We start from the raw sequence: 56457 nt of genomic DNA, 5'->3' as shown, positions 1-56457 counted from the left end.
ATGAATTGCAGGCGCGGCGCCCGCAAGGCCCGGACGGCAGCCCACGGCAGCCGAACGTGATCGAAGGCGAATACGAGCACCGCGATTCCTGAGGCAGTCGCCCTCGGACAACACGGCCCCTTTTGGGGCCGTGTTGCTTCCTGGGGCGGTTTGTGCAAAAAAAATCACCCCCAAGACTTGTAATCGGTTTGCGCGACCCTATGTATGGGTCACCGCAAGGTTTCTGGTCCTGCACCAGACATGACTTCCGCGGCTCGCCTTGCGAGCTGCGACCGGCACCGCCGGATGTATCAACCTGCCGGTGCAGACACCGGCCGATGAAAACCACAATTAGGAGAGATCGACAATGAAGCTTCGTCCTCTGCATGACCGCGTCGTTATCCGTCGCAGCGAAGAAGAAAAGAAAACCGCTGGCGGTATCGTTCTGCCGGGTTCTGCTGCCGAAAAAGCCAACAGCGGTGAAATCCTCGCTGTAGGTGCCGGCCGTGTGCTGGACAACGGTGAAGTACGTGCACTGTCCGTAAAAGTGGGCGACAAGGTCGTGTTCGGCCCGTACTCCGGCAGCAACACTGTGAAAGTTGACGGCGAAGACCTGCTGGTGATGAGCGAGAACGAAATCCTCGCTGTCATCGAAGGCTGATAACCGCTGGTTTCCCGTTACTAAATAGTATTTAAGGAAAAACGATCATGGCTGCTAAAGAAGTTAAATTCGGCGATTCCGCCCGCAAGAAAATGCTGACCGGTGTCAACGTACTGGCTGACGCGGTAAAAGCGACCCTGGGCCCGAAAGGCCGTAACGTGATCATCGAGAAGAGCTTCGGCGCTCCGACCATCACCAAGGACGGCGTTTCCGTTGCCAAAGAAATCGAGCTGAAAGATCGCTTCGAAAACATGGGCGCGCAGCTGGTCAAAGACGTTGCCTCCCGTGCGAACGACGACGCCGGTGACGGTACCACCACCGCTACCGTTCTGGCTCAATCGATCGTCAACGAAGGCCTGAAAGCCGTCGCTGCCGGCATGAACCCGATGGACCTCAAGCGCGGTATCGACAAGGCGACCATCGCCATCGTCAAAGAGCTGAAGGCCCTGTCCAAGCCATGCGCCGACTCCAAGGCCATTGCCCAGGTAGGTACCATCTCCGCCAACTCTGACAACTCCATCGGCGACATCATTGCCGAAGCCATGGAAAAAGTCGGTAAAGAAGGCGTTATCACCGTTGAGGAAGGCTCGGGCCTGGAAAACGAACTGTCGGTCGTGGAAGGCATGCAGTTCGACCGCGGCTACCTGTCCCCGTACTTCGTCAACAAGCCAGACACCATGGTCGCCGAGCTCGACGGCCCGCTGATCCTGCTGGTCGACAAAAAGATCTCCAACATCCGCGAAATGCTGCCAGTGCTGGAAGCCGTTGCCAAAGCCGGCCGCCCACTGCTGATCGTGGCTGAAGACGTTGAAGGCGAAGCCCTGGCGACTCTGGTTGTGAACAACATGCGTGGCATCGTCAAGGTTGCAGCCGTCAAGGCTCCAGGCTTCGGCGACCGTCGCAAGGCCATGCTGCAGGACATCGCCGTTCTGACCGGCGGTACCGTTATCTCCGAAGAGATCGGCCTGAGCCTGGAAAGCACCACTCTGGAGCACCTGGGTAACGCCAAGCGCGTGATCCTGTCCAAAGAAAACACCACCATCATCGACGGTGCTGGCGTTGAAGCGGACATCCAGGCTCGTGTGACCCAGATCCGTCAGCAAGTAGCCGACACTTCGTCCGACTACGACCGTGAAAAACTGCAAGAGCGTCTGGCCAAGCTGTCCGGCGGCGTTGCAGTGATCAAGGTTGGCGCTGGTTCCGAAGTAGAAATGAAAGAGAAGAAAGCCCGCGTTGAAGACGCCCTGCACGCTACCCGTGCAGCCGTTGAAGAAGGCGTGGTACCTGGCGGTGGCGTGGCTTTGGTTCGCGCTCTGCAGGCCATCTCCGAACTGAAAGGCGACAACGCTGATCAGGACGTGGGTATCGCCCTGCTGCGTCGTGCCGTTGAAGGCCCTCTGCGTCAGATCGTTGCCAACTCCGGCGACGAGCCAAGCGTAGTGGTCGACAAGGTCAAGCAAGGTTCCGGTAACTACGGCTACAACGCTGCCACCGGCGAGTACGGCGACATGATCGAAATGGGTATCCTGGACCCAGCCAAAGTGACCCGTTCGGCACTGCAGGCTGCTTCCTCGATCGCCAGCCTGATGATCACCACCGAAGCCATGATCGCTGAGATCAAGGAAGACGCTCCTGCTGGCGGCGGCATGCCAGACATGGGCGGCATGGGTGGCATGGGCGGCATGATGTAAGCCAGCCTTACCCGCCGCATAAAAAACCCCGCCTCGTGCGGGGTTTTTTTATGCCTTGGTTATTTGTATCTTCTCGTTCCCACGCTCCGCGTGGGAATGCATTTGGCGACGCTCTGCGTCGCCCTTGCGGAGGTCGACGCGGAGCGTCTGGTGCTGCATTCCCACGCAGAGCGTGGGAACGAGGAGGGGACGTTACGAGCGCACTGGAACCGCAGCAGACTCGGTCGCTTCTTCCGCCACCTTGCTCCTGTACAAGACCGCATAATACGACCCCAGGCAGATCAACCAGCAAAAGATCGCCGTCCATACGTTGTGCGAAAAGAAGTGTGCACCTTGCAACATCCGCCCGATGGAAAATACCGAGCCTAATCCGAAGGCAAATACCAGCGCCGCGCGGGCCATGCGTGGGCGGCGATCGCGCAGCACGAAAAACAGCGCAAACAGGGTGAAGCCGGTCGCCGCATGGCCGCCTGGCCAGCAGCGTCCGGGCTTATCGGTGGCGGGTCTGGGGCTCAGCAGTTCGCTGTAGGTTTCCTTGCCACCGAACTCGCTCAGGCTCCAGGGGCACTGTACGGCAGTGGCGGCCTTGAGCGGCGTGACGAAGCCGGTGGAAAGCGCCAACGACAGCACCAGGCAGCCCAGTTCGCGACGAATGGGTTTGAGTTTCTCCAGCAGGAAGCTGCAAGCGAAGGCGACGATCGAGAGTACGCTGAACAGGATAACCACCTGTTTGGCGCGATCATGCAGGATGTCTTCGAGGAAATAACTGTGCTTGCCAATGAATTCTCCGGAAGCGGAATCGTAGGCCAGTCGGGCCAGATCCATGTCCAGGGAGGTCAGTTCCAGTAGTATTAAGGTAATGGCACCTAACAGGGGAATACCCAGGCAGAGCCACAGATTGAGCGGTTGAGAATAAGGTCGAGTAACAGTTGTCGGCATGAAAGGTCCACAATGGATGAAATTGTGCTGGCACAGAAGCGCGACATTGTGCCCAGTATGCTGGCGCTTGTCTGTTAATCGAGGGTGAAAAATACGTTATGCGACCAGATGCCCTGAACCTCCTGTACCTGTACCGAACTTCACCTTAAGCTCTGCGCCTGCCATGAGGGCTAATAGCTGCGGACGGAGAAAGTGCCCATGCGAATTCTACTGGTTGAAGACAATCGCGATATCCTGGCCAACCTGGCTGACTATCTGGGTCTCAAGGGCTACACCGTCGATTGTGCCCAGGATGGGCTGTCCGGGTTGCATCTGGCGGCCACCGAGCACTACGACCTGATCGTGCTGGACATCATGTTGCCCGGTATCGATGGCTACACGTTGTGCAAACGCCTGCGTGAAGATGCCCGGCGTGACACGCCGGTCATCATGCTCACGGCCCGCGATCAATTGGACGACCGGCTGCAGGGTTTTCGTTCCGGCGCCGATGACTATCTGCTCAAACCATTCGCCCTCTCCGAACTGGCTGCCCGTATCGAGGCTGTGCTGCGTCGTGCCCAGGGCGGTGGGCGACGCAGTTTGCAAGTCGCTGACCTGAACTACGACCTCGATACCCTGGAAGTGACCCGGGACGGGCGATTGCTCAAGCTCAACCCGGTCGGTCTGAAATTGCTTGCGGTACTGATGCAAAAAAGCCCGCACGTGTTGCGCCGCGAAGTGCTCGAAGAAGCCTTGTGGGGCGACGACTGTCCGGACAGCGACAGCTTGCGCAGCCATGTCCACCAATTGCGCCAGGTCATCGACAAGCCATTCGACAAGCCATTGCTGCATACCGTGCATGGCGTAGGCTATCGATTGGCCGAGGGCCGAGATGGAGTTTAAACAAAGCCTTGCCCAACGCATCATCATTGCCTTTGCATTGATGAGCGCGCTCGTCGCAGGTGCCTTTGCAATCGGGATTGTCGCCACCGTTCACCTGGTCGAGGAAAAGTTGATCTCCTCGGGGTTGGGCGGCGACCTGCAGGGCCTGTTGTTGATGGACAGCGTCAATGATTGGTCCCATCGCCCCAAGCCAGGACAGCTTTTCTACTTCAGCGGTGGCAAGGGCAATTTCGGCCTGCCCAAGGATTTGCGGCACCTCGACCCCGGCTTCCATGAAGTGTTTCGCGGCCAGCTTTCGTATCACGCGATGGTCGAAATAATCGATGGCCGCCGTTACGTGCTGTTGCAGGACCAGAGTGATTTCGAAGAGCGCGAGCGAGTCTTGTTTGCTGTTGTCGCCGTAGGTTTTGTCCTCAGCCTGGCGTTGGCGGTGTTTCTCGGCTGGATCCTGGCGCGGCGAGTCATGGCACCGGTGGTGCGCCTGTCGCAGCAAGTACGTCACCGCGATCAGTTGCTGGGACTGGCGCCGCCATTGGCGCCAGACTATGCGGCTGATGAGGTCGGTGAATTGGCGGTGGCATTCGACGCTACCCTGGGACGATTGCGCGAAGCGTTGAACCGCGAGCGCTTGTTCACCAGCGATGTCAGCCATGAATTGCGCACGCCTTTGATGGTGCTGGCCAGTTCTTGCGAGCTGTTGCTGGAAAATCCAAAACTCGATCAGCGCGCTCGAGCACAGGTCGAGCGCATTGCCCGGGCCTGTGAAGAAATGCGCGAGCTGGTCCAGACCTTCCTGATGCTTGCCAGGGCGCAGCACAACGAGGTCGACATGTCGTCACGTACGACATTGAGCAAAACCGCCAGGGATTTGATCGCGTTGTGGCGCGGCCCCATCGAGAAGAAAGGCCTGCAACTGATCATCGAACCGGGTATCGACTCCGACACCACCTTCAACGCGACGTTCCTGCATGCGGTCATGGGCAACCTGTTGCGCAATGCCTTGCATTACACCGACAAGGGGTTCATCAAACTGACCCTCGAAGGGGATGGTTTCAGTGTGGAAGACAGCGGCGTAGGTATCCCGGAAGAAAAGCGTGACGCCATGTTCCAGCCATTCGTTCGCGGGGGTGAAAAACGCGGTGAAGGGCTGGGATTGGGCTTGTCCCTGGTTCAGCGGATCTGCGATGACCAGGGCTGGACGGTCACCCTTTTGCCGACGATACCCCATGGTTGTCGATTCCGCGTGGTGCTGGCCTGATCTGGCGATGGGCTACTGACTACGCGCCGTCGTGTTTTGAAACACACTCAAATGGGTTCACGCAATTTTCACGTACAGATGACCTCACCATGACTTCAGATTGATAGTCTGATTGCATTGAGTCAGGAGATGCATTGTGGGTAACCCTATCAATCTCGAGTTTTCCGAAAAGTTCGATCAGCTACGTGCCAAGGAATACTCGCCCAAGCCTGAGGATGGTCTCTCGCGCAGGCTCTCCCATCGACGCGATGTACAGCTGGCAAGACGTGCCCTCGTGCTTGCCGGCGAGCCTGGCCTGGTACTCGATCTGCCCTGCGGTACCGGGCGTTTCTGGCCGGTGCTGGCAGAAAAGACCAATAGGGTGATCATCGCTGCGGACAACTCAGCCGACATGCTGGAAATGGCCTGCAAGTCGCAGCCCAGGGAAGTTGTCGAGCGGATATGCCCCTTGCAAACGTCCGCGTTTGCCATCGATTTGCCCGATAACGCCGTGGACAGCATCTTCTGCATGGGCCTGATGCACCATATTGGTGAGGCGCAACAGCGCAAGGCCTTGTTGAGCGAGTTCCATCGCGTGAGCCGCGACAGTGTGATTGTCTCCTTGTGGGTCGATGGCAACTTCAAGGCCTGGAAGCGCAAGCAGCTGGAAAAGCGCCGCAGGCAGGACGGTGGCAAGGACATTTACCAGAATCGATTCGTGATTGCGGCCGCTACGGCCGAGAAGGAATTCGTGGACGCCGGCTTCAATATCCAGGATCGATTGGACTTTCTACCGCTCTACGCCATGTGGCGGGTTTACGTGCTGCGCAAGGGGTAATGCCCGCCGACCAACTGCGCCGCCATTCGTCGTTCATCGCAGCGTGATGGCAAAAAGTCCACTATTTTCAACTAAAGAAGTTTGGCAGCGCTGTCAAAGGATTAGAGCAATGAAACTAGAAATTGCAAGAGGTCTGTTCCTGGTCGCAGCGCTGGCCGTCGCGACCGTAGCCATGGCTGCCTGGGAAGAGCCCGGGCCCGTCGTGCTGCGTTCTGCCGGCCATTGCCCTGTGCCACCCGTTGCAAAGGCCCAAGTGGCGGTCAGACCCGACCAGGATTTATTGCTGTTCATGTTCGGGCTCACTCAAGGAATGAGGTCACAACATTGATATCCGCCGATACTGTTACCTGAAAGGCCTCGTCATTCGACGAGGCCTTTTGCGTTATGGCGCCAGTTCCGCTGCGCCGTGTTGGGTAACGGCAGGTGTATCAGGCTTGGCCAAGAGGGTATAAACGCAGGGCAACACGAACAGGGTAAACAGGGTCCCCACGGACATGCCCGTGGCAATCACCGTCCCGATGTCAAAGCGGCTGACCGCCCCGGCTCCGCTGGCAAGAATCAGCGGCACCATGCCGAACACCATGGCTGCGGTGGTCATCAGCACCGGGCGCAGGCGGATCGCCGCCGCTTCTTCCACAGCTTCACGGGGCGATAGGCCCTTCTGGTGGCGCAGCTGGTTGGCGAACTCCACGATCAGGATGCCATGTTTGCTGATCAGGCCGATCAGCGTGACCAGGCCGACCTGGGTATAGATGTTCATGCTCGAAAGACCCAGGAACAGCGGAATCAGCGCGCCACAAATCGACAGTGGCACCGTCACCAGTATCACCAGTGGGTCACGGAAGCTTTCGAACTGCGCCGCCAGCACCAGGAAGATGATCGCCATGGCCAGACCGAAGGTTACCCACAGCGCCTTGCCTTCCTGAACGAACTGACGCGCCGCGCCGCCATAATCGAAGGAGAATCCCGTCGGTGCCTCTTCGGCGGCAATGCTGCGCACGGTTTCGATGGCTTCACCCATGCTGACCATTGGCACCCCCTGGATGATCGCCGAGTTGAGCTGCTGAAACTGATTGAGCTGGCGGGGCCTGGCGCGGTCACTCACGGTGATCAGCGTCGACAATGGCAGCATTTGATCCTTGTTGTTCCTCACATAGTAATTGCTCAACCAGTCCGGGTTGTCGCGATAAGCCCGTTCGACCTGGGCAATGACCTTGTAACTGCGACCCTCGATGGTGAATCGATTGATTTCAGCCTCGCCCAGCAGGGTGGCCAGGGTGCCGCCCAGCGCGTCCATGGACACACCCATCTGCGCCGCCTTGGCCCGGTCGATATCGACCACCACTTCGGGTTTGTCGAAGGCCAGGTCGATGTCGAGGAAGGCAAACTTGCCCGACGCCACGGCCCGCTCCTTGACCCGCTGGGCGACGTCCAGCAGCGATTCGTAGTCGTTCGCGGTATTGATCACGAATGCGAAGGGCAGGCCTTCGCCGGTTCCGGGTAGCGAGGGCAGGTTGAAACCGAATATCTGCAGGCCACTGATGCTGTCGAGCTTGCTCTGGACCTGGGGCAAAAGCTCCATTTGCGTTCGCTGGCGTTCATTCCAGGGTTTGAGCAGGAAACCGCCGATGCCCGATTGCACGCCATTGAAACCGTTGATCTGGAACGAAGAGAAGTACTCCGGAAACGCCCTGAAGATCGCAGTGAACTCATCGGTGTAAGCGTTGAGGTAATTCAGGTTGGTCGGCTGGGGTGCCGTGGCCATCATGAAAATCACGCCCTGGTCTTCATCCGGTGCCAGCTCCGAGCGGGTGAACATCAGCAGCACCGGAATCAGGCACAGCACCAGTACGGCGAACACCAGGACCACCGGTCGGGTGTTCAGGGTGCCGTGCAGGATGTGTTGATATCGAAGCTTGAGCCGCTCGAAGATCATGTCGAGCCGATGCGCCAGCCCGGTGGGGTTTTCTTCATGGCGCAACAGCAGGGCGCACATCATCGGCGACAGGGTCAATGCCACCACACCGGAGATCACCACTGCACCGGCGAGGGTCAGGGCGAACTCCTTGAACAAAGCCCCGGTCAGGCCCTGGAGAAAACCGATGGGGGCATACACTGCCGCCAGGGTGATGGTCATCGACACGACCGGCATGGCGATCTCGCGTGCGCCCTCCAGTGCAGCATCCAGGGGCGTCTTGCCCTCTTCGATATGCCGGTGGATGTTCTCCACCACGACTATGGCGTCGTCGACCACCAGGCCGATCGCCAGCACCATGGCCAGCAACGTCAGCAGGTTGATCGAGTAACCCATCATCTGCATGAAGAACAGCACGCCGATCATCGACAGTGGAATGGTCACCACCGGGATCAGCACCGAGCGCAATGCACCGAGAAACAGGAAGACCACGACTATGACGATGAGCACCGCTTCGGCCAGGGTCTTGACCACCTCATTGATCGAGGCCTGGATGAACAGCGTGGCATCGTAGGCGATCGACGCCTTCAGGTTCGGCGGCAACTGGGCGACGAGTTCCGGGAAAAGCTTGCGCACCTCCTTGATCACGTCCAGCGGGTTGGCCCCGGGGGTGCCCTTGATGCCGATATACACCGAGGGGGTTCCGTCGAAGGAACTGACCGTGTCGTAGTTTTCCGCGCCCATCTGCACCCGCGCCACGTCGCTGAGCAGCACCCGACTGTCGCCGTCGATCTTGAGCGGGATCGCGGCAAAGGCTTCGGCGGTCTTCAATTCGGTGTTGGCATTGATGCTGGTGACGATGTACTCGCCCTTCACCTCGCCCGCGGCAGAGAGGAAGTTGTAACGCCGCACCGCGTCGTTGACATCGCTCGCGCTCAGGCCATAACCGGCAAGCTTGATCGGGTCGAGCCAGATGCGCATGGCAAACACCTGGTTGCCGAGGATCTGGGCTTCGGCCATGCCGGGCAGCGTGGCGAGCTTTGGCTGGATCACCCGGGAAAGGTAATCGGTGATCTGCGGGTTGCTCAGGTCCTTGCTGTAGAAACTGATGTACATCAGCGCCGAGGCGTCTGCCGCTTCCTTGCTCAACACCGGGTCTTCGGCGTCCTGCGGCAGCTTGTTCTTGACTTCATTAGCCTTGGCCAGGAGTTCGGTAAACAGGCGGTCGCTGTCCGAACCTATGCGGGCGTAAATCGAAATCACCGAAAAATTCTGGCGGCTGACCGAGGTCATGTAGTCGATGCCTTCGGCACTCGCCAGGCTCTGCTGCATCGGTTGGGTAATGTAGCCCTGGATGGTTTCGGCATTGGCACCGGGATAGGCGGTGGTGACCGTGATCAGGGCGTTTTCCATCTGCGGATACTGGCGGATGTTGAGCTTGCCGTAGGCCTGGAAGCCCAGCAACACGATCAGCAGACTGACCACGGTGGCCAGCACCGGACGGCGGATGAACGGATCTGTAAAAGCCATGGGAGGTCCTTGATCAGTCAGCTTTTGGCTGGCTGTTCTGCTCGGCTTGAAGAGTCTTGTCGGGGCTGATGGCAACCTCGGCGCCCTGGTTGAGTTTCAGCTGGCCGGCCGTCACCACCTGCTCACCGTTTTGCAGGCCCTTGCTCACCACGACCATGCCGTCGCGGCGCTCGCCCGTCTCGACGAAACGTCGCTCGGCGATCAGCTTGTGCTGGCCCGTGGAGTCCTGCGGCGGCTGTCCTTCCTCGGACTTTTTCGGTGCGACGACATACACCGAGTTGCCGTAAAGTGTATAGGTGATGGCGCTTTCCGGAACGACGATTTCGTTCCTGGGGTTGGGCAGCAATACCTGCAGGCTGGCGAACATCCCGGGCAGCAGTTTGCCGTCAGGGTTGGCCAGGGTGGCGCGCACTTGCACATTGCGTGTGCTGTCCTCGACCTTGGGGTTGATCGCACTGATGCCGCCTGCGAAATCCTGTCCCGGGTAGGCGGCAACGTTGACCAGCACTTTTTGCCCGATCGCCAGTTTTGGAATCGCCTGTTCGGGCACAAAGAAGTCGACGTAGAGGCTGCTCAGGTCCTGCAGGGTCGCGATGACCGTACCGCTGGCCAGATAGTCGCCGACATCCACCTGGCGGATACCGATGGTTCCGGAGAAGGGGGCCAGGATGCTCTTCTTGGCCAGGGATGCCTTGAGCTGGGCGACATTGGCCTTGATCCTGTTCAATACCGCCGTGAGCCGGTCGAATTCGCCCTTGGAGATCGCCTGGCTGCCGACCAGTTGAGCGCCGCGCCCGTAATCGACCTGGGCCAGACCCAGGTCCGCCAGTGCACTGCCCAGCGAGGCGGATTCCACATCACTGTCGAGTTGCAGCAGGAGCTGGCCAACCTTGACCTTCTGCCCGGACTCGAACTGCACGGCTTTGACCGTGCCTGCGGTCTCCAGCATCAGTTCGACGCCCTGCAGGGCCTTGAGACTGCCCACGGCAGGCAGGCGACTCTCCCAGGCACGCTCGCTGGCCGTGGCTGCCGCCACGCTGATGGGCGGCTTGGGCGCGGCGAATTGCTGTATCTGCTGGTAGATGGAAAAGGCTTTGTAGCCCCCCAGTATCAACACAAGCAGCAAGACGCCACCTAACATGATCAGCATGCGACGGCGCAACATATTCCAGTTCCTTGGAAGTCAGTTCTTGGCAGGCGCGAAAGGCACGCCATTGCCGAATATCACTCATTTAGCGACCGCCGGGAAGTCCATTGCCCGGCGTCTTTTTCAGACCAGATGCAGATGGTTGTCCCAGAGGCCTGCCGGCAACTCCAATGGTTTTGCCAGCAGTGCTTGCTGCCGGCAGTCGTAGAAGCGGCAGCGACCCTGGCCCGAGGTCACGACAAAACCATCCTTGACCGCACCGACCCCGGCGCAATCGGGCAATGGCGCGTCCAGGCGTACTGCAGCCGTGTCCAGGTCCCAGATGAAAAAGCGATTGGCCCTGGGCGCGGTCAATGCCACCAGCCGCAGCTCGCTGTGGATCGCCACGCTGGCGGTATAGTGATTCATGGCCTGCAGTTGATGCTCGGCGACCGGAAAGGCCTGGAACGCCTCCCCGGGGCGCTTGATCGCCAACAACTCGGCGGTCTCATGGGCATCCCCCATGAACTGTTGGCTCGCAACCACGGTGCCGTCACTGGCAATGGCCAGATGACGCACGCTGTTCATCTGCTGATTTAGGTTTTCCTTGCTCAGCAAAGTTCCATCCCGGTGCATCAGCACCAGGCTGGGTTGCATGGCATCCAGGTTCATTTCCACACGGCTTTCGGCTTCGGTGCGAATCCCGCCGTTGGCCACCACCAGGGTTTCGCCATCGGGCAGCCAGGACACCTGGTGCGGACCGATGCCGTGGGTGCTGATTTCGCCGCTGTAGTTCAGGCGCTCACCCTCGAAGCGGTAGACACCGAGCACGCCCCGGCCGGGATCGGTGGTGTCATTTTCAGTGGCGTAAAGCCACTCGCCGCTCTTGTGGATGACCGCATGGCCGTAGAAGTGCCGGTTCGGTTGCGAGGCGATCGTCTGCAACAGACGACCGTCCCGCAAATCGATCAGGTAGCTTTCGGTGCCAGGGCGTCTGGCGACGAACAACGCGATCGGCAGTTGCGGGTGATTGATGATGTCGTGGCAACGCTGGCCGACCGCGGTGGCGAACACCCGGGTGCCGTCCAGGCGGTAGCCGACGGCATAGTGCTTGCCGTCGCTGTCGTCACGGGCCGAGAGCAGCAGGGGGCTGCTGTCCTTGCCGCGAAAGAACGTCCAGCCGCCCAGTGTGACGGCGCTGAGCAGCAAGCTACCCAGTGCGAGAACCTGGCGCCTAAGCATGATCAGTCACCATCGTTGGCGTTGAAGCCCAGCTGAATGCCCAGCGCCTTGGCCAGATCGCTCTCGTGCAGGCGATGGACGACGTTGAGGCTTTCGTAGATGTCAGTGAGTTGCTGGCGGCCGGCGTCATCGGCGAGCAGGTCGGTCAGGGTGTGTTGATTGCCGGCCAGCAGCTTCAGCGCAGCGGCATAGGCGGCGTCGATCTTGTCGGCCAACGGCTGTTGCTCTTTGGGCAGCAGGCCGCGCAGGCCTTTGTTGTCGACACCCACCCAGACGGTTTGCGCTGCAGTCAGGCTGGCTTCCAGGCTCTTGAGCGAAGACTGGCTGCGCCAGGCCTCGGCCTGGTAAGGCTGGGCGATGCCCTTGCTCTGGCGGCCCATGGGGGTGCCGAGCTTTTTCTTCAGGGTATCGAGCCCGGTGACCTGGGCGCGCAGCAGGTCGGCGATGGCCTCATGGGAGTCGGCATAGCGCTGATTGGGGAACTTGGTCATCTGCGCGAGCACGCCGTCGTTGCTGTTCCAGCGTGCAAGGATTTCTTCGGCCAGGGCTTTCTGGCGTTCGCCAATGGCCGTCAGCAGCGGGCAGTAGCGGGCTTTCTGGGCGCTGTCGGCCATGTCGATCTTGCTGTCGAACAGAATGTACTCATAGGCGGACAGGCCTTGCACCACCACGCTGGACTTGGCCAGGAGCGATGCATCGGTCGGCTTGTCGCTGTTGACCATTTGTTCGACCTGACGGCCGACCAGGTTTTTCTTGTCCGGCCAGAACTGTACTTGCCAGGAGCGATTGCCTTCGGCCAGCGGCCCGATCAGCAGTGGCTGCAACTCGGCCCAGGCTTTTTGCGCATGGAGGAAATCGGCACGTGCGGTGTCCAGGCTCTGCTTGCCTTCGCAGAAGGCCAGGGCGCTGACGGCCAACTGCCGGTCGGCTTCGACCCAGCGGCTGTAGGTCGGCAGAATTACTTGCTTGGCGATGGCAGCGCTAGTCACGGCTTGTGGGTCCTGCGGCGAGCAAGCGCCCAGTGCGAGGGCGGCAAGGCTGGTGAATAACAGCTTGGGACGGAACATTCCGGCTCCTTTTTAAAGTGAGTTCAAAAATGCCAGCAAGGCTTCGCGTTGCTCGGCATTGAAAGTCAAAACCTGTTGCTGTGCCGCCTGGGCTTCGCCGCCGTGCCAGAGCACGGCTTCGAGCAGGTTGCGGGCACGGCCGTCATGCAGGAACTGGGTGTGGCCACTGACCGTTTCGGTCAGGCCGATACCCCACAACGGCGGGGTTCGCCAGTCCTGGCCACCGGCCAGAAATTCGGTGCGGTTGTCTGCCAGACCCGGCCCCATGTCATGGAGCAGCAGATCGCTGTAAGGCCAGATCAACTGATTGGCCTGTTCGGGTTCGGCAGCATTGGCTCCTGTCTTGAACTGCGGGATATGACAACCCTGGCAACCTGCCTGGTGGAACAGTTGCTTGCCAGCCAGCACCTGGGGTGAATCGACATCCTTGCGCATCGGCACGGCGATATTGCGGGTGTAGAACAACACCAGCCGCAGAATGTTGGCGCTGACCTCGGGCTCACCCTGCGGGCCGTTGCCGCTGGGCGCGGCCAGGCAGTCGGTTTGCGCCCTGGTGCAATCGGTAACGGGCAGCAGGCCGGTGGTCAGGCCCAAATCACCATTGAAGGCATGGGCATTCTGTTGATTGAGGTTGGGCTGCCCGGCTTTCCAGCCGAAGCGGCCCAGCACCGGTTTGCCCAGCGCATCGTCCCAGACTCTGTTGGTGCGGCCCTTGATGCCGTCATTGTTGAGGTCTTGCGGATCGGCATTGGCCCGAATCGCGTCTTCGGGGATCGCTTCGAGCAGGCCCAGGCCGATCATCGGCGGGGCGACACGGGCGGAAAACCGGGCGTCGGGATGCATCGGGCCATAGCCCAGTTGGGTTATCTGCAACTGAGGCTGGCGCAGTTCGACCTGTGTCCCGTCCTTGAACGTCACGGTCACTGGCGTGTAATCGACGCGGACCTTGCCTTCGGGGGCGACACCCGGCACGGCCATATCCTGCAACTGTCCGCCATAAGTCGGCTCGGGCACCACGCCTTGTTGTTCGATGATGCTGGCGTAGAGGGCGTCGTTGGGGATCGACAGACGCACCAGCATGGAGACGGCGTTGTTGGAGTTCGGATTCGGTGGGCGTCCGCGCCCGTCCCTGATATGACAATTCTGGCAGGCGTTGGTGTTGAACAACGGGCCGAGGCCATCACGGGCAGTGGTCGTCGAAGGGGCGATCACCCAGGGGTTGCGGAAGAAGCTGTCGCCGACGCTGAAATCCAGGCGCCGCATCGGCGAAAGATTGGCCGAGGGCATGGAAAAGGCCTTGCGATCATGCTGGCCAACCGTTGAGCGGCCTCCGGCGAGCGCTTCCCCTGGCTCGGCCTTGGTGAAGCGCGAGGTGTCATCGCACCCTGCCAGGCTGAGGGCCAGCAGGAGAACAGACAAGGGAAGAGGCAGGGAAGGCATCGGGCGTCCTGAAAGGTCGAGCGAATTCGGGCGTGCAAGCTTAGCAGGGTCGGGGGGTTTGAATAAGAGGGGTTTGCATTTGTGTGGTGTCTGTGAGGGCCTCATCGCTGGCAAGCCAGCTCCCACAGAGAATGTCCTGATATCTCTGTGGGAGCTGGCTTGCCAGCGATTGCCCGCAACGCGGGCACAAAAAAAGGCGACCCAAAGGCCGCCTTTCTGCAAACACCGCTGATCAGAATTCGTGATCGGCATTGTCCGGATTCAGGTCGCTGATACCCAGCTTGGCCGCCGCCTGTTCGATCGATCCGGTCTGCTTGACCAGCGAGGCAATGGCATCGCGCACGATCTGGTTGCCGGCAGCGTTGTCTGCGGCGATCAGTTGGTCGTAGTGCTCGCCTTTTGCGGCGTGATCGACCAGCACTTGCAGCTTGGCTTCGGTGGCTGCCAGGTCGGCCTTCAGGGCCGTGTCGGTCGCCGGGTCGACCTTCGCCACCAGCGAGGACAGGCTGGCGCCGGTCATCTTGGTGCCATCGACGCGGGTGTATTCGCCCAGGTAGACGTTACGAATGCCTTTGCCGTCGTAGAAGTGCGAGTTGTGGGTGTTGTCGCTGAAGCAATCCTGCTCGTCTTCTGGCGAGTTGGCTTCCAGGGAAACCTTCATGCGTTCGCCAGCCAGTTCGCCGAGCGACAGGCTGCCCATGCCGAACAGCATTTTGCGCAGGCCGGTTTCAGCCGGTTCCTTTTCCAGGGTGGCGCGATAGTTGTCGGCCACGTTCGGCTTCCAGTTACCGACCATCTCTTCCAGATTCTTGACCAGCAGCTGGGTCACGGCCTTGAGGTAGGCACGACGACGGTCGTTGTGGCCGCCGGTCGCGCCAGCGCCTGTCAGGTAGTCCGAAGCGGGGCGCGCGCCTGCACCCGGGCCGGTGCCGTTCAGGTCCTGGCCCCAGAGCAGGAATTCGATGGCGTGATAGCCGGTGGCGACGTTGGCTTCGGAACCGCCCAGCTCGTTGAGGCTGGCGAGTTTCTCAGGGGTGATGTCCTTGACGTCGACCTTGTCTTCGCCGACCTGTACTTGCGTATTGGCGATGATGTTGGCAGTGGCGCCAGGGTTGCCCAGGGCGTGTTCGTAGCCCTTGTCGACGTAGTCGATCAGGCCTTCGTCCAGCGGCCAGGAGTTAACCTGACCTTCCCAGTCGTCGATGATGGTGTTGCCGAAGCGGAACACTTCGCTCTGCAGGTAAGGTACGCGAGCGGCAATCCAGGCGGCCTTGGCGGCTTTCAGGGTTTCGTCGTTCGGCTTGGCCAGGAAGGCGTCGATAGCGGTTTGCAGGGTTTTCGCGGTGGATTCGGCGTCGCTGTAGACGGCAAAGACCATATCGGCGTAGTGCGCAACGACGGCCTTGGCCGCCGCTTCGTCGATTGCGCCGGTCGCTGCGGCAGCGCTGGCAGTCGGGGTTGGCGCTTGAGGTGCAGCAGCCTTGTCCTTGCTATCGCCGCAGCCGGCGAGTGAAATGGCAATGGCCAGCAGACTGGCGGTGGCCAGAGGCATACGAATCATGTCGAAATCCTGCGTCGAGAGATTGAACAGGTGTGCATGCACACGCGAAACTGCGACATAATGCGAAAGATATGCATTTTCTGTAAAGGGGTAGCTGGATTAAATCTTTGCGCCGCTATCCCTGTGCTTGCCAGGGACGCACGGCGCAGGAGGGGAGGTTTCAGCTGATGGAAGCCCGGCTGCGTTCGGCCTGCCTCAGAAATGCGATCAGTTCGCGAGCCTGCAGTGGCTTGCTGTAGAGGTAACCCTGTCCTTCGTGGCAACCCTCGGAAATGATGTAGGCCTCCTGTTCCGCGGTCTCCACGCCTTCGGCGATGACCTGCATGCCCAGGCTTTTGCCCAGTTGGATGATGGCACGCACGATGGTGGCGTCGTCATCGTCGTCGATCAGGTCCTGGACGAAACTCTTGTCGATCTTGATTTTGTCCAGCGGCAATGACTTGAGGTAGCTCAAGGACGAATAGCCGGTACCGAAGTCGTCAATGGCGATCAGTGCACCGGAGCGGCGCAGGCTCAGCAGGTGCTGGGCGGCGGTGCTGATGTCTTCCATCAGGCCGGTTTCGGTGACTTCCAGCTCCAGGCTGCGCGGCGGCAGGCGATAGATCTGCAGCAGATTGTTGACTACGCGTGGCAGCTCGCTGTGGTGCAGCTGCACCGTGGACAGGTTGACCGCCATGCGCAGTTCGCTGAAGCCCTGGTCATGCCATTCGCGCAACTGACGGCAGGCCTGGTCGAGCACCCATTCGCCAATGGCGATGATGCTGCCGTTCTGTTCGGCCAGCGGAATGAACTGGTCCGGCGGAACGAAACCATGTTCCGGGTGCTGCCAGCGAATCAAGGCTTCGACACCGACCACGCGAAGATCGCGGTAGCTGATCTGGGGCTGATAGACCAGGTACAGCTGGTTGCGGTTCAAGGCCTCGCGCAAGTCCTTTTCCAGCTCGCGACGGCGGCGCATTTCACTGTCGACGCTGGCGATATAGAACTGATAGCGGTTGCGCGAGCGGGTCTTGGCCAGGGTCATGGTCTGTTCCGCTTTTTGCAGCAGCTTCTCGGTGCTGTCGCCGTCTTCGGGGAACAGGGTGATGCCGATGGTAGCGCGCAGGCGGATTTCCTGATGATCGAGGGCGAAGGGCGCTTCCAGGTCGTCGAGGATGCTTTGGGCCAGCTCGGCGGCTTCATAGGGCTGCTCGATGTCGGCCTGGACCAGGGCGAACTGGTCGCCGCCCAGCCTTGCCAGCGCGCCGAGGCGGCCACTGTGGGCGCGCAGGCGATCGGCCAGGGCCAGAAGCAATTGGTCGCCGGTCTGGTAGCTGAATTGTTCGTTGACACCCTTGAAGTCGTCCAGGCCCACGCAAAGCACGGCCACGCGCCGCTGCAGGCGGCCGGCGTCGACCAGAATCTTGTCCAGTTGCTGTTGCAGTTGCTGGCGGTTCGGCAAACCGGTGAGGAAATCGTACTGGGCCATGCGCAGCAGGCTGTTTTCCGCTTCGTGGCGCAAGTGCGTGTTGCGTTCGATAGAGGCCAGCAGCTGATTGGCGGTATTGATCCAGATCCCCAGCTCGTTCCGCTCATGGCCCTTGAGCAATGGCAACTGGTGCTGGCTGGGGCGGTCGGGGTTGATCTGGGTCAGGTGCTCGATGATCTTCGACAAGGGCTTGGTCAGCAGCCAGTGATAGACCAGGTACAGCACCAGGCCCATGGCCAGGGCACGCAGCACGCCGGAAATGAAGATGATCACTGAACTTACGATGAAGTCCTGGCCGTAGGTGGCTGTGTCCAGGGTGATGCTCAAGTCACCGTAGTACTCGCTGTAGGGCCCGCGCCCGACCAGTTGAGTGGTGTAGGTGCGTTCCTGACCCAATATCAGGTCGGTCAGCCAGCGGGTCGACAGCTGCTGTGGCGCACGGGACTTTTCCGCGAGCATGGTTTCGTTGGGGTGACCGATGGAGGCCATGCGCACGGCATCGTCCTGGAACAGGCCTTCGATGACTTGCATGCCCATTTCCCGGTCCAGGCTGTAGACCGCCTGGGTCGATGGGTCGCGAAACATGTCGAGGATGCGTTCGGCGTCATTGGCGACGGCCTGACGGGTCTTGTACGCATCGAACACGATCTGCGCGCAGCTGAGCACAACACCGACCACCAGTGCCGACAGCAGTACAACCCTGAGCAACTTAACCGACAAGCTGTTTTTGAGTTCCAGCTTCAAATGGGCATTCCTTAATCCATGCTCGTAGCGTCAAGTTGCCATCAGTATTGGCAATCCCGTGTTGTCAGTCAAAGGGACAATCAAGCAGAGGAAGGCTCGTTCGCCGTGCAGGTATTCCTTCCTTTACTGTGTCGGTCGTTCGTCCTCCCACTTGAGCGCGGTTCGACAATTATCCCAGAGGGTTGATGTTAGCGTGGTATCGCGGCGCGGCAAGGGGCAAGCGCAGTGGTGCAGGCGAAAAAAAACCCGGCCAGGCCGGGTTTTTTCGGTGCAGCTTCGCTTAGGCGACGAAGGTTTTGCCTTCGAATTGCTCAGCGACGAATTTCCAGTTCACCAGGTTCCAGAACGCTTCTACATACTTCGGACGCAGGTTGCGGTAGTCGATGTAGTAGGCGTGTTCCCAGACGTCGCAGGTCAGCAGCGGGGTGTCGCCGTTGGTCAGCGGGTTGCCGGCGCCGATGGTGCTGGCCAGGGCCAGGGAACCGTCAGCTTTCTTCACCAGCCAGCCCCAGCCGGAACCGAAGGTGCCGATCGAGGTCTTGCTGAACTCTTCCTTGAACTTGTCGAAGGAACCGAATGCAGCGTTGATGGCGTCAGCCAGGGCACCGGTAGGTTGGCCGCCGGCGTTTGGCGCCAGGCAGTTCCAGTAGAAGGTGTGGTTCCAGACTTGAGCGGCGTTGTTGAAGATGCCACCCGAAGAAGTCTTGACGATTTGTTCCAGGGTCTTGCCTTCGAACTCGGTGCCTGGCACCAGGTTGTTCAGGTTCACGACGTAGGTGTTGTGGTGCTTGTCGTGGTGATATTCCAAGGTTTCCTTGGAGATGTGCGGCTGCAGGGCATCGTGGGCGTAAGGCAGCGGCGGCAGTTCAAAAGCCATGGTGATTCTCCTAATCAGGTCTGTTGCGGTGAGCGCAAGGCCGATCACGGGCGGCCGGATATGCGACGGGGAGTTTGTACTCTTTGCGCCGCAGGGTCTGGATCATAGCACCGGGGCCCTGGCATAACCACGCAACAACTGTGTGGGAAAGAGGTTCCAGAGCCTTTGCCACCGACAGATAAAAGGCGTGTCAGTGCAGAATCAGTTGCGCCGCGACACCGAACATCATCACCGCCACCATCAGATCGAGCAGACGCCAGGTGCCTGGACGCGCCAGCCACGGGGCCAGCCAGGCAGCACCCAGCGCCAGCGTGAAGAACCACACCAGCGAGGCGCTCGCCGCGCCGACCACGTAGGCGCCCGGCACGGTTTGTTGAGCGCCGAGCGAACCGATCAACAGGACCGTGTCTAGATAGACATGGGGGTTGAGCAGGGTGACCGCCAGGGCGCTGAGCAGCACCGCGCGCCGGGATTTCTGGCCCTGGCCCTCACCTTGCTCCAGGCTTTGTTGGGAAAAGGCGCGACGCAGCGCCTGGCTGCCGTACCAGATCAGAAATACGGCGCCGCCCCAGCGAGCGACCGCCAGCAGCGTCGGGTTGTTGGCCAGTACCGTGGCCAGGCCGAACACGCCCAGGGCAACCAGTACCGCGTCGCAGAACACGCAAAGCGCGGCGACCGGCAAATGATGTTCACGGCGCAGGCTCTGCGCGAGCACAAAGGCATTCTGCGTGCCGATGGCCATGATCAGGCCGAAGGCGACCAGCAGACCATTGAGGTAGCTTTGCCACATATGAGGTCACTCCAGAAATGCAGACGTGATGTAAAAAGGATGCTGGCGATTCTGGGGCGTATACTTGTATAAGAAAAACAAATAATCCTGATCGTACATTAGGGAAAGTAATGTTCGACTATAAGCTGTTATCCGCCCTCGCGGCGGTGATCGAGCAGGCCGGCTTCGAGCGCGCGGCCCAGATGCTGGGTTTGTCCCAGTCGGCGATATCCCAGCGGATCAAACTGCTCGAGGCGCGCATCGGCCAACCCGTACTGATCCGCGCCACGCCACCGAGTCCGACCGAGATCGGCCGGCGCCTGCTCAACCATGTGCAGCAAGTGCGCTCGCTCGAACGCGATCTGCAAAGCCAGGTGCCGGCGCTGGACGAGGAGGGCCTGCCGGAACGCCTGCGTATCGCCTTGAACGCCGACAGCCTGGCGACGTGGTGGGCCGCGGCGGTCGGTGACTTCTGCGCCGAACAACACTTGCTGCTGGACCTGGTGGTGGAGGATCAGGAGGTCGGCCTCAAGCGCATGCGCGCCGGCGAAGTGGCGGCATGTGTCTGCGCCAGCGAGCGGCCGGTGGCCGGTGCCCGGAGCCAGTTGCTCGGCGCCATGCGTTATCGCGCGCTGGCCAGCCCACAATTCATTGCGCGACATTTCCCGAACGGGTTCAATGCCGCCCAGTTGGCACGCGTCCCGGCATTGGTGTTCGGCCCGGACGACTTCTTGCAGCACCGTTACCTGGCGTTGCTGGGGATCGAGGGTGGATTCGAGTACCACCTTTGCCCGTCTTCGGAGGGCTTCATCCGTCTGACCGAAGCGGGCCTGGGTTGGGGGCTGGTGCCGGAACTGCAGGTGCGCGAGCAACTCAAGGCCGGTCGACTGGTGGAGGTCACCCCCGACAGGCCGATCGATGTGCCGCTGTATTGGCACCACTGGCGCAACGGCGGGCAATTGCTGGGGCAGCTGACCGAACACCTGGCCCGCACGGCGGCCCAGTGGCTGGTGCCGCTGTAAGACTGGCCAGCGTCATTGCTGAGTGTGAAAAATTATCAAGGCGGAGCGGTAAATGAGAATTCTGGTCACCGGCGCAAGCGGCTTCATCGGCGGGCGCTTTGCGCGATTCGCCCTGGAGCAGGGCTTCGACGTCCGGGTCAACGGGCGTCGCGCCGAAGGTGTCGAGCATCTGGTGCGGCGCGGGGCGCAGTTCATCCAGGGCGACCTGGCCGACCCGGAGCTGGCGCGGCGCCTGTGCCAGGGGGTCGAGGCGGTGGTGCACTGTGCCGGCGCGGTCGGTAACTGGGGACGCTATCAGGATTTTCTCCAGGGCAACGTGGTGGTGACGGAAAACATCGTCGAAGCCTGCCTGAAAGAACAGGTTCGGCGCCTGGTACACCTGTCTTCGCCCTCGATCTATTTCGACGGTCGCTCGCATCTGGGCATCAAGGAAGAGCAGGTGCCCAAGCGCTTTCATGATCATTACGCGACGACCAAGTACCTGGCCGAACAGAAAGTCTTCGGTGCCGAGGAGTTCGGCCTGGAAGTGATTGCCCTCAGGCCGCGCTTCGTCACCGGTGCCGGCGACATGAGCATTTTCCCGCGGTTGATGAAGATGCAGGCGAAAAACCGTCTGGCGATCATCGGCAATGGTTTGAACAAGGTCGACTTCACCAGTGTGCAGAACCTCAACGAGGCCTTGCGCAGTGCATTGCTGGTGGGCAACGGCGCCTTGGGCAAGGCCTACAACATCAGCAACGGCGCCCCGGTGCCAGTATGGGATGCCGTCAATTACGTGATGCGCCAGATGGCATTGCCCCAGGTGACCCGTTATCGCTCCTTTGCCCTGGGTTATTGCGTCGCCGCACTCAATGAAGGTGCATGCCTGCTGTGGCCTGGGCGACCACAGCCAACCCTGTCACGCTTGGGCATGCAAGTGATGAACAAGGATTTCACCCTGGACATCAGCCGCGCCCGGTATGCTCTGGACTACGAGCCGAAAGTCAGCCTGTGGTCGGCGCTGGACGAATTCTGTGGTTGGTGGAAGGCGCAAAACCCGGTTTGAAATAGTCGAGGAACCAGATTTGCTGTTCGTGGTCGATCAGTGCGCGGTTTTAGCGGTTTATACTTTGCATTACTTTGCCATCATGGCGGTTCAGAAGGTTTCCCATGCGTAACGATGCCCGTGACGACTTTGATATGCCCAGCCTGAGTGCCAACGCGCGCGACGACGATGACGATTTCGCCCGCAGCACCGCTGCCCGCGAACGCACCACGGTGTATTCGCGCACCACACCGGTGGTCAAGGTCAAGGGCCCGAGCACCGGGCCGCTGTGGGCACTGGTCGGCGCGCTATCGATCGCCCTGGTGGGCCTGGGTTGGTGGAGCTTTCAGCAGATGTCGCTGATGGAGCAGCAACTGGTGGCGACCCAGGAAAGCTTTGCCCGAATCAGCGAGGAGGCCGCAGGGCGCATCCAGGCGATCACCGGCAAAGTGGTGGCGACCGAGTCGACTGCCAACAGCGGCAGCGAGGCGCTCAAGCTGCAGATCAAGCAGCTTGAGTCGAAGTTGCAGGAGCAAGGCAAGCAGCAGCAGGGTGTCGTCGGCCAGCAAAGTGGCCTGGACAAGCGTTTGGAGCAGATGCTTGCCCAGACCGCCCAGCAGCAGGCCGCCAATGCGCAATTGCAGAATGATCTGAAAAGCCTGAGCACGGAGCTTTCGACACTCAAGAGCCTGAGTGCGGAGGTGTCTGCACTCAAGGCTGCCCAGGCTGACCAGGGCAAGGTCGATAGCGAACTCAAGAGCATGACGGCTGATATCGCTGCCCTGAAGAAGCAGGGCAATCCGAACGCTGCGATCGATCGCCTGGAGCAGGACCTCATCGTGCTCAAGAGCGAGCAGGAGAATCGCCCGGCAGCGCCGTCCGGAGGTGGTACCAACACGGCGGAGTTCGACGCATTTCGTGGTCAGGTGACGCGCAACATCAATGCCTTGCAGAGTCAGGTGCAGAATCTGCAGCGGCAGCTCAACGCGCGTCCCTAAACACCCTCGTTCCCACGCTCCGCGTTCCTCGTTCCCACGCAGAGCGTGGGAACGAGGAGTTACTGGGTTACAGACGCGGATAATCGATATAACCCACCGGCCCCTTGGCGTAGAACGTCTCCGGACGTGGCTCGTTCAGCGGCGCATCGGCCAGAAGGCGTGCCGGCAGGTCGGGGTTGGCGATGAACGGGATGCCGAAAGCCACCGCATCGGCCTTGCCGCTGGCCAGAGAGGCGTTTGCGCTGGCTTTGCCGAAGCGCTCGTTGACGATGTAAGGACCGCCGAAGGCTTCCTTGATCAGCGGGCCGATGCTGTCGTCGGCTTCCCTTTCCCGCGAGCAGATGAAGGCGATACCGCGCTTGCCCAGTTCGCGTGCTACGTAGGTGAAGGTTTCGGCGCGGTTGTCGTCGCCCATGTCGTGGGCATCGGCGCGCGGCGCCAGGTGCATGCCGACGCGGTTGGCGCCCCACACTTCGATCACCGCATCGGTGACTTCCAGCAGCAACCGTGCACGGTTTTCCAGTGAACCGCCGTAGGCGTCGGTGCGCTGGTTGGTGCTGCTCTGCAGGAACTGGTCGAGCAGGTAGCCGTTGGCACCGTGAATCTCGACGCCATCGAAACCCGCCGCCTTGGCGTTTTCCGCACCCTGGCGATAGGCATCGACGATCTCGGCGATCTCATCGGTCTCCAGCGCACGCGGGGTCGGGTAATCGGCCAGCGGGCGAACCAGGCTGACATGGCCCTTGGCCTGGATCGCGCTTGGCGCTACCGGGGTTTCGCCGTTCAGGTAGGTCGGGTGCGAGATACGTCCCACATGCCACAGCTGCAGGAAGATGCGTCCGCCAGCGGCGTGCACGGCCCGGGTCACGTTGGTCCAGCCACGTACCTGGTCGTTGGACCAGATGCCGGGGGTGTCCGGGTAGCCGACGCCCATCGGCGTTACCGAAGTGGCTTCGCTGAGAATCAGGCCGGCGCTGGCGCGCTGAACATAGTATTCGGCCATCAAGGCGTTGGGCACCCGGCCTTCGTCGGCGCGGCAGCGGGTCAGCGGTGCCATGATGATGCGGTTCGGCAATTTCAGGTCGCCGAGGGTGATTGGATCGAAGATAGTCGTCATGCGCGTAAGCCTCGTCGTTATCAGTGGGTAGCAGCGGCCAGTGCGATCTTGTCGCCCTGGCTGAAAGTAATGAGCGTCACGATCAGTGCCAGCACCGCCAGGGCGGCCGCCGCCAGTGGTACGCTGGTCAGGCCCAGGCCCTGGGCGATCACGGTGCCGCCAATCCAGGCGCCCAGGGCGTTGCCCAGGTTGAAGGCGCCGATGTTGAGGGTCGACACCAGGTTTGGCGCGGCATTGCCGAAGGTCACCACGTTGACCTGCAAGGCAGGGACCGCAGCGAAGGCGGCAGTCGCCCAGAGGAACAGGGTGATCTCGGTCGGGATCACGGCCACGCTGGTCCAGCGCAGCACCGTGGAAATCACCGCCATGCTGACGAATACACCGATCAGGGTGGCGCTCAGGCGCTTGTCAGCCAGCTTGCCGCCGAGGATGTTGCCGGCGGTGAGGCCCAGGCCGATCAGCAGTAGAGTCCAGGTCACGCCGCGCGGCGAGATCCCGGTCACGTCGCCCAGCAACGGCGCGATGTAAGTGAACAGGGCGAACATCGACGCCGAGAACAATACGGTCATGCTCAATGCCAGCCAGATGCCGGCACCCTTGAGTGCGGCCAGTTCGGCGCGCATGTCGAGTTTTTCTTCGTCATGCTTGTACGGCAGGAAGCGGATCAGGCCGATCAGCGCAATCACGCCGATCACGGTCACCGCCCAGAAGGTCGAACGCCAGCCGGCGTACTGGCCCAGTGCGGTGCCCAGCGGCACACCGAGCACGTTGGCCAGGGTCAGGCCGGTGAACATCAAGGCCACGGCGGAGGCGCGGCGGTTGGCCGGCACGAGGCCGGCGGCTACCACAGAGCCGATGCCGAAGAAGGCGCCGTGACACAGGGCGGTGACCACCCGGGCGAACATCAGCACGTTGTAGTCGGTTGCCAGCGCGCAGAGCAGGTTGCCGACGATGAAAATGCCCATCAACGCTACCAGTGCGGCCTTGCGCGGTAGCCTGGCAGTGGCCAGTGCCATGAATGGCGCGCCGATCGCAACGCCCAGGGCGTAGCCGGTGACCAGCCAGCCGGCGCCTGGGATCGAGACGCCAAGGTCGTTCGCCACGTCGGGCAGCAGGCCCATGATGACGAATTCGGTGGTCCCGATGGCGAAAGCGCTGAGCGCCAGTATGAGAAGTGAGAGGGGCATGGGTGTCCTTGTCAGAGCTCTTGGCTCATTTGCTTGAGGAATGCCTGGATGGTTTCCTCGTTGCGTTTGAAAAAATGCCACTGCCCGATTTTCTGACTGGTGATCAAGCCGGCTCGCTGCAAGGTGGCCAGGTGGGCCGACACGGTCGACTGCGAAAGACCGCAGCGCTGATCGATCTGGCCGGCACAGACGCCTTGCTCGGTGGAGTGGTATTGATCGGGAAATTGCCGCTCAGGGTCTTTCAACCAGTTGAGGATTTCTCGCCGTACTGGGTGGGCCAGGGCTTTTATTATTTCGTCGAGATCTAGAGGCATGGCAGGGCTCGGGGTGGTTGTAACGTCATATCGCGATGGAGCGAAATGTATATCGGTAGTTCGCGATACACAAATATGATTAAGTTCTGGCGTCTGCGTATTTCGCTATATCGGGTTATAACGATACAGGCGGGCAGTGATATGCTTGGCCCATGAACTATCTCGCGCACCTTCATCTCGGCGGCCAGCAGCCGCAGCAACTGTTGGGCAGCCTGTATGGCGACTTCGTCAAAGGCCGCCTGGACGGGCGTTTCCCTGCGCAGCTGGAAGCCGCCATTGCGTTGCACCGGCGCATCGATGCGTTCACCGACAGTCATCCCCTGGTGCTGACCGCGCTGGCGCGCTTTCCGGTCGAGCGCCGTCGCTATGCCGGGATCATTCTCGATGTGTTTTTCGACCATTGCCTGGCGCGGCACTGGCAGGACTATGCCGACCAGCCTCTGCAGCAGTTCACGGCCGAGGTCTATCGGGTGCTGGCGGCGGAGCCGGCATTGCCGGGCAGGTTGGCGCAGATCGCGCCGTACATGGCGGCCGATGACTGGTTGGGGTCTTATCGGGAATTCGAAGTGCTGGAGCAGGTGTTCAATGGCATCGCCCGTCGCTTGTCCCGGCCTGAAGGCATGGCCGGTGCCTTGCAGGTCGTGGACAAGCTGTACGAACCCTTGAGTGAAGACTTCCGTGCCTTCTACCCGCAGCTGCAAGCCTTTGCCAACGCGGCGCGCACGCCGGCTTAAGCGGCTTTCGCCGGGCGCACCGGTATCGGTTGCTCGGCGGCACCGAACAGCACGCCATGCACAGCCTGCTGGGCCTGGAAGGCCAGGGCGGCACGCTCCTGACCCTGAGTGGCGATAGGCGCCAGCAAGTGAATATGCACCTCGGCCTGGTCGTTGGCGAACAGCCGCAGAAGATGCGAGAGCAGGTCGTCGTCACCGATGAAGGGGGCAATCGGGTCAGGCTGGCCATTGCGCATATAGCGCAGGGCTACCGGTTGCAGCGCAACTTCGGTGTCGATGGCGCTGGCCAGCAAGCGGCCATGGAAGGTGCGCAGGCTGCGACCGTCGGTGGTGGTGCCTTCCGGAAAGATCAACAGCGCGTGATCCTGTGCCAGATGCTGGCTCATCTGCTTGCGAAGCAGTTGGCTGTCGCCCGAGCCGCGACGGATGAACAGGGTACCGGCCTTGAGCGCCAGCCAGCCGGCAATCGGCCAGGTTCGCACCTCGGCCTTGGACAGGAACGACAGCGGGGTGAGCATCCCCAGCAGCGGAATGTCGGTCCAGGACACGTGATTGCTGACCCACAGCATGGGTTTCCGGGGCAGTTCACCGTGCACCCTGACCTTGAAGGGCAGCGCGTTGCTGAGCCGGGTCATGAAGAACCGCGACCAGCGTTGCCGACGTTCCATGCCGTGGGGGATGCGCAAGCGCTCGTAAAGGCTGAACACCGCAGCCATCAGCAATCCCAGCGCCACCACCGACAACACGCGCAGCACGCGTGCATAGACGCGCAGGCGACCCATCAGACTGCTGCCTTGAAGTGACGGGCATAGCGGGGGCACAACTCGTCGCGCTTGAGCAGGATAAACACGTCGGCGACCTGGAAGTCTTCATCCCAGCAGGGCTCGCCGCAGATCTTCGCGCCCAGGCGCATGTACGCCTTGAGCAGGGGCGGCATCTCGGCAATGACGTTGCCGGGGATGGCCAGGCTCGGCAAGGGATTCTTCGGTTCGGCGCGCAGGTGTTCGGTGCACAGGTAGCGTTCGCGCAGCCGCTGCATGATGGCATGGGCCTGCACCCCGCCGTCCTGCATGGGGATGCTCGCGCAGCCCATCAGGTAGCTGTAATGGCCTTCGTTGAGGACTTCGGCCAGTTCGCTCCAGAGCACGGCAATGGTGCCGCCGTTGCGGTAGGCCGGGTCGACGCAGGTGCGACCGATTTCCAGGATCGGCCCTTGCAGATGGCCGAGGCCATGCAGGCTGAATTCTTCTTCGCTGTAGAATCGCCCAAGGCCGTGAGCGGCCTGATGGTCGAGCAGGCGGGTGGTCGCCACCAGATGTCCGGTGGAGAGGTCGCGCACGCCGATATGGCGGCAGTGCAGGTCATAATCATCCATGTCCAGGCCCAGTTCCGCGCCTTTGAGGGTGGCATTGAACTCACCGCTGAATACCCTGAAACGCAGGGCCTGGGCTTCTTGCAGGGCGTCAGGGCCGACCAGGTGTTCGGCTTGTAGACGGCGTTCAGTGCTGTTGTCGCCAGAGCGAGCGATCCGAGTCATTGCGAGTCTCCGTAAGCCAGCCAAGGGGTTGCGGCCGGTCGACTTTGTTGTGCAATCTCAGCCTATGTAGCCCCAGTGTCATCGCCGTGAAGTTTCGGTGATGCTTGTATGACAGCCCCCAAGGAGCGCAACGATGTCCTGGCTAGAACGCCTCAATAACCCTGTACGCCTGTCGATCTCCTCGAACCTGGACGACACCTACGTCGCACTTTTGCAGCAGTTGGGGCAGGTGACGCCGTTCGAGTTGGCGGTATTGGGCGGCCGGGCGATGACCACGCCGGGCCTGGCGTTCCTGGTCGGTTACCAGGCCGCCTTGCGGGTGCTCTGGCCCAGCGCGCCGGCCAGCCTTGGCGCCCTGTGCGCGACCGAACAACGCAGCGTGCGGCCGGCCGATATGCAGACGCGCCTCGATGACCTGCGCTTGAGCGGGCGCAAGGATTTCGTCACCGCGGGCAATGCCGCCGATTGGCTGTTGGTCGCGGCGCGCAGCGAGGCACCTGGCGAGAGCCCGCAACTCAGCCTGACCGTGGTCTATCCCGGCGAACCCGGGGTCCGCCTGGAATCCTTGCCGGTGTTGCCGTTGATGCCCGACATCGGCCATGCCCGGCTGTTTCTCGACGGCGCCCTGTGCGAGCGCCTGGCCGGGGATGGCTGGGATGCCTACGTCAAACCTTTCCGCACGCTGGAGGACCTGTATGTGCTCAGCGCCCTGTGCGCCTGGCTCTATGGCGTGGGACAGACCTGTGGCTGGTCGCAGGTATTGCAGCTGCGCCTGATCGGCCTGCTGGGCGGCTGCGCCGAAGGAAGCCGGCAGTGCGCCGATGCGCCGGTCACCCATCTGCTGCTCGGCGGTCTGTTTGCGCAGTTTTCGATGTTGAAGCAGGAATTGAATGAAGCCTTTGCCAATGGACCGGTCGAGTGGGCGAGCTTGTGGCAGCGGGATCAGAGTGTGCTGGAGATTGCCGGAGCGGCAAGGGCCAAGCGGTTGGCCAAGGCTTGGCAGACTTTGGGCTTGTGATTGCCATTTTGAAGGTCCTTCGGACCTTATCGCTGGCAAGCCAGCTCCCACAGGGGGACAGTGTTTCCTGGACTCTGTGGGAGCTGGCTTGCCAGCGATGAGGCCTTGACGGTCAACAGAATTGTCACCTGCTTTTGCTAATCTGCCCGACCCAATCGCTTGAGCTCCTACAATGGGCAGGTACTCAATATTCGCTGCTGCATTCACACTCCTGTGGGCTGCCCACGCCAGCGCCGAAACCTGGCCCGGCGAAGACTGGCCAGCAGCACCGACGCTCCCAAGCCCAGCCCTGCAATCCCTGCAAGACTACGCCTTCCCACCCCGCGACGACGCCACTCGCAAAGGCATACGTACCGACGCCCTGGTCGTCATCCACGATGGTCGGCTCATCTACGAACACTACGCAGCGCCCACCACCGCCAGCACCCCGCACCTGACCTGGTCGATCAGCAAAAGCCTGCTGGCGACAGTCATGGGCGTGGCGTACGGCGAAGGTCGTTTTCAACTGCAGGATCCGGTTGCCCGTTATTACCTGCCCTTCAGCGCGCACCCGCGGGTTCGTATCGAAGACCTGTTGCATTGGGCCTCGGGCCTGGACTGGCAGGAAGACTACGAATACGCCCCGTTGAATTCCTCGGTGGTGGCGATGCTCTATACCCGTGGGCGCGGCGACATGGCAGCCTTCACGGCGGCACATTCGACTTACAGCGAACCGGGCCAGTCATTTCGCTATTCCAGTGGTGACAGCAACGTGCTCAGCGCCGCCTTGCGGGGGATGCTTGGCAACGACCGTTATGCCGACTATCCCTGGCAAGCGCTGTTCGAGCCCCTGGGCATCCGCAGCGCAGTCTGGGAAAGCGATGCCAGCGGCACACTGGTAGGCTCGTCCTACGCCTATATGAGCGCGCGTGATCTCGCCCGAGTCGGCCTGTTGATGCTGCGCGACGGCCGCTGGCAGCAACGACAGTTGTTGCCGGCCAATTGGGTTGCATTCAATCGCGCACCCTTTGCTCATGCTGCAGCCGAACCCGGCGAGGCCACGCCGGGCGGTCACTGGTGGCTCAACCAGCCACTGGCCGGAGCAATCAGGCCCTGGCCCGATGCACCGGTCGAGACATTCGCCGCTCTCGGTCATTGGGGCCAGGCGTTATACATCTTGCCCGCCGAGAAGTTGGTGATCGTGCGTTATGGCGACGATCGCGATGCGAGCTACCAACACAATGAACTGCTCAAGCGTGCCTTGGCGGCGTTTGCCGGGGGCGGATCATGAAGCGCGTGGGAGTGGTGCTATTGCTCGCCGTCCTGGCGCTGATCTGGCACGAGCGCCTGGCATTGCAGGCGTTTCCCGGCATCCTCAGTGCCTACTCGGCCAAGGAATACTGTTCATGTCGCTATGTCATGAATAACCCGCCCGAGTATTGCCAGGGCTATGTAAAACAATACCTGCCGCTCAGCGAACTGCTCGATGATCCGGCACACCAGCGCGTGACGGCCAGCGGTCTCGGCCAGAGCAACAGCGCCGCCTGGGGCGGCCCGCGACAGGGCTGTCGGTTATTGCCCGCGCAGTAAGTTTGCCAGTGGCTGGCGCAGCCGGTTAAGGTTGCGGGCAAATGTGTTACAGGAGTTCTCATGCCCAGGTCGACGCGCCTTCTCCTGGCCCTGCTGGGGGCCATTGCCTTTCCCGCCCACGCAAGCTGGTACCTGGATAACGAGTCATCCCGGTTGTCGTTCGTGACCACCAAGAATGTCGATATCGCCGAAGTCCAGCGCTTCCTGGTCCTGCATGGCAAGGTCGATCGCAAGGGCGTGGCCAAGGTGCAGGTCGAGATGGAGTCCATCAGCAGCGGTGTTCCGCTGCGCGACGAGCGGATGCGCAAGGAGCTGTTCCAGGTAAAGACCTTCCCCGAAGCCGAGATCAGCGCGCAGCTCGACCTGCAGCCGATCAACGATCTGGCACCGGGCGCCCAGCTGGAATTGCGCCTGCCGCTGACGGTGAGCCTGCATGGCAAGGAGCAAAACTACATCGCTCAGTTATTGGCGACTCGCCTGGATGACCGCCGCTTCCAGGTGGTCACCCTGGAACCGCTGGTGTTGCATGCCGAGGATTTCGACCTGCTGCCGGGGCTCGCTGCACTGCGCAAGCTCGCTAAAGTGAAGACCATCAGTCTCTCGGTACCGGTGGGTGCGGTACTGATTTTCACGGCGCGCTGAGATGGCCGGCGCGGTCTTTCCGTGGCGCAATGGCAACCGTTTCGAATTGTTGATCGACGGCCCTGCATTTTTTCCGCGCATGCTCACCGCTATTATTCGGGCCGAGCAGCAGGTGGATCTGGAACTCTATCTGGTCGAGGCCGGAGCATGTGCAGAAGCAATGGTCCAGGCGCTGGTCCAGGCGGCCGAGCGCGGCGTTCAGGTCCGTTGTCTGTTCGACGACTATGGCTCCCTGGCCTTTACCCTGAGTCTGCGTCAGCGCTTGCTTGAAGCGGGTGTGGAACTGCGCTTCTACAACCGCATGCGCTGGCGTCGAGGTCTGCACAACTTCTATCGCGATCACCGTAAGCTGCTGCTGGTCGACCAGGAGTGGGCGGTGGTGGGAGGCACTGGTGTCACCGATCAGTTCTGGCGACCGGGCGAAGACGTCAGCGAATGGCATGAAGTGATGGTCGAGATGCAAGGCCCTCTGGTGGCCGACTGGCAGATGCTTTTCGACCGCCAGTGGCGCGCCAACCTGCGCCGCACGGCCTGGAAACCGGCGACCCATTTCGGTTTGCCGCGCCTGCCGCGGGCGCCGGTGAGCGGGGAGGGTCTGGGCCGGGTGGCCTATGCCGACGCCCGCCAGCATCGCGATATCCTGCAGTCGCTGGTGCGTGCGCTGAACAGCGGCAAGCAACGCATCTGGTTGGCTACGCCGTATTTTTTGCCAACCTGGAAGGTGCGCCGTTCATTGCGCCGCGCCGCCGCCCGCGGTGTCGACGTGCGCCTGCTGCTGACCGGGCCGCGTACCGACCACCCGTCAGTGCGCTATGCCGGCCATCGTTACTATCCACGCCTGCTGCGTGCCGGTGTGCAGATTTTCGAATATCAGCCGTGCTTCCTGCACCTGAAAATGGTTTTGGTCGACGACTGGGTCAGTATCGGCTCCTGCAATTTCGACCATTGGAATTTGCGTTTCAACCTCGAGGCCAACCTCGAAGCGCTTCATCCACCCTTGACCCGGGCGGTGGCGGCCAGTTTCGAGCGCGACTTCGCCCTGAGCCACCCGATAGACCTTGACGATTGGCAGGCCCGGCCATTCTGGCGAAGGGTGCAGCAGCGCGTATGGGGCTGGCTGGATCGACTGGTGGTCAATCTGCTGGATCGACGCGATTGAGCATCCAACGGCTGGAACAAGGTCTACTGTGAACAGGTGCAGCAATCCAACCTGAATCAGAGGAGCACCCGAAATGGCCGCGAAAAAAATTCTCATGCTGGTCGGCGACTACGTCGAAGACTACGAAGTGATGGTGCCCTTCCAGGCCTTGCTGATGATCGGTCATACCGTGCATGCGGTTTGCCCGGGCAAGTCCGCCGGACAGTCGGTGCGCACGGCGATTCATGACTTCGAGGGCGACCAGACCTACAGCGAAAAGCCGGGGCACAACTTTGCCCTGAACTTCGACTTCGCCAAGGTGCGTGCCGAGGATTACGATGCGTTGGTGATTCCGGGCGGGCGAGCGCCGGAATACCTGCGTCTCGATGAACAGGTCCTGCAACTGGTCAAAGCCATCGATGCGGCGGGCAAGCCTATCGCTTCCGTCTGCCACGGTGCTCAACTGCTGGCGGCAGCTGGTGTTCTGGAAGGGCGCGAATGCAGCGCTTATCCGGCCTGTGCCCCAGAGGTTCGTCTGGCCGGTGGTCGGTATATCGAGATCGAAGTGAATCAGGCGCATGTGCAGGGCAACCTGGCGACGGCACCGGCGTGGCCGGCCCATCCTGCATGGCTGGCGGGGTTTCTTGGTTTGCTGGGGACCAAAATCACACTCTGAGGGCCAATCGCTGGCAAGCCAGCTCCCACAGAGTTCACCACCGACCTCTGTGGGAGCTGGCTTGCCAGCGATGAGGGCCGTGAGGCAACAAAAAAGGCGGCAGGAATAACCCTGCCGCCTTTTTCATGTGCGAAGCGAAGGTGTTACTTCACTTCCACCGCCAGACTTTCAGCGATCTTGTTCTGCCAGATCGCAGGCCCGGTGATGTGCACCGACTCACCCTTGCTGTCGACAGCAACGGTCACCGGCATGTCCTTGACGTCGAACTCGTAGATCGCTTCCATGCCCAGTTCGGCAAAGGCCACGACGCGGGACTTCTTGATCGCTTGCGCAACCAGATAGGCAGCGCCGCCAACAGCCATCAGGTAGACGGCCTTGTAGTCCTTGATCGCCTCGATGGCGGTCGGGCCGCGCTCGGATTTGCCGATCATGCCCAGCAGGCCGGTCTGATCGAGGATCTGACGGGTGAACTTGTCCATACGCGTCGCGGTGGTCGGGCCTGCAGGGCCAACCACTTCTTCGCGCACCGGATCGACCGGGCCGACGTAGTAGATGAAGCGACCCTTGAGGTCTACCGGCAAGGTTTCACCCTTGTTCAGCATTTCGACCATGCGCTTGTGCGCAGCGTCGCGACCGGTGAGCATCTTGCCGTTGAGCAGGATGGTCTCGCCCGGCTTCCAGCTTTGGACTTCTTCAGGCGTCAGGGTGTCGAGGTTGACACGACGGGCCGAAGGGCCGGCTTCCCAGACGATTTCCGGGTAGGCGTCCAGCGACGGCGCTTCCAGCTCCGCCGGGCCCGAACCGTCGAGCACGAAATGAGCGTGACGGGTGGCGGCGCAGTTGGGGATCATGCACACCGGCAGGGACGCGGCGTGGGTCGGGTAGTCCATGATCTTGACGTCGAGCACGGTGGTCAGGCCGCCCAGGCCCTGGGCACCGATGCCCAGCTGGTTGACCTTCTCGAACAGCTCCAGACGCATCTCTTCGATGCGGTTCTGCGGGCCGCGGGCCTTCAGCTCGTGGATGTCGATGGACTCCATCAACACTTCCTTGGCCATGACCGCGGCTTTTTCGGCGGTGCCGCCGATGCCGATGCCGAGCATGCCCGGTGGGCACCAGCCGGCACCCATGGTCGGAACGGTTTTCAGCACCCAGTCGACGATCGAGTCGGACGGGTTGAGCATGGCCATCTTCGACTTGTTCTCGGAACCGCCGCCTTTGGCTGCCACGTCCACTTCCACGGTGTTGCCGGGAACGATGGAGTAGTGGATGACCGCCGGGGTGTTGTCCTTGGTGTTTTTCCGAGCGCCAGCCGGGTCGGCCAGGATGGAAGCACGCAGGACGTTTTCCGGCAGGTTGTAGGCACGGCGCACGCCTTCGTTGATCATGTCATCGAGGCTCATGGTCGCGCCATCCCAGCGCACGTCCATGCCGACGCGGACGAACACGGTAACGATACCGGTGTCCTGGCAGATCGGGCGATGGCCGGTGGCGCACATGCGCGAGTTGATCAGGATCTGGGCGATGGAGTCACGCGCGGCCGGCGACTCTTCACGCAGATAGGCCTCGTGCATGGCCTGGATGAAATCCACGGGGTGGTAATAGGAAATGAACTGCAGGGCGTCGGCAACGCTCTGAATCAGGTCGTCTTGCTTGATCACGGTCATGCGGCGCGCTCCTCTTAAAGACGGGAACATTCAATAAGGTATTCCAACAGGGTCGAGCCGACTCGTCGAAAAGACCTTTCAGGCGCGCCGACATGTGGCCGTCGACGCAAAAAAGGCGCGGCAGTATACCGTGCATCCGGCTTCGGCACACGCGCCAGTGGTCAAACGAAGGTCTAAGGCTGTTTGCGCGTCCGTGATACAAAACCACAATATTTGAATAGTTATTTTTGAGTCATAGCACTAAAGTGGCTAATGGCCATGCATCTTGGCACGGGAAGGACCCTATTGAGCACGGTGAGTCGAAGAGTGACCGGAACAGCCCTGCAAAGATTGCTATTCAAGCGCTTCCTCCTGGCGGCTGGCACCTATGTGCTGGTGTTGCTGCTGGCCTGGGTGGCTATTTTCAACGACTACTTTCGTGCCTCGCTGGGCACTGCACTGGTCGTCACAGTGCTGGTGGTGCTCAGTCAGGCCGTCTTGTGCTGGGTTTTTGCCAGTGGGCGTAATCAGCGTTACGCCGATCCCAGTCTCACCGAGTTCCAGGTATTGCTGGCGTTGACATGGCAGACCTGGCTGATTGCCAATCTCGACGGTGCGCGTGGCACCTTTCTGATGCTCTATGTGTTGATCCTGATGTTCGGCCTGTTCCACCTCAAGCGTCAGGTATTCGTGCGTTGTGCGGTGCTGGTGTTCTTCAGTTTCGCCAGCCTGAACCTGCTCGATGCCTATCGTGGGCTGATGGATGATCCGGGGCTTGCGGCCATCCAGATGTGCGCATTGTTCATGATGCTGGTCTGGCTTTGCCTCTACGCCAGCTATGTCCAGGCTTCGCGGCAGCGCATGCGCCAGCGGCGATATGCATTGCAGGCGCACCAGGAAACGCTGCGCGGCATGATGCGCCAGCTCGAGGACCTGGTCGCCACCGATGAGTTGACGGGCCTGTTCAACCGGCGCCACTTCCTGCGTCTGGCCGGTCGTGAGCTGGAGATGATGAGGCCTGGCACTTCCCATGGGCTGGCGCTGATCGACCTGGATCATTTCAAACGCATCAATGATCGTTACGGGCATGCCGCCGGGGATCAAGTGCTGCAGTTATTTGCGGCGGTGGCCGGCGCTTGCCTGCGAGAAAGGGATGTCCTGGCCCGCTACGGCGGCGAAGAGTTTGTGCTCCTGTTGCTCGATTGTGATGCCAGCAGCTTGAGTGCCTGTTGCGAGCGGCTGCGCTTGGCCTTCGCCAACAGCGAACCGGTTGGCGTGGCAATTTCGAACTTGAGTCTTTCGGTGGGCATGACCTTGCTTGCATCGGGTGATGAGCTGGACGATGCTTTGCAACGCGCCGATCAGGCGCTCTACACGGCCAAGCGTGGTGGGCGCAATCGCTGCGCTGCGGCCTGGGAAAAAGTCGATGCCTGAATTATCCGTGGGCCAGCGTTGCTGGACGGTGGCCAGTGGCAGCAATCTGCTCGACGCTTTGAATGAAGCGGGCCTGGCGGTGCCTTACAGTTGCCGGGCAGGGAGTTGCCATGCCTGCCTGGTGCGTTGCGTGCAGGGCGCACCGCTCGATAGCAACCCGACTGCGTTGGCCGAGCACAAGCGTGAGCAGGGCTGGCGGCTGGCGTGCCAGTGCAGGGTAGATAGCGATTTGAGTGTTGCTGTCTTCGACCCTCAGATGGACGGATTGCCCGCACACGTCATGGAATCCGACTGGTTGAGTGCCGATGTGCTGCGGCTGCGGCTTGTGCCGGAGCTGCCATTTCGCTATCAGGCCGGACAGCATCTGGTGCTGTGGACGCAAAGCGGCGTCGCTCGGCCGTATTCGTTGGCCAGCCTGCCGCAAGAGGATCGCTTTCTCGAGTTGCATCTCGATTGTCGCCATCCTGGTGCCTTCAGCGATGTCGCCCGCCTATTGAAACCCGGCGATTGCCTGCGATTGGGCGAATTGCGTGGCGGCGCTCTGCACTATGACCCTGACTGGCAGGCTCGTCCGCTGTGGCTCCTGGCTGCCGGCACTGGTCTGGCACCATTGTGGGGGATTCTTCGCGAGGCGCTGCGCCAGGATCATCAAGGGCCGATTCGATTGGTGCATCTGGCACGCGACGAGCGCGAGCATTATTTAGCCGGGCCTTTGGCTGAGCTCGCAGCCTGTCATTCGCAGCTTCAGGTCGAACTGCTGGGGGCGGCCGAGTTGCCCACGGCGTTGCAGGCGATGCGCTTGCATTCACGCCAGACTGTGGCGCTGCTGTGCGGTTCGCCGGGGAGTGTCGAGGGTTTTTCCAGACGTTTGTTTCTGGCGGGGTTGCCGAGGAATCAGATGTTTGCCGATGTGTTTGTCGGGCGGGGATAGCAAATAAAAAAGCCCCGCAATGTTACTTGCGGGGCTTTGTCCGGCCTCATCGCGGCGGTGCGGCGGTGCGGCGGTGCGGCGATGAGGCCAGTAGATCTGCCGATTTACACCAGCGGATCACCCACATGCAGGATCTTCATGCCATTGGTGCCACCGATGGTGTGGTAGCTGTCACCCTTGGTCAGGATCACCCAGTCACCTTGCTCGACCACGCCGCGCTTGAGCAGCTCGTCCACGGCGGCCTGGCTGACCTTGTCGGCCGGCAGGGCGGCAGGGTCGAACGGCACGGTGTAGACGCCACGGAACATGGCGACGCGCGCCTGGGTTTCGCGGTGTGGGGAAAAGGCGAAGATCGGGATCGAGGAACGGATCCGCGACATGATCAGCGGCGTGTAGCCACTTTCGGTCAGGGCGATGATCGCTTTTACACCGGGGAAGTGGTTGGCCGTGTACATGGCCGCCAGCGCGATGCTTTCGTCGCAACGGCTGAAGGTGGTGCCCATGCGGTGGCTGGAGAGTTTGCTGGTCGGGTGCTTTTCGGCACCGACGCAAATCCGCGCCATGGCCTGGACCGCTTCGATCGGATAGGAACCGGCGGCGCTTTCGGCCGAGAGCATTACCGCGTCGGTGTAGTCGAGCACGGCGTTGGCCACGTCGGATACTTCGGCACGCGTCGGCATCGGGTTCTGGATCATCGACTCCATCATCTGGGTCGCAGTGATCACGGCCTTGTTGTGGCGGCGTGCATGCAGAATGATTTTCTTCTGGATGCCGACCAGCTCGGCGTCGCCGATTTCCACGCCCAGGTCGCCACGGGCAACCATGACCGCATCACTTGCGCGAATCAGGGCATCGAGGGTTTCGTCGTCGGCCACGGCTTCGGCGCGTTCGATCTTGGCCACCAGCCAGGCGGTACCGCCGGCTTCGTCGCGCAGGCGACGGGCGTATTCCATGTCGGACGCATCACGAGGGAAGGACACGGCGAGGTAGTCCAGTTCCATTTCCGCAGCAAGCTTGATGTCAGCCTTGTCTTTTTCGGTCAGTGCCGGTGCAGTCAAGCCGCCACCACGGCGGTTGATGCCTTTGTGGTCCGAAAGCGGGCCGCCGATCAGGACCTCGCAGTGCAGGGCGTCGGCAGTGGCGGTTTCCACGCGCATGACCACACGGCCGTCGTCGAGCAGCAGCTCGTCACCGACGCCGCAATCCTTGACCAGATCCGGATAGTCGATGCCGACGATGTCCTGGGTCCCGGCCGTCAGCGGGTGAGTGGTCGAGAAGGTGAAGCGATCGCCGACTTTCAGTTCGATCCGCTTGTTGGCGAACTTGGCGATACGGATCTTCGGGCCTTGCAGGTCGCCGAGCAGCGCGACATGGCGGCCATGCTTGGCGGCGGTTTCCCGGACCAGGCGCGCGCGCGCCTTGTGCTCTTCGGGCGTGCCGTGGGAAAAGTTCAGACGGGCAACATCCAGGCCGGCCAGGATCAATTGCTCGAGAACTTCCGGCGAGTTACTGGCAGGGCCAAGGGTAGCGACGATTTTGGTACGACGGACGGTCATGCACTGACTCCTCTATTGAATCGCAGCCGAGGCTACTCCTCAATAAGCCTGTAGTCATTGTTCCTCTTCACTACCTTGCAATTGGCCGATTCGCGGATACTGCATGCAGATCGCCAGGTAAATGCACTTGAAGAATTCCAGGTTCGGGTCGATACACTGCAGAGCACAGGAGATACCCATGCGAGTCTTGATCGTTTTAGCCCTGGCGGCCAGTGTCGTCGGTTGCACCCATTGGTCGATGGACCATCATCTGAACAATGCCTACCGCTCCTACGACCGGGGCCATTGCGACAGCGTCATGCTCGAGTTGTCCCTGGCCGAGCGCTACAGTCGACCGCAACCCAACAGGCGGCCTGATATCCAGCCGGAAGTGTCGATGCTGCGCGGATTGTGCCTGGAAAGGACGAAGTTCTACCTCGATGCTGCCCAGACCTACGAGTACATCATCAATCAGTACCCGGACAGCGAGTATGCGTATCGCGCCCGGGCACGCCTGCAGACGCTTCAGCAATTGGGCCACTATCGCACCAGCACGGCTGCGGTTGCCCGCCCGGCGCCTCTATAATGCCTAGGTTTTAGTACTAAAGAGTCGAGTCGGTTTTGTGACCGACTCGCCATTTTGGGCTAGGCTAGATAGAGAGCGTACCTGCATCCGCAGCACTAGTGAGACCCTACTTAAGGGTTGTCGACAGCGATATCAGCATGTTTACCGAACGCCACATCGAGCGTCATCAGCTCCCTTATTTCCTCAAGGTTTTCAACCGATTTACCGATCAGCCGATCGGCTACCTGGGTAATGTCTCCGAAGATGGCCTGATGCTGATCAGTAACTTGCCGTTGCTGGTCGGGCCCGACTTCGAGCTGCAACTGCGGATTCCCGGCCGCAACGGCAGCGTGCAGCCGATCAACCTGACCGCGAGCTGCCTGTGGTGCCATGAGGATGCCACGCCTGGCCACTATGACTCGGGTTTCATGCTGCTGCAGGCACCCAAGGAATATGAGCAACTGGTCGGCGCCTTGCAGCGTTATTTCAGCTTCTATCCACTGAGCGCATCGGCCTGATTCGATCAGAGCGTCGCCGCCTTTTTCCAGCCCAGATACCGCGACACCAGTCCTCCCTCCAGTTCCGTGGCCCGACTATCGAGCACAGCGATGCCTTGCGCCTCGAGGCGTTCGTGCAGCGCATCGCGGGCATTCAAATAGTCGATGGCACCGCAATAGGCCAGGGCTTCCTGCGCCGTTTGCACTGGCGCCTGGCGCAGGCTGTCGAGCACTTCTTCGCGCAGGCTTGCGATCAGTAGCCGATGCTGGCGGCCGATGCGTCGTGCGGCCGACAGTAATTCATCATCGTCGTCATCGCGCAGGTTGGTGACCAGGATGACCAGGGCGCGACGTTTTTGCCGCATGAGTACCTGACTGGCGGCGGCATTGAAATCGGCGGCGCGCGGGCAGCTGTCCAGGTCATGCACGGCATTGAGCAGCGCCTTGAGCTGGCTCTGGCCCTTGGCTGGCGCCAGGTAGCGCGGCTGATCGCTGGCGAAGGTCGCCAGGCCCACGGCGTCGCCCTGGCGCAAGGCAATGTAGCTGAGCAGCAGGCAGGCGTTGAGCGCATGGTCGAAATGGGACAATTCGCCATCCTGGCTGCGCATGCGCCTGCCGCAGTCGATCAGGAACATGATCTGCTGGTCGCGCTCCTCCTGGTATTCCCGTGCAATCGGTACGCGTTGCCGGGCCGTGGCTTTCCAGTCGATCTGGCGCAGGCTGTCGCCTTCGCGAAATTCGCGCAATTGATGGAATTCCAGGCCCTGGCCGCGGCGCGGCTGCTGGCGTACGCCCAGTTGGTTGAGCCAGTTGTCCACAGCCAGCAACTGTGCGTTGTAGAGCCGGGCAAAGTCCGGGTAGACACGGGTAGTGTCGGCCAGTACCAGATAGCGCCGGGCGACCCATAACCCCAGTGGGCTGGGCAGGCTGATTTCGCTACGGGCAAAGGTGAATGCCCCGCGCCGCAACGGCCGCAACCGATAGCCCAACTGACAGTCCTGGCCTGGCTCAAGGTCGATCGATTGCGGCAGATGCTCGAAACCGAGGCCGTCCGGGACATGATCGAAGAAGCTCAGTCGCAGCGGCCTTTTATAAGGATGATGGACATCGATCCGAACTTCGCTGGTTCGGCCAAGTGCCAGGCTGCCGGGCAGTTGCCGCTGCAGTTGGGGTGAGGGCAGGCGCACTAGCAGCACGGCGTCGAGCAGGGCGAGCAACGCCAGCGCCAGCAACAAGCCCCAGGCAATCGCATCGCTGCTTGCGGGCAAGGGCATGTCGAGCGCTTTGAGGCCGCCAAGCGCGATGGCCAGGGCCAGGAGTGCTGCGATCCAGAGAATCAGCAGGCGAGACGGCTTCATTGCGCGTACGTGTTCATGTGCATGCTCATGTACGGGGAGCCGGCACTTGATCGAGCAGTTGCCGGAGCACCTGGTCGACCGACAGGCCTTCGATATCCAGTTCCGGTGCCAGGCGCACCCGATGGCGCAATACCGCCAGCGCGCAGCCTTTGACGTCGTCGGGGAGCACGAATTCTCCGCCACGCAGCAGGGCCCTGGCCCGTGCGCCGCGTGCCAGGGCAATCGAGGCGCGAGGACCGGCGCCCAGCGACAGGCCAGGCCAGGTGCGGGTGGCCCGGGCGAGCTGGACGGCATAGGCGAGCACTTGCCCGTCGAGGGGCAACTCGCTGGCAATACGTTGCAGGGCCAGCACATCCTTGGCTTGCAGGACAATGCGCGGCGCATGCACATCGAGCATGTCGGCGCGTGTCGAGCGGGTGACCTGGCGCACCATCTCCAGCTCCTGTTCCGCATCGGGGTAGTCCATGCGCAGCTTGAGCATGAAGCGGTCGAGCTCGGCTTCGGGCAGGGGGTAAGTGCCTTCCTGCTCGATCGGGTTCTGCGTGGCCAGCACCATGAACGGCTGGGTGATCGGCAAGGCATGACCTTCCAGAGTCACCTGGCGCTCCTGCATGGCCTCGAGCAGGGCTGCCTGGGTCTTGGCCGGTGCCCGGTTGATTTCGTCGGCCAGCAGCAAGTTGGTGAACAACGGACCTTTGCGCAATTTGAACTGTTCGCTCTGGCGGTCATAGATCGCGTGGCCGGTGACATCGCTGGGCATCAGGTCCGGGGTGAATTGAATGCGTGCGAAGTCACCGCCAAAGCATCGGGCCAGGGCCCGGACCAGCAAGGTCTTGCCCAGGCCCGGAACACCTTCGAGCAGCACGTGGCCGCCGGCGATGAGGGCGGTCAGCACATCGTCGATGACATCCGTCTGGCCGATCAGGACCTTTTGCAGTTCCTGGCGCAGCGCCTGGGCCAACACGCAAGCGCGCTGGCGCTGCTCGGCGACGTGCGCTTGCGGCGTTACAGTGGATTCGCTGGGAGAGTCACTCATAAGGCATTCCTGAGAGTTTGCAGGCGGGCAACCTGCCGGCTGAAGTCAGTGCTGGACAGGCGTTTGCTCGAAGGGGGAGTCAAGGCCTGGTCTATATCCTGTGGCGATTGTTGCGTCAGCCGCGCCAGCACTTGCCACTGCTCGTCCCTGGTCAACTTTTCGAAGCCGGGATGATGGTGTCGGGTGCGACGCAAAATGTCCTGCTGCAGGGCGCGAACAAGTGTGTGCTGACCGCTGTGGCGCAGGAGGAAATCGGCGCTGGCATTCAAATGTTCCTGCAGTTGACGTCGGGCTTTGGGAGCAGGTTGCCGGACCGGCCCCTCGCGCATTGCCAGGCGCCAGACCAGCAGCGTAGTCGACAGCACCAGGGCAATGAGGGCCTGGGGGAAATAGCGCAGCAGCAAGGTCAACAGGTCCTCGCGTTCAGCCCGCATGAGCAGTGTCACTGCGCGGTCCTGGTTCAGGTACCAGAGCAGCCAGGCATTGTCGTAGCGGCCGATGCTGTGGTTCTGCCAGAGTTGGCTGTCGGTGACCACCGTAATCAGGCCCTGACCGTGGGGCAGCTGCAACAGGTGAGTCGCTGTACCGCCGCTGGCCCGGATCTGTGCCTTGTTGCCAGGGTCTTCAAGGTCGTAATCCGGATCGAAGCTGAACCAGGCCGGTGCTTGCTCGTTATCCAGATTGAGCCGAGTCAGGTGCGGAAATATCGTTTGCGGTTCGTTGGGTTCATCCGCAAGGTCTGCGGTGAGGTATTGGCGCAGTTGCAGACGGTCGAGCAACAGGTCGCCGCTTGTCCCCTTGTCTTCATCCCAGAGCGCCTCGGCAACGAACAACAATCGCCCGCCAGCCCCTACCCAACTCAACAATTGTTCGACCTGGCCCGGGGTCATCTGCTGGCGGTTGGCAAGCAGCACCAGACTGCTGCGCTTGGGCGTGAGTTGCGTCAGCACATTGAGATCGTCGGCGCGCTCGACCATGAGCCCCTGTTTGCGCAAGAACAGTTCGGCTGCCAGGTAAGGCGCGTTCAGCGCCTCGGGCGAGGGACCGTGCTCGATGACGGCCTGGTAAGACTCCAGCTGTTGATAAAGGTGGGCCGCGAACAATCCTGCGGCCAGGCATAACACCAGACCGAGGATGACCGCGGGACGTCGGATCATTGCCGCGCTCCCTTGTCGAACAGCTGGCGCCAGCCATTGCACAGGTCTTGTTGCGCCTGTGCGGGCGGTAGCCGGTGGCCATAGGCCAAAGTCTGCCAGTGATGGGTCAGGCGGGCGCTGAAATCACTGAGTGCCGGTTGGCCGAGACCGACGACTTGCGCCAGCACCTGGTTCTCGGTATCGGCCTGTCTGATCGGCAAGCGATAGTCGTTGAGCAGACGGCTGAGCAGCGCACGATAGAGCAGGCCAAGGGCTTCGCGGGGATGGTCTTGCCAGAGTCGTTCGGCACTGCCGGCGATGTCATCGGGCAGGCTTTGCACGGAAACCGGCAAACCGAACAGTTGTTCCGGGGCGGGGCCGACGATCGTCCTGCTTTCCGAGCGTCTGCTGACAAAGGTTTCGAACCAGCGACGATAGTGCCAGGCAAGCAACGCCAGCAGTCCGATCAGGGTGACCCAGAGCAAGACCTCCAGTGTCCGGGCGATCAGCACCACGATGTGTCCGTCCAGGCTGTCGAACCATGTGCCCAGAGCTCCGGACCGTTCACCGGGTGAGGGTTCGTGACCCAGGCGCCAGCGGGTTACCGTTTCGCTGTTGCGAAACGGCGGCTTGTCGAGGATTGCGTTGATTGCCTGGTGCGCGGTCTGGCTGTCCAGTGCTTGTTGTTGCAAATGAGGCATTTGCGGCGAATCGATGGCGGGGGCGGCCCGGGTTTCGGGCGCCGGGCTCAACGACAGGAACACACAGACCAGCACGACTGCCAGGGCACTCAGGCGCTGGCGCAGGCTGCGCAGTACCAGTTCGATGTCCCACGCCTCAAGGGTGGTCCGCCGATTCAGGTAAAGACTGAAGCCGCAGGCCACATAGATCGGCCCCCAGAACACCAGGATCAGGGCATAGAAAAGGTTCGTCAGGTGCTCCAGCCAAAGCCAGTTGCTTTCGGCCATCTCCAGCAACTGTTGCCAGTTCCAGTCGGCTACAAACTGTTGTGGCAATAACAGGTAGAGCAGGGCCATCGAGCCCAGCCAGAAAACCGCTTCCAGGTTCGCACCGAGTGTGGTCAGCCAGCGCGCCGCGCCCAGGTTCCGCTTGCGCAGGATCGCCAGGCGACGCAGGCGGGCCTGGCCGCTCAGCTTCTCGAGTTGTGTCACGGGCAGACTGAAGCTGCGACTCAGACTGAAGCGTCGCCAGGTCAGGCTGGCGAGCAATTGTGGCTTGAGTGTCGATGGCCATCGGCGCAACGCCTGGCCCAGGCTGGGTGGCTCTGCGAACAGGGCCTGGGACAGGATGTCGAGCGACAAGCGTTCGAAGGCCGGCTTCAACCACCAGAACAGCAGGAGTGCGATGGAAGGGGAGTCCCTGAACAATAGGCTGAGCAAGATAAAGACTGGCAGGCTGATGGCGGCCCAGCTCACCATCAGCAAGCGACGGTGGCGCTGGGCCATCAGCACGCCAAGATCCATTGCTTCCCAGGGTGTGCGTGGGTCGATGACAATGTCAGGGTGCATGGGGCGTTCTTCCGGCAAAGCCCAGGTACAGGCCGACGAGTAACCACAAACCGGTGCCCACGCCATATTTGAGTGGTGCCTGGATCGCTGTTTTCGATGACCAGTAGGCTTCGATAAAGGCGGCGATGAACAGCAACAGCAGCACACCATAGATCAACTGCACACTGACGATGGCGGCGCTGCGCAACGCTTCGCCGCGAGACAGCCGGCCGGGCGCAATGACCGCCCAGCCCAGTTTCAGGCCTGCGGCACCGGCCAGGGCAATGGCGCTGAGCTCGAAGGCGCCGTGGCCAACGACGAATGACCAGAAGTTTGGCCCGTAGCCTATTTCCGTCAGATGGCCGGCCACCGCGCCGATCATCAATCCGTTGAAGAACAGGTAAAACAGACTGCCAACCCCCAGCAGCAGCCCACTGGCAAAGGTCTGAAAGGCAATGCCGATGTTATTCATGATGTAGTAGCCGAACATCATCCAGTCCTCGCTGGATTGGCGCGCGGCCAGTTGGCCCAGACGGCTCTGGTCGGGATCGTACATCGACTCCATTTCGACCACTTGCTGCGGGTCGATCAGGCTGTAAACCAGGTCGGGGAACAGGTAGACCAGCCATCCGGTCATCAGCAGGCTGCCGAAAAACAACAGGCAAGCCAGTGCCACGAAACGCCATTGCGCCCGTACCAGCCGTGGAAAACCGGCCAATATGAACTGCAGCGTGCTGGCACCCAGATGGCTGCGATGACGATAGAGTTGCTGATGCCCGCGCATGGCCAGGTGTTGCAGGGTATCGACCAGATGGCTGCTGTAGCCGCGTTCCTGAGCCAGAGCCAGATGCTGGCACAAGTGCCGGTACTGCGCCGTAAAGGATCTGCAGGCCATGGGGGCGGCGGCGTTGCATTCGAGGCTGTCGAGCAGGTGGCCGAAGTCTTGCCACGCTTGTCGATGCCGTGCTTCGAAATGACGTTGTTTCATGGCGGCCCCAACAGGCCTCGGGCAATGCCGTTGAGTTGCGCCACGGCATGCTCGGGATCGACCTTCAAGGGCTGGGCCATGATGCTCGCCAGTTCCCGGGCGCGCTCATGGGACAGGTCGCCCTGACGCTCGGCAAAACCCAGTACGGCGCGTTGTTCGGTCAGCGTCATGGCGAAGGGCGGGTGCAGGGCGGGAACATCCGGCAACACCGGACGTGGCGCCGGTAACTCGCGATAGATCACCAGGGTACCGGCGGCCAGGTCGCCCAGACGTTTGAAGGTCGGGTGTTGCAGGCAGCTGATCGCGCCCAGGCAGTAGCCCAGTGGCAGCATATCGACGAAGCGCAGCAGGTTGCGGATCAGTGAAGACGACCAGCCGACGGGCGTGCCATCGTCCTGGACAACGCGTAGCTTCATCATGTGTTTACCGGGTGATCGGCCCTGGTTGAAGACTTCGAACAGCACCATGTACCACCAGTTCAGAACAAACAGCAGCAATGCGGCCAGCCCGATGCCCACATGGCCGAACTGACTCAGCACCAGCAGCAGCCCGCCGAGCAGCAGGCCACGAATGCCCAGGTCCAGGGCGAATGCCAGAGCCCGCGACATCAGCCCGGCGGGGCGCAGTATCAAATCGATACCCTCCGGGGTCTCGATCCGGTAACGGGAGTCCAGCGGTTTCACCGACATTGCAGTCCCTGATCTGGCAGCCTGACACACTGAGGGTATGCCATATCCGCAGAGCTCGCCGGGGCTGATGTAGACTCACGTCATCTTCAGCACAGGACAACGCCTCGTGAGCTCCATATTCTGGTACGACTACGAAACCACAGGGATCAATCCGCGTTGCGACCGCCCCTTGCAGGTCGCCGGTATCCGTACTGATCTTGAGCTCAATGAAATCGATGAGCCGGTCAACCTCTATTGTCAGCCCAGCGACGATATCCTGCCGCACCCCGCCGGCTGCCTGATTACTGGAATTACCCCCGATCGCCTGGACGAGCAGGGATTGTGCGAGGCCGATTTCATGACCCGCATTCATGCTCAATTGGCCCGGCCCGGCACTTGTGGAGCAGGCTATAACACGCTGCGCTTCGACGACGAAGTAACCCGTTATAGTTTGTATCGAAATTTCTTCGACCCCTACGCCCGCGAATGGCAAGGCGGTAACAGTCGCTGGGACCTGATCGATATTGTTCGTACGGCCTATGCCTTGCGCCCACAAGGTATCAATTGGCCCCAGGTGGATGGACGCACGAGCCTCAAACTGGAGTTGCTGACCGCCGCCAATGGCATTGATCATGGCCAGGCCCACGATGCGTTGTCCGATGTGCGGGCGACCATTGGTCTGGCCCGTTTGATTCGTGACAAACAGCCAAAACTTTATGACTGGTTGTTTCAGTTGCGCAGCAAGCAAAAAGTGCTGGATCAAATTCGGCTTTTACAACCGCTTGTGCATATCTCCGGGCGGTTTTCTGCGGAGCGTAACTACTTGGGCGTGGTGTTGCCGCTGGCCTGGCACCCGCGTAATCGTAATGCGTTGATTGTCTGTGACCTGCACTTCGATCCTCAACCTTTACTCGAAGAGGAAACCGATATTCTGCGTCAGCGTTTATACAGCCGACGTGAGGATTTGGCGCAAGGGCAGCTGCCGGTGCCGCTCAAGTTGGTCCACATCAATCGTTGCCCAGTGTTGGCACCGCTAAATGTGTTGCGCCCTGAAGATCAACAGCGGTTAGGCCTGGACATGGCGCATTATCAGACACAAGCGCAGCGGCTAACTGACGCGCAATCACGCTGGCAGGATAAAGTACAGACCCTCTATTCCAGCGAAGACTTTGCGCCAAGTGAGGATCCGGAGCAGCAGTTGTACGAGGGGTTTCTCGGCGATCGCGACCGGCGTTTATGCGAGCAAGTGAGGATGGCGGAGCCACAACAACTGGTGGGTTCGCAATGGATGTTCGATGATGATCGTTTGCCGGAATTATTATTTCGATATCGCGCGCGTAACTTTGCCGACACCTTGAGTGAACAGGAACAACAACGCTGGCGAGAATTCTGTCAGCTGCGTCTGACGAATGAAGCAATGGGGGCGCCCAATACACTGGAAGCGTTCAATCAGGCACTGCAAGCGTCATGGGGCGATGCTTCGGTGCAGCAGCGAGAAATTCTTGAGCAGTGGCGAATCTACGCCCAGAGCCTGGGGGGGCGACTGGGAATTTGATCGGAAGCCTTCGCAAGCAATAAAAAAACGCCAGCAAGCTGGCGTTTTTTTATTGCTGTTTATTAACAGCAGATCGTGGCAATTAGCCCAGCAGGGTAGCCCAGCCTTCAACCACGTCACCGCCCCACTTGGCTTTCCACTCTTTCAGAGTCTTGTGGTTGCCGCCTTTGGTTTCGATGACTTCGCCATTGTGCGGGTTTTTGTACTGTTTAACCTTGCGTGCACGCTTGGTGCCGGTAGTTTTCACGGCGCCACGTGGAGCTTTGGATACTTTGGCTTCTGGATCGAGCAGCGCGATGATGTCGCGCAGGGATTTTTGATACTCGCCCATCAGGGTACGCAGTTTGCCTTCGAATTCCAGCTCGGTTTGCAGTTTGTCGTCTTGGGACAGATTCTTCAAACGGGCTTGCAGTTCTTTGATGGCTTCTTCTGTGGCGCGGTATTCGTTGATCAGGGACATGAGCACTACCTTATGAGGAAAGGGATGGCAGAGAGACAGTGCCGCAATAATAGTCAGACAGTTTGATCAAGTAAACATTAAATGCCGAGTTCCGACAAATTACTTTAAATCTTAACCGGACACTGCAAGTCGAGAATTAGATATTAAGCAGCACAGCGGATTAACAAAAATTCATGTGCCGGGCCGCCACTGCCCTGAACGTCAGGCTACTTGTCGCCTGGGCCGAGTTCGGCGCAAGGTTGGCAGGTGCGAGCGTTGACAAAGCGTGCGAGGACTACTGCAGTTTTTTCAAGCAGTCGCTAGAATAGCCGCCTTTGCGAAGTTCTGGAGTCTCCCTCATGCGCACTTATCGGCTGGTGATAGCTTGCCCCGACCGCGTTGGCATTGTTGCCAAAGTCAGTAATTTTCTGGCTTCTTACAACGGCTGGATCACCGAAGCGAGCCATCACTCCGATGACCTTAGCGGCTGGTTCTTCATGCGTCACGAAATCCGTGCCGATACGCTGCCCTTTGGTATCGAGCAATTTCGTGAAGCGTTCGAGCCGATTGCCAAAGAGTTCTCCATGGTCTGGCGCATCACCGACACCGACCAGAAAAAACGCGTGGTGTTGATGGCCAGCCGCGAGTCCCACTGCCTGGCCGACTTGTTGCACCGCTGGCACAGCGATGAACTCGATTGCGAAATCGCCTGTGTCATCTCCAACCACGACGACCTGCGCAGCATGGTCGAGTGGCACGGCATCCCGTACTACCACGTACCGGTCGACCCGAAAGACAAACAACCGGCGTTCGCTGAAGTCTCGCGCCTGGTCAAGCATCACCAGGCCGAAGTGGTGGTGCTGGCGCGTTACATGCAAATCCTGCCTCCGCAGTTGTGCCAGGAATATGCCCATCAGGTCATCAATATTCACCACAGCTTCCTGCCGTCCTTCGTTGGCGCCAAGCCGTATCATCAGGCTTCGATGCGCGGCGTGAAGTTGATCGGTGCCACCTGTCACTACGTGACCGAAGAGCTGGATGCCGGTCCTATCATTGAGCAGGACGTGGTACGCGTCAGCCACAGCGACAGTATCGAAGACATGGTTCGCTTCGGCCGCGACGTGGAGAAGATGGTGTTGGCCCGCGGCTTGCGCTACCACCTGGAAGATCGCGTGCTGGTTCACGGCAACAAGACAGTCGTGTTTAACTGACAGCAGCAAGCAGCCGGGCGTTGGCGAAAGCCCGGCTGCTTTTCGAATAGCGAGGTGGGGAATGACTGATCCACTGGAAAAGGCCACCGCAAAGGCGCCACCCACGCTGGGTGAAGGCTGCCTCAGCCGTTACGACCCCGACGCCTTGAGCGATGAGAACGGCACCGAGTTTGCGGATGCTGCCGAGCTTTGGCGGCAACTGCAGGACGAGGCGGATACCAGCATTGATGCGGATGCGCCTAAACCTGCTTGAGACTCATCAGTTTGTGCAGCAAGGGTCGCCCGACCATCAGCACAAAGACCGGTCCGCCTGCGATCAAATAGAAGTAATAGGTCACTGATCGCCAGATCAGAATGGCCGCTGCCGCAGTGGTTTTGCCCACCATTGGCGCCAGCAGAGCGGCAGATGTCAGTTCGGCAGCACCTGCTCCGCCTGGCAGCAGGCTCAGTTGCCCGGCACTGAGTGACAGCATCTGGATCAGAAAAGTCCAGGCCCACTGCAGATCCACGCCCAGCCCCCGCAACGTCAGGTACAGCACGCTGTAACGCAGGCCCCAATGCAGGCATGTCAGCAAGAATACGCCGGCCAGGCTTCGCCATGGGAGTTTGCAGGTATCGGTGAAGGCCTGGAGAAAGTGCAGGAGCTTTCGAGCCCAGCGCAAACGGGTAGCGGGCTTCACGTTCAGCCGGCAAAGCAAGCGTCCATTGATTCGCAGGATGCGGCGATGAAAGCGCGCGAGCGCCATGCACAGGCTCAAGCCGCCAAGCACCAGCAGGGCACTGACGACCAGCATCCACTCCAGATCCGGATTGAGGTTTTGAAACAGGGCATACAGCAGGATGCCGACCAGGGCGCAAAAGAAGAACACCAGATCGCTGAGTTGGTCCATGGCGAACACTGCACTGCTGCGCGCAGGCCGTATGCCGTTGCGTGCAAGCAAGGTCATCAGGGTCAACGGGCCGCCGCTGCCGCCCGGGCTCGCACAGATGGCAAACTCGGTGGCCATGACCACGGCGAAACTTTTCAGGCGGCCGATACAGCTGACCTGATCACCCAACAGCAGGCGCAGGCGCGCGGCATTGATAACCCAGCACCCGCCGATCATGGAGAACAGCAGCAGGAGCATGGGCAGTGGAAATGCCTGCAGGCGCACCAGCATTTCCCTGCCACCGAGTAGCAGTGGGATCAGCAGCGCCGCCAGCAGGCCGGCCAGCAGCCAGGCAATCCGGCTCATCGCCAGTGATCCTGTCCGGCCAGCCAGGCGGCCTTGGTCATGGGCTGGCGTCCATCATCCAGCAGTCGCTGCAACGCATGGAGCCAGTAGTCGCGGGAAAAGTCATGGCGCATGTCCACCGGGTGCAAGCCCAGGCGAATCGTCGATGCCTGTCGCAGGTGACTTTCACGTCGTTTGCTGATGATGCTGGAAGCTGCACGTCGCCAGGCACTGCGTGCACTCCAGACCAGGCCGGGAGCTTCCAGGCAAGAGAAGTCGGGCAGCCGATACAGATGCTGTGGCGAGCTGGTGTAGCGCAGGGGTAGTGAGCGCAGCGCCGCGCGAGTACCTTCACTCATCAGCCAGGCCGGCGCGACAAAGCCGTGCAGCGGCCAGCCATGACGTTCGAACAGGGCGATGCCAGCAGTCAGCCGATTCAGGGCCTGTTCCTCGTCGAGCGTATAAAACTCTCCCTCTCGGGTGTAGATACGGCGCATGAAAAAGTCTCGCGCGGTACGTGGAGGCGGGCTGTCGTCGGCATGGTAATAGCCATGCAGGACCAACTCGTCACCACGTGCCAGGCGCTGATCCAGTACGCTGCAAAAAACGGGGTGATCATCGAGCGCGTTGCGTCGGTGAAAGTCCGGGACGACCAGCAGGGTCAAGGGGATAGAGCCCAGGCTGTCGACGGCTTCGACAAAGGGTTTGTAGTCCGCCCAGGTCGGGGGGGCAACGTCATGCAACACCAGCAACAGGCTACGCTGCCGGGGTGGTTTGCGTTCGGTCTCATGCATGGACGGGCATTGGCAGGTTGCTGCCAAGGACGGCCCGATAATGTTCGAGCAGCCCGCTGACCACGTTGTCCCAGGCGTACTTTTGTTCGGCGTGGCACCGCGCCTGTCGGCCGATTTCGCCGCAGTCCCGGCCGAACAGCTCGCGTACCGCTCGGGCCATGGCCAGGCTGTCGTTTGGCGCGAAGAGCACGCCGCAGTCTTCGCGGACAATTTCCGGGAACGCCCCGGCGGCGGCCGCGACGACCGGGATGCCACTGGCCATGGCTTCGAGTACGACCAGACCGAAAGTTTCATGGTCGCCTGCGTGAACCAGGGCGTCGGCGCTGGCCAGAAATCTGGCAAGTTGCTGGGTAGGGCAGAAGCGATTGATGACGGTCACGTTGTTCGGGACGTTGGCCGGCATGTGCGAGCCGATCAACAGCAAATGGTAATGCCGGCCGAGCCGTCTCATGCAGTCGAGTAGCACCGGCAGGTTTTTTTCCTTGGAGCCGCGGCCGGCGAAGATCAGCAGCCGGGTGTCATCGTTGATACCCAGTTCTTCCCTGACGCGTGCATCGCGATGGCTCGGGTTGAATGCATTGAGGTCAACGCCGAGGCGCTGCAGGTGCACATTTCCGATACCCAGGCTGCGCAACTTGTCCGCCATGACCTGGCTGGGGGCGAGGACACGGTCGAAGTTGCCATACAGCTTGCTCACATAGGCTTCCACGTTGGGGGTGAACCAATTGCCCATGCGGTTGCTGACCAGCAATGGCAGGTCCGAGTGATAGAAGCCGATGACCGGTACATCGAGTTGGCGGCGTGCATCGAGCGCGGCCCATGCGGTCAAGTAAGGGTCGCCGACTTCGATAAGGTCCGGCTGCAGATCGTGCAGGACATTTCGCCACGGCGCCAGACGAAGAGGAAAGCGGTAGCCATTGCCGAATGGCAGGGCGGGTGCCGGGACCTGGTAAATGCCGTTTTCCCAGCTCAGGCTGGGGCCGGGAATCAGCAGGCTATGGCGAACACCGGGGTTGAGCCCCAGGCGGCGATGTTTGGCATCAAGGTAAGTTCTCACGCCGCCACTGGCAGGGGCGTAGAACATGGTGATGTCAGCAATATGCACGATCAGCATCCCTCCGAAGTACATTGTCCTAGGGTGGACCTCTACTAAGGATAGATGTTCGATCGGGGGAGGGCGGGGGTGTCTGTTCTGGCCTCATCGCTGGCAAGCCAGCTCCCACAGGTACACCGGGGACACTGTGGGAGCGGGCTTGCCCGCGATCGGCCGCGAAGCGGCCGTAATAAATGCCAATCAGATCCTGAAACTACCCACCAATTGCTTCAAACGCGCAGCCTGCTGCTCGAGGTCCGCACACGCCCGCAAGGTGGACTGCAGGTTCTCCACGCCCTCCTGGTTGAGTGTATTGATCTCGGTGATGTCCATGTTGATCGAATCGACCACGGCGGTCTGTTCCTCGGTGGCGGTGGCCACCGACTGGTTCATGCCGTCGATCTCGCCGATGCGCTGGGTCACGCTGCCCAGGCGCTCGCCCGCCTGGTTGGCAATCGAGACGCTGTCCTGGCTGTGACGCTGGCTTTCGCCCATGGTGCTGACCGATTCACGCGCGCCAACCTGCAGTTCTTCGATCATCTTCTGCACCTGTTGCGCCGATTCCTGGGTGCGATGGGCCAGGTTGCGCACTTCGTCGGCGACCACGGCAAACCCACGCCCGGCTTCACCGGCCCGCGCCGCTTCGATGGCGGCATTGAGGGCCAGCAGGTTGGTTTGCTGGGAAATGCTGGTGATGACTTCGAGGATCTGCCCGATGTTTACGGTTTTGCTGTTGAGCGTTTCGATGTGGCTGCTGGATGTGCAGATCAGGTCCGACAAGCGGTTCATCGCCTGGATGCTGCGATCGACCACTTGCTGACCTTCTTCGGCCAGGTGGCGGGCGGAGCTCGCATGTTGCGAAGCTTGCGCAGCATTGTGGGCGATTTCCTGAGCGGCTGCGCCCAACTGGTTGATCGCCGCCGCCACGCTGTTGGTGCGGTTGGCCTGTTCGTCGGAGTTGTGCATCGACGAGTTGGAGGCGCTGACCACGCGCAGGGCGACTTCGTTGACTTGTTCGGTGGCCGACGAGACTTCGCGGATAGAGCCATGAATGCGTTCGACGAAGCGGTTGAAGGCGGTGCCGAGAGTACCGAATTCGTCGTGGGTGTGAATGGCCAGGCGCCTGGTCAGGTCACCTTCGCCTTCGGCGATGTCTGCCATGGCCCGGCTCATGGTGTGCAGTGGCTGCATCAGCAGGCGGATCAGCATGCCGAGCAGGGCAATGATGAACACCACGGCGACCACGACGGCGACCAGGGCCGAGGCGCGGAACTTACTCAGCATTGCGTAGGCCTTGTCCTTGTCCACGGACAGGCCGATGTACCAGTTCACCGAAGGCAGGCCCTTGACCGGGCTGAAGGTCAGGATCCGGGTCTTGCCATCCACTTCGATTTCGCTGAGGTCGCTGCTCAGGCGCGGCGTGTTCTGCGGGAACACATCGCTCAGCGATTTCATCACCAGGTTCTTGTCCGGATGGACCAGTACCGTGCCGTCGGCACTGACCAGGAAGGCGAAGCCCATGCCGCCGATTTTCAGCGAATTGATGATTTCGGTCATTGCGTCGAGGCTCAAGTCGCCACCGACTACGCCCAGGTTCTGGCCGCCCTTGTGGGTTGGCGCAACAATCGAAATCACCAGCTTGTTGGAGGCCAGGTCGATGTAGGGTTCGGTCAAGGCCGGGCCGTTGGCGGCCTGGCCGCTCTTGTACCAGGGGCGCACGCGTGGATCGTAGCCATCGGGCATCTTGCTGTCGGGGCGAATGAGGAACTTGCCGTCGGTGGCGCCCAGATAGACCCCGAGGAAACTCGTCGCCAGGGCTTTTTGTTCCAGTAGATCGCTGACATTGGCCATGTCAGGGTTCAGGGCAACGGTCTGCCCGAGGTTTTCAATCAGCAGAATTCGCCCGTCGAACCAGTTCTTGATGTTGGCCGAAGTGGTTTCCCCCATTTCATGGAGATAGCTATTCAAGTCCTCGCGAATGGCATTACGCTGAAGAAAGTCGTTGTACAAGGTGAATAGCGCGAAAGCGACTACTACGATCAGGGACGCCGCAAGCAGGATCTTGTGGCTGAAACGCAGGTTTTTATTCATGACGTGGTGTGTCCGCTAAGGTCTTTTATTTCGGGTGCACACAAGAGATGTTCGGATGAAATGGCAGGCTGTAACAAATAGATAGGCCCCCGTCCCTTTGGGGTTATCTCACCGGCCTCTCAGAAAAATCTTGTTACCTGCATGGATATCGACAGATTCGAGCCAAAGCTTAACCAGGGGTGAAAAAATGCCTGATTTCTCGCAACTTGTACTCGGCGCAGACCAGGGCGGTCAGCCGATCTCCCAGCAAATGCGCCTGGCCAATCGTCACGGCCTGGTGGCAGGTGCTACCGGCACCGGCAAGACCGTAACCCTGCAACGTCTGGCCGAAGCCTTCAGCGATGCCGGCGTGGCGGTGTTTGCCGCGGATATCAAGGGTGACCTGTGTGGTCTGGGAGCGGCAGGCAACCCGCAGGGCAAGATTGCCGAGCGGATAGCGGGGATGCCATGGCTCAATCATCGTCCGCAGGCGTATCCGGTCACCTTGTGGGATATACAAGGTGAGTCGGGTCATCCGTTGCGTACGACCATCAGCGAAATGGGGCCACTATTGCTCGGCAGCCTGCTCGAGTTGAGCGATAGCCAGCAGGCGGCGCTGTACGCTGCGTTCAAGGTTGCCGACAGGGAAGGGCTGTTGCTGCTCGATTTGAAGGATCTCAAGGCACTGCTCAATCACCTCAAGGACAACCCGCAGCTGTTGGGTGAGGACAGTGCCTTGATGACCACCGGTTCCAGCCAGGCGTTATTGCGCAGATTGGCCACCCTGGAACAGCAGGGCGCCGAGGCGCTGTTCGGCGAGCCGGCCCTGCAGTTGGAGGATATTCTGCAGCCCACGGCTGACGGACGCGGGCGGATACACCTGCTCGATGCCAGCCGTCTGGTTCATGAAGCGCCCAAGGTCTATGCGACTTTCCTGCTTTGGCTTCTGGCGGAACTGTTCGAGCAGCTCCCGGAGCGAGGCGATGCCGACAAACCACTGTTGGCGCTGTTTTTCGACGAGGCGCACCTGCTCTTTGCCGATACTCCCAGGGCCTTGCAGGAGCGGCTGGAACAAGTGGTGCGGTTGATTCGCTCCAAAGGCGTCGGGGTATATTTCGTCACCCAGTCGCCGGGCGACCTGCCGGACGACATTCTGGCCCAGCTTGGCTTGCGAATTCAGCACGGTTTGCGGGCTTTCACGGCCAAGGAGCAGAAGTCCCTGAAGGCCGTAGCCGACGGTTTTCGACCCAATCCAGCGTTTGACACCCTGGCGGTGCTGACCGAACTGGGGATCGGCGAAGCGCTGGTGGGCACCTTGCAGGACAAGGGGACCCCGGCCATGGTTCAGCGTGTATTGATAGCCCCGCCACAATCGCGGATCGGCCCGCTCACCCCGGCTGAACGCGCCGCTCTGATCAGCCAGTCCCCGCTTGCCGGGCGTTATGACAAACCGGTCGACCGGGAATCGGCTTATGAAATGCTCATGGCACGCAAGGTAACTGAACCTCAGCCATCGGGACCGACCGCGGCGGCGCCTGCAGAAGAGAGCCTGAGCGACAAGGCGGGTGAGTTTCTTGGCAGCGTGGCTGGGCAGGCATTGAAGTCGGCCATGCGCCAGGCCGCCAACCAACTGGGTCGGCAGTTGGTCAGGGGGTTGATGGGATCGTTGTTGGGGGGCAGCAAGCGCCGCTAATCCGTATCTCGTTCCCACGCTCTGCGTGGGAATGCAGTGACCTGACGCTCCAGCGTCACGACGCGGAGCGTCTGCGGAGGCATTCCTTTGCGGCGCGTGGGAACGAGAAAAAAGGCGCCCTTGCAGACTGTGTGAAAACCTAGC

General features: G+C 60.9%; 53 protein-coding genes and 1 pseudogene (1 of these 54 only partly in view). 25 read left to right on the top strand and 29 right to left on the bottom strand.

The window, feature by feature from the left end; all coding sequences use genetic code 11:
• The 3 genes from F2S13_RS20995 to groL all read left to right on the top strand — a co-directional run.
• A protein-coding gene (locus tag F2S13_RS20995; RefSeq protein ID WP_166364367.1) for an FxsA family protein crosses the window boundary here: on the top strand, nt 1–92 show its 3' end. 379 nt of this gene lie to the left of the window's left edge; the window shows 92 of its 471 coding nt (coding positions 380–471); its start codon lies beyond the left edge, outside the window; its stop codon occupies nt 90–92.
• 254 nt (nt 93–346) lie between these two features.
• A complete protein-coding gene (locus F2S13_RS20990; protein ID WP_166364365.1) occupies nt 347–640 on the top strand; it encodes a co-chaperone GroES in 294 nt (97 codons plus the stop codon).
• Nucleotides 641–687: 47 nt separating this feature from the next.
• Complete coding sequence (gene groL, locus F2S13_RS20985; protein WP_166364363.1) at nt 688–2331, top strand: chaperonin GroEL; 1644 nt, start codon at nt 688–690, stop codon at nt 2329–2331.
• A gap of 192 nt (nt 2332–2523) precedes the next feature.
• Here the strand turns inward: groL and F2S13_RS20980 are convergent, their stop codons facing one another.
• Nucleotides 2524–3270: a phosphatase PAP2 family protein gene (locus F2S13_RS20980; protein ID WP_166364361.1), complete on the bottom strand. Its 747-nt coding sequence runs from the start codon at nt 3268–3270 to the stop codon at nt 2524–2526.
• 198 nt (nt 3271–3468) lie between these two features.
• Between F2S13_RS20980 and colR the strand changes: the two genes are divergently transcribed.
• The 4 genes from colR to F2S13_RS20960 all read left to right on the top strand — a co-directional run bounded on the left by colR (nt 3469) and on the right by F2S13_RS20960 (nt 6555).
• Nucleotides 3469–4152, top strand: coding sequence for a two-component system response regulator ColR (gene colR, locus F2S13_RS20975; RefSeq protein WP_166364359.1), 684 nt, complete (start codon nt 3469–3471; stop codon nt 4150–4152).
• A complete protein-coding gene (locus F2S13_RS20970; RefSeq protein ID WP_166364357.1) occupies nt 4142–5410 on the top strand; it encodes a sensor histidine kinase in 1269 nt (422 codons plus the stop codon). Before colR ends, F2S13_RS20970 begins: the two co-directional genes overlap by 11 nt.
• Nucleotides 5411–5546: 136 nt before the next feature.
• Complete coding sequence (locus tag F2S13_RS20965; protein WP_166364355.1) at nt 5547–6227, top strand: methyltransferase domain-containing protein; 681 nt, start codon at nt 5547–5549, stop codon at nt 6225–6227.
• A 109-nt stretch (nt 6228–6336) separates the two neighbouring features.
• Nucleotides 6337–6555 carry a hypothetical protein gene (locus F2S13_RS20960; RefSeq protein WP_166364353.1) on the top strand — a complete coding sequence of 73 codons (219 nt, stop codon included), beginning with the start codon at nt 6337–6339 and terminating at the stop codon, nt 6553–6555.
• A gap of 54 nt (nt 6556–6609) precedes the next feature.
• Here the strand turns inward: F2S13_RS20960 and F2S13_RS20955 are convergent, their stop codons facing one another.
• The 9 genes from F2S13_RS20955 to F2S13_RS20915 form a co-directional block, all read right to left on the bottom strand.
• The gene (locus tag F2S13_RS20955) at nt 6610–9672 is read right to left on the bottom strand and encodes a multidrug efflux RND transporter permease subunit (protein WP_166364351.1); all 3063 of its coding nucleotides are present in this window, start codon (nt 9670–9672) and stop codon (nt 6610–6612) included.
• A gap of 13 nt (nt 9673–9685) precedes the next feature.
• A complete protein-coding gene (locus tag F2S13_RS20950; protein WP_166364349.1) occupies nt 9686–10837 on the bottom strand; it encodes an efflux RND transporter periplasmic adaptor subunit in 1152 nt (383 codons plus the stop codon).
• A 105-nt stretch (nt 10838–10942) separates the two neighbouring features.
• Nucleotides 10943–12040 carry a DUF1513 domain-containing protein gene (locus F2S13_RS20945; RefSeq protein ID WP_166364347.1) on the bottom strand — a complete coding sequence of 366 codons (1098 nt, stop codon included), beginning with the start codon at nt 12038–12040 and terminating at the stop codon, nt 10943–10945.
• A 2-nt stretch (nt 12041–12042) separates the two neighbouring features.
• Complete coding sequence (locus F2S13_RS20940) at nt 12043–13107, bottom strand: imelysin family protein (protein ID WP_166364345.1); 1065 nt, start codon at nt 13105–13107, stop codon at nt 12043–12045.
• 12 nt (nt 13108–13119) lie between these two features.
• Nucleotides 13120–14547, bottom strand: a complete 1428-nt coding sequence (locus tag F2S13_RS20935) for a di-heme oxidoreductase family protein (RefSeq protein ID WP_166364343.1) — start codon at nt 14545–14547, stop codon at nt 13120–13122.
• A 232-nt stretch (nt 14548–14779) separates the two neighbouring features.
• Nucleotides 14780–16108, bottom strand: a complete 1329-nt coding sequence (locus tag F2S13_RS20930) for an imelysin family protein (RefSeq protein ID WP_166364341.1) — start codon at nt 16106–16108, stop codon at nt 14780–14782.
• Nucleotides 16109–16268: 160 nt separating this feature from the next.
• Complete coding sequence (locus F2S13_RS20925) at nt 16269–18320, bottom strand: putative bifunctional diguanylate cyclase/phosphodiesterase (protein WP_166364339.1); 2052 nt, start codon at nt 18318–18320, stop codon at nt 16269–16271.
• A 280-nt stretch (nt 18321–18600) separates the two neighbouring features.
• Entirely contained in the window at nt 18601–19197 is a 597-nt protein-coding gene (locus F2S13_RS20920) for a superoxide dismutase (protein ID WP_166364337.1), read from the bottom strand.
• A gap of 190 nt (nt 19198–19387) precedes the next feature.
• Nucleotides 19388–19987 carry a LysE/ArgO family amino acid transporter gene (locus tag F2S13_RS20915; protein ID WP_166364335.1) on the bottom strand — a complete coding sequence of 200 codons (600 nt, stop codon included), beginning with the start codon at nt 19985–19987 and terminating at the stop codon, nt 19388–19390.
• Nucleotides 19988–20097: 110 nt separating this feature from the next.
• Between F2S13_RS20915 and F2S13_RS20910 the strand changes: the two genes are divergently transcribed.
• From F2S13_RS20910 to F2S13_RS20900, 3 genes are all read left to right on the top strand, one after another.
• A complete protein-coding gene (locus F2S13_RS20910; RefSeq protein ID WP_166364333.1) occupies nt 20098–20988 on the top strand; it encodes a LysR family transcriptional regulator ArgP in 891 nt (296 codons plus the stop codon).
• Between the two features lie 52 nt (nt 20989–21040).
• Nucleotides 21041–22033, top strand: a complete 993-nt coding sequence (locus F2S13_RS20905; RefSeq protein WP_166364331.1) for an NAD-dependent epimerase/dehydratase family protein — start codon at nt 21041–21043, stop codon at nt 22031–22033.
• 104 nt (nt 22034–22137) lie between these two features.
• Nucleotides 22138–23010 (top strand): ATPase, encoded by an 873-nt coding sequence (locus tag F2S13_RS20900; RefSeq protein WP_166364329.1) that lies wholly within the window; start codon nt 22138–22140, stop codon nt 23008–23010.
• A 67-nt stretch (nt 23011–23077) separates the two neighbouring features.
• On the opposite strand, the gene F2S13_RS20895 is transcribed toward F2S13_RS20900, so the two are convergent.
• Genes F2S13_RS20895 through F2S13_RS20885 form a run of 3 tightly spaced genes read right to left on the bottom strand, consistent with a single transcriptional unit; the run spans nt 23078 to nt 25628 of the window.
• Nucleotides 23078–24127, bottom strand: a complete 1050-nt coding sequence (locus F2S13_RS20895; RefSeq protein ID WP_166364327.1) for an alkene reductase — start codon at nt 24125–24127, stop codon at nt 23078–23080.
• A gap of 20 nt (nt 24128–24147) precedes the next feature.
• Nucleotides 24148–25314, bottom strand: coding sequence for an MFS transporter (locus tag F2S13_RS20890; RefSeq protein ID WP_166364325.1), 1167 nt, complete (start codon nt 25312–25314; stop codon nt 24148–24150).
• 11 nt (nt 25315–25325) lie between these two features.
• Nucleotides 25326–25628 (bottom strand): ArsR/SmtB family transcription factor, encoded by a 303-nt coding sequence (locus tag F2S13_RS20885; protein WP_166364323.1) that lies wholly within the window; start codon nt 25626–25628, stop codon nt 25326–25328.
• Between the two features lie 152 nt (nt 25629–25780).
• Here F2S13_RS20885 and F2S13_RS20880 point away from each other — a divergent pair, with 152 nt between their 5' ends.
• Nucleotides 25781–26362 (top strand): acyl carrier protein phosphodiesterase, encoded by a 582-nt coding sequence (locus F2S13_RS20880; RefSeq protein WP_166364321.1) that lies wholly within the window; start codon nt 25781–25783, stop codon nt 26360–26362.
• Here F2S13_RS20880 and F2S13_RS20875 read toward each other — a convergent pair.
• Both F2S13_RS20875 and olsB read right to left on the bottom strand, forming a co-directional pair.
• Nucleotides 26359–27144: a lysophospholipid acyltransferase family protein gene (locus F2S13_RS20875; protein WP_166364319.1), complete on the bottom strand. Its 786-nt coding sequence runs from the start codon at nt 27142–27144 to the stop codon at nt 26359–26361. The genes F2S13_RS20880 and F2S13_RS20875 overlap by 4 nt on opposite strands.
• The gene (gene olsB / locus F2S13_RS20870; protein WP_166364317.1) at nt 27144–27899 is read right to left on the bottom strand and encodes an L-ornithine N(alpha)-acyltransferase; all 756 of its coding nucleotides are present in this window, start codon (nt 27897–27899) and stop codon (nt 27144–27146) included. Before olsB ends, F2S13_RS20875 begins: the two co-directional genes overlap by 1 nt.
• A gap of 133 nt (nt 27900–28032) precedes the next feature.
• Here olsB and F2S13_RS20865 point away from each other — a divergent pair, with 133 nt between their 5' ends.
• From F2S13_RS20865 to F2S13_RS20840, 6 genes are all read left to right on the top strand, one after another.
• Nucleotides 28033–28917 (top strand): acyl-CoA dehydrogenase family protein, encoded by an 885-nt coding sequence (locus tag F2S13_RS20865; protein WP_166364315.1) that lies wholly within the window; start codon nt 28033–28035, stop codon nt 28915–28917.
• A 172-nt stretch (nt 28918–29089) separates the two neighbouring features.
• A complete protein-coding gene (locus tag F2S13_RS20860) occupies nt 29090–30187 on the top strand; it encodes a serine hydrolase domain-containing protein (protein WP_166364313.1) in 1098 nt (365 codons plus the stop codon).
• Nucleotides 30184–30486, top strand: a complete 303-nt coding sequence (locus tag F2S13_RS20855) for an amidase (RefSeq protein ID WP_166364311.1) — start codon at nt 30184–30186, stop codon at nt 30484–30486. The genes F2S13_RS20860 and F2S13_RS20855 overlap by 4 nt, the downstream gene beginning before the upstream one ends.
• Nucleotides 30487–30546: 60 nt before the next feature.
• Nucleotides 30547–31128 (top strand): YceI family protein, encoded by a 582-nt coding sequence (locus tag F2S13_RS20850; protein WP_166364309.1) that lies wholly within the window; start codon nt 30547–30549, stop codon nt 31126–31128.
• 1 nt (nt 31129) lies between these two features.
• Nucleotides 31130–32287 (top strand): phospholipase D-like domain-containing protein, encoded by a 1158-nt coding sequence (locus F2S13_RS20845; protein WP_166364307.1) that lies wholly within the window; start codon nt 31130–31132, stop codon nt 32285–32287.
• A 73-nt stretch (nt 32288–32360) separates the two neighbouring features.
• Nucleotides 32361–32942 (top strand): DJ-1/PfpI family protein, encoded by a 582-nt coding sequence (locus F2S13_RS20840; RefSeq protein ID WP_166364305.1) that lies wholly within the window; start codon nt 32361–32363, stop codon nt 32940–32942.
• A gap of 143 nt (nt 32943–33085) precedes the next feature.
• On the opposite strand, the gene F2S13_RS20835 is transcribed toward F2S13_RS20840, so the two are convergent.
• Complete coding sequence (locus F2S13_RS20835; RefSeq protein WP_166364303.1) at nt 33086–34609, bottom strand: fumarate hydratase; 1524 nt, start codon at nt 34607–34609, stop codon at nt 33086–33088.
• A 306-nt stretch (nt 34610–34915) separates the two neighbouring features.
• Here F2S13_RS20835 and F2S13_RS20830 point away from each other — a divergent pair, with 306 nt between their 5' ends.
• Nucleotides 34916–36022 (top strand): diguanylate cyclase domain-containing protein, encoded by a 1107-nt coding sequence (locus tag F2S13_RS20830; RefSeq protein WP_166364301.1) that lies wholly within the window; start codon nt 34916–34918, stop codon nt 36020–36022.
• The gene (locus F2S13_RS20825; protein ID WP_166364299.1) at nt 36015–36953 is read left to right on the top strand and encodes an iron-sulfur-binding ferredoxin reductase; all 939 of its coding nucleotides are present in this window, start codon (nt 36015–36017) and stop codon (nt 36951–36953) included. Before F2S13_RS20830 ends, F2S13_RS20825 begins: the two co-directional genes overlap by 8 nt.
• Nucleotides 36954–37057: 104 nt before the next feature.
• Here F2S13_RS20825 and pyk read toward each other — a convergent pair whose 3' ends face one another.
• Nucleotides 37058–38509, bottom strand: coding sequence for a pyruvate kinase (gene pyk, locus F2S13_RS20820; protein WP_166364297.1), 1452 nt, complete (start codon nt 38507–38509; stop codon nt 37058–37060).
• 178 nt (nt 38510–38687) lie between these two features.
• On the opposite strand from pyk, the gene F2S13_RS20815 reads away from it, so the two are divergent.
• Nucleotides 38688–39074, top strand: a complete 387-nt coding sequence (locus F2S13_RS20815; RefSeq protein ID WP_166364295.1) for a tetratricopeptide repeat protein — start codon at nt 38688–38690, stop codon at nt 39072–39074.
• Between the two features lie 137 nt (nt 39075–39211).
• Nucleotides 39212–39571: a PilZ domain-containing protein gene (locus tag F2S13_RS20810; protein WP_166364293.1), complete on the top strand. Its 360-nt coding sequence runs from the start codon at nt 39212–39214 to the stop codon at nt 39569–39571.
• Nucleotides 39572–39576: 5 nt separating this feature from the next.
• Here the strand turns inward: F2S13_RS20810 and F2S13_RS20805 are convergent, their stop codons facing one another.
• From F2S13_RS20805 to F2S13_RS20780, 6 genes are read right to left on the bottom strand one after another with little or no spacing between them, the layout of a single operon-like run.
• Nucleotides 39577–40908: a DUF58 domain-containing protein gene (locus F2S13_RS20805; protein ID WP_166364291.1), complete on the bottom strand. Its 1332-nt coding sequence runs from the start codon at nt 40906–40908 to the stop codon at nt 39577–39579.
• A gap of 25 nt (nt 40909–40933) precedes the next feature.
• On the bottom strand, nt 40934–41944 hold the full coding sequence (locus tag F2S13_RS20800) for an AAA family ATPase (RefSeq protein WP_166364289.1): 1011 nt from the start codon (nt 41942–41944) through the stop codon (nt 40934–40936).
• Entirely contained in the window at nt 41941–43101 is a 1161-nt protein-coding gene (locus F2S13_RS20795; protein ID WP_166364287.1) for a DUF4350 domain-containing protein, read from the bottom strand. The genes F2S13_RS20800 and F2S13_RS20795 overlap by 4 nt, the downstream gene beginning before the upstream one ends.
• A complete protein-coding gene (locus tag F2S13_RS20790; protein ID WP_166364285.1) occupies nt 43098–44609 on the bottom strand; it encodes a DUF4129 domain-containing protein in 1512 nt (503 codons plus the stop codon). The genes F2S13_RS20795 and F2S13_RS20790 overlap by 4 nt, the downstream gene beginning before the upstream one ends.
• The gene (locus tag F2S13_RS20785) at nt 44599–45576 is read right to left on the bottom strand and encodes a stage II sporulation protein M (protein ID WP_166364283.1); all 978 of its coding nucleotides are present in this window, start codon (nt 45574–45576) and stop codon (nt 44599–44601) included. Before F2S13_RS20785 ends, F2S13_RS20790 begins: the two co-directional genes overlap by 11 nt.
• Nucleotides 45573–46265, bottom strand: coding sequence for an RDD family protein (locus tag F2S13_RS20780; RefSeq protein ID WP_166364281.1), 693 nt, complete (start codon nt 46263–46265; stop codon nt 45573–45575). The genes F2S13_RS20785 and F2S13_RS20780 overlap by 4 nt, the downstream gene beginning before the upstream one ends.
• A gap of 106 nt (nt 46266–46371) precedes the next feature.
• Between F2S13_RS20780 and sbcB the strand changes: the two genes are divergently transcribed.
• Complete coding sequence (gene sbcB, locus F2S13_RS20775; protein ID WP_166364279.1) at nt 46372–47799, top strand: exodeoxyribonuclease I; 1428 nt, start codon at nt 46372–46374, stop codon at nt 47797–47799.
• An 82-nt stretch (nt 47800–47881) separates the two neighbouring features.
• On the opposite strand, the gene mvaT is transcribed toward sbcB, so the two are convergent.
• Complete coding sequence (gene mvaT / locus F2S13_RS20770; RefSeq protein WP_166364277.1) at nt 47882–48259, bottom strand: histone-like nucleoid-structuring protein MvaT; 378 nt, start codon at nt 48257–48259, stop codon at nt 47882–47884.
• Nucleotides 48260–48597: 338 nt separating this feature from the next.
• Here mvaT and purU point away from each other — a divergent pair, with 338 nt between their 5' ends.
• Together purU and F2S13_RS20760 are read left to right on the top strand one after the other, a co-directional pair.
• Nucleotides 48598–49449 (top strand): formyltetrahydrofolate deformylase, encoded by an 852-nt coding sequence (gene purU, locus F2S13_RS20765; protein WP_166364275.1) that lies wholly within the window; start codon nt 48598–48600, stop codon nt 49447–49449.
• Nucleotides 49450–49510: 61 nt separating this feature from the next.
• Entirely contained in the window at nt 49511–49702 is a 192-nt protein-coding gene (locus tag F2S13_RS20760) for a hypothetical protein (RefSeq protein ID WP_166364273.1), read from the top strand.
• Here the strand turns inward: F2S13_RS20760 and gpgF are convergent.
• From gpgF to F2S13_RS29880, 5 genes and pseudogenes are all read right to left on the bottom strand, one after another.
• The gene (gene gpgF, locus F2S13_RS20755) at nt 49689–50684 is read right to left on the bottom strand and encodes a glucosaminyl phosphatidylglycerol flippase (RefSeq protein ID WP_166364271.1); all 996 of its coding nucleotides are present in this window, start codon (nt 50682–50684) and stop codon (nt 49689–49691) included. The genes F2S13_RS20760 and gpgF overlap by 14 nt on opposite strands.
• Nucleotides 50681–51457 carry an N-acetylglucosaminyl phosphatidylglycerol deacetylase gene (gpgD, locus tag F2S13_RS20750; protein WP_166364269.1) on the bottom strand — a complete coding sequence of 259 codons (777 nt, stop codon included), beginning with the start codon at nt 51455–51457 and terminating at the stop codon, nt 50681–50683. The genes gpgF and gpgD overlap by 4 nt, the downstream gene beginning before the upstream one ends.
• Complete coding sequence (gene gpgS / locus F2S13_RS20745) at nt 51450–52571, bottom strand: N-acetylglucosaminyl phosphatidylglycerol synthase (protein ID WP_166364267.1); 1122 nt, start codon at nt 52569–52571, stop codon at nt 51450–51452. The genes gpgD and gpgS overlap by 8 nt, the downstream gene beginning before the upstream one ends.
• A gap of 180 nt (nt 52572–52751) precedes the next feature.
• The gene (locus F2S13_RS29885; protein WP_425500240.1) at nt 52752–53516 is read right to left on the bottom strand and encodes a methyl-accepting chemotaxis protein; all 765 of its coding nucleotides are present in this window, start codon (nt 53514–53516) and stop codon (nt 52752–52754) included.
• A 93-nt stretch (nt 53517–53609) separates the two neighbouring features.
• Nucleotides 53610–54641 (bottom strand): annotated as a pseudogene (locus F2S13_RS29880) (cache domain-containing protein); the annotation flags it as partial.
• 187 nt (nt 54642–54828) lie between these two features.
• Between F2S13_RS29880 and F2S13_RS20735 the strand changes: the two are divergent.
• Nucleotides 54829–56313 carry a helicase HerA-like domain-containing protein gene (locus F2S13_RS20735; RefSeq protein WP_166364263.1) on the top strand — a complete coding sequence of 495 codons (1485 nt, stop codon included), beginning with the start codon at nt 54829–54831 and terminating at the stop codon, nt 56311–56313.
• The last annotated feature ends 144 nt before the right edge of the window (nt 56314–56457 follow it).

The organism is Pseudomonas akapageensis (genome assembly GCF_011355085.1).
GTDB classification, from domain to species: domain Bacteria; phylum Pseudomonadota; class Gammaproteobacteria; order Pseudomonadales; family Pseudomonadaceae; genus Aquipseudomonas; species Aquipseudomonas akapageensis.
Note: the sequence above shows the minus strand (reverse complement) of the source record. Positions and strands in the feature narration are given on the sequence as shown.

Bases quoted from the DNA above. Each gene is read 5' to 3' on its own strand.
- purU (WP_166364275.1), top strand. From the start codon at position 48,598: ATGCGCACTTATCGGCTGGTGATAGCTTGCCCCGACCGCGTTGGCATT.
- F2S13_RS20935 (WP_166364343.1), bottom strand. From the start codon at position 14,547: ATGCCTTCCCTGCCTCTTCCCTTGTCTGTTCTCCTGCTGGCCCTCAGC.
- F2S13_RS20940 (WP_166364345.1), bottom strand. From the start codon at position 13,107: ATGTTCCGTCCCAAGCTGTTATTCACCAGCCTTGCCGCCCTCGCACTG.
- F2S13_RS20795 (WP_166364287.1), bottom strand. From the start codon at position 43,101: ATGATCCGACGTCCCGCGGTCATCCTCGGTCTGGTGTTATGCCTGGCC.
- F2S13_RS20855 (WP_166364311.1), top strand. From the start codon at position 30,184: ATGAAGCGCGTGGGAGTGGTGCTATTGCTCGCCGTCCTGGCGCTGATC.
- F2S13_RS20885 (WP_166364323.1), bottom strand. From the start codon at position 25,628: ATGCCTCTAGATCTCGACGAAATAATAAAAGCCCTGGCCCACCCAGTA.
- F2S13_RS20860 (WP_166364313.1), top strand. From the start codon at position 29,090: ATGGGCAGGTACTCAATATTCGCTGCTGCATTCACACTCCTGTGGGCT.
- F2S13_RS20840 (WP_166364305.1), top strand. From the start codon at position 32,361: ATGGCCGCGAAAAAAATTCTCATGCTGGTCGGCGACTACGTCGAAGAC.
- F2S13_RS20950 (WP_166364349.1), bottom strand. From the start codon at position 10,837: ATGTTGCGCCGTCGCATGCTGATCATGTTAGGTGGCGTCTTGCTGCTT.
- F2S13_RS20815 (WP_166364295.1), top strand. From the start codon at position 38,688: ATGCGAGTCTTGATCGTTTTAGCCCTGGCGGCCAGTGTCGTCGGTTGC.
- F2S13_RS20945 (WP_166364347.1), bottom strand. From the start codon at position 12,040: ATGCTTAGGCGCCAGGTTCTCGCACTGGGTAGCTTGCTGCTCAGCGCC.
- F2S13_RS20920 (WP_166364337.1), bottom strand. From the start codon at position 19,197: ATGGCTTTTGAACTGCCGCCGCTGCCTTACGCCCACGATGCCCTGCAG.
- F2S13_RS20790 (WP_166364285.1), bottom strand. From the start codon at position 44,609: ATGCACCCTGACATTGTCATCGACCCACGCACACCCTGGGAAGCAATG.
- F2S13_RS20990 (WP_166364365.1), top strand. From the start codon at position 347: ATGAAGCTTCGTCCTCTGCATGACCGCGTCGTTATCCGTCGCAGCGAA.
- F2S13_RS20900 (WP_166364329.1), top strand. From the start codon at position 22,138: ATGCGTAACGATGCCCGTGACGACTTTGATATGCCCAGCCTGAGTGCC.
- F2S13_RS20850 (WP_166364309.1), top strand. From the start codon at position 30,547: ATGCCCAGGTCGACGCGCCTTCTCCTGGCCCTGCTGGGGGCCATTGCC.
- F2S13_RS20895 (WP_166364327.1), bottom strand. From the start codon at position 24,127: ATGACGACTATCTTCGATCCAATCACCCTCGGCGACCTGAAATTGCCG.
- F2S13_RS20760 (WP_166364273.1), top strand. From the start codon at position 49,511: ATGACTGATCCACTGGAAAAGGCCACCGCAAAGGCGCCACCCACGCTG.
- F2S13_RS20890 (WP_166364325.1), bottom strand. From the start codon at position 25,314: ATGCCCCTCTCACTTCTCATACTGGCGCTCAGCGCTTTCGCCATCGGG.
- F2S13_RS20780 (WP_166364281.1), bottom strand. From the start codon at position 46,265: ATGTCGGTGAAACCGCTGGACTCCCGTTACCGGATCGAGACCCCGGAG.
- gpgS (WP_166364267.1), bottom strand. From the start codon at position 52,571: ATGCTGATCGTGCATATTGCTGACATCACCATGTTCTACGCCCCTGCC.
- gpgD (WP_166364269.1), bottom strand. From the start codon at position 51,457: ATGCATGAGACCGAACGCAAACCACCCCGGCAGCGTAGCCTGTTGCTG.
- F2S13_RS20930 (WP_166364341.1), bottom strand. From the start codon at position 16,108: ATGATTCGTATGCCTCTGGCCACCGCCAGTCTGCTGGCCATTGCCATT.
- F2S13_RS20785 (WP_166364283.1), bottom strand. From the start codon at position 45,576: ATGAAACAACGTCATTTCGAAGCACGGCATCGACAAGCGTGGCAAGAC.
- gpgF (WP_166364271.1), bottom strand. From the start codon at position 50,684: ATGAGCCGGATTGCCTGGCTGCTGGCCGGCCTGCTGGCGGCGCTGCTG.
- F2S13_RS20960 (WP_166364353.1), top strand. From the start codon at position 6,337: ATGAAACTAGAAATTGCAAGAGGTCTGTTCCTGGTCGCAGCGCTGGCC.
- F2S13_RS20825 (WP_166364299.1), top strand. From the start codon at position 36,015: ATGCCTGAATTATCCGTGGGCCAGCGTTGCTGGACGGTGGCCAGTGGC.
- F2S13_RS20955 (WP_166364351.1), bottom strand. From the start codon at position 9,672: ATGGCTTTTACAGATCCGTTCATCCGCCGTCCGGTGCTGGCCACCGTG.
- F2S13_RS20905 (WP_166364331.1), top strand. From the start codon at position 21,041: ATGAGAATTCTGGTCACCGGCGCAAGCGGCTTCATCGGCGGGCGCTTT.
- F2S13_RS20805 (WP_166364291.1), bottom strand. From the start codon at position 40,908: ATGAAGCCGTCTCGCCTGCTGATTCTCTGGATCGCAGCACTCCTGGCC.
- F2S13_RS20800 (WP_166364289.1), bottom strand. From the start codon at position 41,944: ATGAGTGACTCTCCCAGCGAATCCACTGTAACGCCGCAAGCGCACGTC.
- F2S13_RS20970 (WP_166364357.1), top strand. From the start codon at position 4,142: ATGGAGTTTAAACAAAGCCTTGCCCAACGCATCATCATTGCCTTTGCA.
- F2S13_RS20880 (WP_166364321.1), top strand. From the start codon at position 25,781: ATGAACTATCTCGCGCACCTTCATCTCGGCGGCCAGCAGCCGCAGCAA.
- F2S13_RS20735 (WP_166364263.1), top strand. From the start codon at position 54,829: ATGCCTGATTTCTCGCAACTTGTACTCGGCGCAGACCAGGGCGGTCAG.
- F2S13_RS20845 (WP_166364307.1), top strand. From the start codon at position 31,130: ATGGCCGGCGCGGTCTTTCCGTGGCGCAATGGCAACCGTTTCGAATTG.
- pyk (WP_166364297.1), bottom strand. From the start codon at position 38,509: ATGACCGTCCGTCGTACCAAAATCGTCGCTACCCTTGGCCCTGCCAGT.
- F2S13_RS20835 (WP_166364303.1), bottom strand. From the start codon at position 34,609: ATGACCGTGATCAAGCAAGACGACCTGATTCAGAGCGTTGCCGACGCC.
- mvaT (WP_166364277.1), bottom strand. From the start codon at position 48,259: ATGTCCCTGATCAACGAATACCGCGCCACAGAAGAAGCCATCAAAGAA.
- F2S13_RS29885 (WP_425500240.1), bottom strand. From the start codon at position 53,516: ATGCACAACTCCGACGAACAGGCCAACCGCACCAACAGCGTGGCGGCG.
- F2S13_RS20910 (WP_166364333.1), top strand. From the start codon at position 20,098: ATGTTCGACTATAAGCTGTTATCCGCCCTCGCGGCGGTGATCGAGCAG.
- F2S13_RS20915 (WP_166364335.1), bottom strand. From the start codon at position 19,987: ATGTGGCAAAGCTACCTCAATGGTCTGCTGGTCGCCTTCGGCCTGATC.
- groL (WP_166364363.1), top strand. From the start codon at position 688: ATGGCTGCTAAAGAAGTTAAATTCGGCGATTCCGCCCGCAAGAAAATG.
- olsB (WP_166364317.1), bottom strand. From the start codon at position 27,899: ATGACTCGGATCGCTCGCTCTGGCGACAACAGCACTGAACGCCGTCTA.
- F2S13_RS20865 (WP_166364315.1), top strand. From the start codon at position 28,033: ATGTCCTGGCTAGAACGCCTCAATAACCCTGTACGCCTGTCGATCTCC.
- F2S13_RS20980 (WP_166364361.1), bottom strand. From the start codon at position 3,270: ATGCCGACAACTGTTACTCGACCTTATTCTCAACCGCTCAATCTGTGG.
- F2S13_RS20810 (WP_166364293.1), top strand. From the start codon at position 39,212: ATGTTTACCGAACGCCACATCGAGCGTCATCAGCTCCCTTATTTCCTC.
- colR (WP_166364359.1), top strand. From the start codon at position 3,469: ATGCGAATTCTACTGGTTGAAGACAATCGCGATATCCTGGCCAACCTG.
- F2S13_RS20875 (WP_166364319.1), bottom strand. From the start codon at position 27,144: ATGGGTCGCCTGCGCGTCTATGCACGCGTGCTGCGCGTGTTGTCGGTG.